The following is a 57,671-nucleotide window of genomic DNA, read 5'->3' as shown; positions in this document are numbered from 1 at the left end:
TGGGTCCACTGTCCGGACAAGTGATTTCCATTGGATAAAAACTGGCCAGATCGGTCAGCGGAATGATATTTTTAACCTCACGGTCAAAAGTGATCACGCTCAGATGAAGGCTGTCCATCGCCTGGGGATCTGCCCGAAGCATGCTTATCAGCCCGTTAAATCCGTTATTCAGTGCCTGGATGGGTTCTCCGTTCATGGAACCTGAAGTATCCAGTAAAAAGTATGCTAATAATCTCCTGCTCATGGTATGGTGTTAATTCTGAAGCCGGCAGCGAAAGTTGAAAACTTTCCTGCCGGCTTTTTAGTTTGATCAATATTCAGGTTTAATTGCTGTACGCGTACTGTTTCAGGATTTCAATAAAGTTATCCGTCTGGTGAGGTTCTCCTATCGCACGGAACTTCCAGTCGCCATTGTGACGGTAAGCTTCGGCAAAAACCATCGCACATTTTCCATTCATACTGGCATCGCCTGAAAGGCTGTATTTTGTAATCTCTTTACCTTTCGCATCCACCGCCCTGATAAAGGCATTCTCAATCATTCCGAAATGCTGGTTATTTTGTTTTCCCTGGTAAATAGTCACCAGGAATAATATTTTCTGATAGCTTTCATCCAGCTGGTCAAGTTTCACGATGATCTGCTCATCATCACCATCTCCGGCACCGGTTCTGTTGTCTCCGGTCAGCCATATATTTCCACTTGGATGCTGCATGGAATTAAAAAAAACCACATCACCCTGATACAGTGCGATCTGTCTTCCTTCATTGGTTTGTACGGTTTTTCCAAGATTGGCTACTTTACCGTTTCCATCTAAAAGAAATGCAACGGCATCAAGATCATATTCCGCTTCTTTACTAAACAGTTTTCCAAAGAAACCGCCCTGCTTTCTGACATCCCATCCTAAACCGATCGTTACTTTTGAAAGATCGTAAACATTTTCTCCACGGTCATTTTTTCTTAAATCAATCGTCTGACCTTTCTGTAAATTAATTGCCATAGTTATCGTTTTGTGTATTTGAAAATATAATTATTTAATGATCTGTCCTTTGTAGTATTTCTCAAGGAAGAAAGCAAGATCCGCTCTGTAACCGATTCCTGAAGCTTCAAATTTCCAGCTTCCATTTCTTTTGTACAGTCTTCCGAATTCTACTCCGGTTTCAATAGAGAAATCTTCATCCAGCTCATATTTTGCGATCTCCTGATTGGTGCTGTTATCCACAATTCTGATGTATGAATTTCTCACCTGTCCGAAGTTTTGTTTTCTTCTTTCAAAATCTTCAATGGTGACCACGAAAAGTATTTCTTCCGCTTTCGGATCTACTTTTTCAAGATCTACAATAATCGCCTCATCATCGTCACCGTCACTATTTTTACCACTGGGATCATCTCCTGTATGGGTCAGTGCGCCATCGGGAGACTGAAGGTTATTATAAAAAACAAAACATTCCTCATTTATTAATTTTCTGTCGGAATCAATCATGATGGCAGAAGCATCCAGATCGAAGTCGAGACCTGTCCCTTCATTCGGGTCCCAGCCCAGTCCTATCGTCATTTTTGTCAGCCCAATATCGATCTTTTGTCCTTTCTGTAAATTAATTGCCATAGTGTTTTAGATTATTAATTATTTTTTGTTTAAGATAAATTTGATTTGTGAATTGACCAAATTTATTGATAAAAAAATAAATGGCGTGTGCTCACCAAGATAAATGTTTAATTTTAATAGGGTTTTAACATTAGATATTAGCGTTAAAGAATTAGTCTCCCCGTTTTGTCTTATACGTGGGGGAAATTAAACCTTATAGGTTTTAAAAACCTATAAGGTTTGTGATGTCAAAATAAAAATTTTCATTAGATTAAAGTTTAGATTCTTTAATAGGTTTCGACATAAAAAAAGCCCGGTTAAAAAACCGGACTTATATAGATTAAAAAAAATCTGTAAAATTAATTTTTAAATTCCTGATCGGAAACTGCTTTTTCCCTTGCTTTCGCCAGCATTGGAATAGAGATCAGTCCCATGACCAGCATAATGGTAATTTGAAGCGGAAGTGAAATAAATGAGTAGGTCAATCCCATTTCGCCACCTAATTCAGCACTTTTACCCATTGAAATAAAAAGCGCCATAAAACCGAACTTCATCGCCAGATTGAAAGCTCCGATCCCGCCACTGGCAGGAATAATCATTCCCAAAGTACCGACAACAATAATAAAAAAGCCGTCAGCAATGGTAAAATTGGAGGTCTCAGGAAGGGCAAAACATACAAGATAAGCTGCAAAGTAGTAAGAAATCCATATTCCTAATGTATACAGAATGAATTTCCCTTTTTCTTTCAGTTTAAATATGGTCGCCAGTCCTTCGAAAATTCCGTCAATAAAATTCACGATCTTTCCTAAAAACGGAACGTTTGCAAGTTTCTTTCTAAATACAAAGAATCCCACTGTACCTGCAGCCAGTATCAAAAGAACCAGCAATACCTTGTTAGAATTAATATTAACACCTGAATTTTCATAAAAAGACAAAATCGCTTCATATTTAAAAAGCAGCGTCAGTCCCAGAAAACCCATCATACATATAAGGTCTACTACTCTTTCCAGAATAATGGTTCCGAAAGACTTGTCAACCGGAACTTTTTCCACACCATATAAAGCGGTAGCTCTTGCCAGTTCACCACTTCTTGGGATGGTAAGATTCATCAGATACCCGAATGATATAGACCAAAGTGAATTTGAGTTTGAAATCCTATGTCCCATGGGCTCCAGCATCAGATTCCAACGCACGGCTCTGAACCAATAAGCCAGAATACCAAATACAGATGCAAAAAGTACCCAAAGATAATTGGCCCTGGCCAAAGATGCCTGAATCACTTTAAAATCAAGCCCTTTTAAGGCAAGCCATAAAAAAAAGCCTGCAAAAGCAAGCGATATTACTATTGTTAGAATTGATTTTAAAGGATTCTTTGATTTTTTCTCCATGGATCAGGTTAGAAGATTTGTTTTTTCATCCGGGAAAACAATTTTCGGCTGGAAGACTTTCGCTTCTTCGGGTGTCATCTGCGCATAAGCAATAATAATGATGATATCATCACGCTGTACTTTTCTTGCAGCAGGCCCATTCAGACACACTTCTCCGGATTTTCTTTTCCCTTTGATAACGTAGGTATCAAAACGCTCTCCATTGTTCACATTGACGATATAGACCCTTTCTCCCACTACCAGTCCGGCAGCTTCTATAAGATCTTCGTCGATCGTTATACTCCCAATATAATTAAGGTCTGAGGCCGTAACCCGTACCCTATGGATCTTAGACTTGAAAACTTCTATTAACATACTGCAAATTTATTAATAAAAATTAATAAATCGGTCTTTTGAAATCATTTTAAAACTCCCACAAACCCAGCTATTTAATTTTATATTACACAAGTTTTCAAGGCATTATTTATAAATTCTACAAACATATCCTTAAAAATATTAATAGTTTGTACGAAATTCAGGATTTAATAAATGGAGTAAATAATATTAATTTTTTGCTAAAGTCAATACTCATAAGCATTTGGCATGATTTTAGTGAGCCGTAACGTAGATTTTACGTGAAAAGTCAAATTATCATATTTTAACTGTTTTCACCGAAAAGCAAAAAAATTTTATAAGTTTTAATAAAATAATTGCACAATTAGAAAATAGTATTATATTTGCTATAATTACGAACTAACTTTAATATTAAAAATTATGAACAAGTCTGAATTAATCGACGCAATCGCAAAAGATGCAGGAATCACTAAAGTTGCAGCTAAAGCCGCTTTAGAATCATTCATTGGTAATGTAACTACTACTTTAAAGAAAAAAGACGGAAAAGTTTCTTTAGTAGGTTTCGGTACTTTCTCAGTAGCTGAGAGAGCTGCTAGACAAGGTATCAACCCTGCAACTAAAAAACCGATCAAAATTGCTGCTAAAAAAGTTGCTAAATTCAAAGCAGGAGCTGATTTATCTAATGCAGTTTCTGGTGTCAAGAAAAAATAATCATTCAGATTAAAAAAATTCAAGGCCGTTTTTTAGGAAGCGGCTTTTTTTGTGGGTGGCTTCGGGAACCTCAGCCACCCACAAATTGTGTCATTAGCAGAATCTGGAAGATATTATTTTCCAATTCTTATTGTTTTAATTTTTAGGTTTTGGCTGAAGCCGTTGGAATGCCTGGAAATTGAAAGCCCGCTCCTATTGAATGTAAATGATATTTTTTTGTACTTACAAAGTAGATTTAATCAGATATGAATCAATTCGAATAAGAAGCGCTACAAGTCCAAATGCTCCCATCAGACTCTCATCTTCCGGCATTCACCTTCTAATTTCTAATCTCTAATTTCTAGCTTCTAATCCCTATGGAGCCAATCGTGAAATCTTCCAGTCCAAATCTTCCAACTGATAAATAATCCTGTCGTGGAGACGGTTGGGTCTGCCCTGCCAGAATTCAATTTCGTAAGGTTTTGCAATATATCCGCCCCAGTTGGCCGGTCTTGGTACTTCGCTGTTTTCGTATTGTTTTTCGAGTTCTTTTAATTTTTCTTCCAGATATTCTTTATTCGGAATTACGTGGCTTTGTGGAGAAACAGCTGCTCCCAGCTGGCTTCCCTTCGGCCTTGAATGAAAATATCCATCACTGAGGTTTTCAGCTATTTTTTCAAGATCGGCTTTGATTATAATCTGTCTTTCGAGGTTTGGCCAGAAAAAATGAAGGCAGGCTTTGTGGTTGTTTTCTATGGCTTTTCCCTTTCTGCTGTCGTAGTTGGTATAGAAAATAAACCCTTCGAAGGTATATTCCTTAAGCAACACCATTCTCGTCCTTGGACATCCGTCTTCTTCTAAGGTAGAAACCGCCATGGCATTGGCTTCAGAGACCGTCGGGCTGTTGCTGGCGTCCAAAAACCAGTCTCTAAACTGTTCAATGGGATTTTGTTTTATCTCACTTTCAATAAGTTGGGATTTCTCATACACTTTTCTTTTGTCGTGCAGGTTTTCCATAAATATTTTTTATTAAATTTGAGTATGAATTACTCATACAAAGGTAAAATATTAATTTCCACCCCTGACATTTCCGGCGATATTTTTTCGAGATCCGTCGTGCTGATTGTTGAGCATAACGAAAGCGGTGCCTTTGGATTGATATTGAACAAGAAAAACAGTCAGATGAGTAGTAAGTTCAAAAACTTTTTTGACTTCAAAATAGAGGTCTATGACGGCGGACCTGTAGAAAACGATAAGGTCTTTTTTATCGTTAAGGAAAAGAAGGTAACCGAGATCTATTCTGAGATCAGCAAGGATTTCTATATCACAGAAGATATTGAAAGCATCATCAGTGCAGTCCTGAATAAGGAACTGAGCATTCATGATGTAAAAATCTTCTCCGGATATTCGGGATGGGCCGGCGGACAGCTGGATGAGGAAGTTCAGAAAAAGCTCTGGACGGTAGTAGATGTCTATAATCTGGATTATACGCTTCCCAATGACCATACCCTTTGGAAATCAATTATGCAGAACCTGGGCGGGGAATATCTGCTTTGGGCCAACTCACCTGAAGATATTTCACTTAACTAACTGAATTCGTTTTTGATACACTGTGAAAACATTAACAAACTTTAAGATTATGTTAACCAATTTTAAAGAAAGAATTCACGTTATTTGAACAACCAAAAATCACTACCATGAGAGGATTCAAACTACTTGCCTTTTCTGCCTTTTCTGCTTCATTTCTATCTTTTACCCCAATCAACAAAAAATACATCGTTATAGATGCCGGACATGGCGGAAATGACATGGGATCTGTGTATGGGAAAGTCTCCGAAAAAGAGATCACTGTAAATATTGCTAAAGAGATCAAGAAGCTGAATGAAAATCAGGACCAGTATGAAGTGATTCTCACCAGAGATTCCGATGCTTATCCTACTCTTCAGGAGCGAACAGCTATGATCAATAAGCTGAATCCGGAGATCGTTATTTCTCTTCATATGAATAGCAATCCTGAGAAGGAAACTCCAAAACAGGGAACTGAGGTATATATTCAGAATACTGAAAATTCAAAAAAGCTTGCTGAAAAAATTTCAAAGAAATTTGATGTTGCCAAAGTCGAGGAACGCAATCTCCACATGCTGAGAGAGACGAAAGCACCTGCGGTTCTGGTAGAGCTTGGATTTATGAATAATACCAAGGATAGAGAGTATGTTACCAGCGAAAAGGGACAGAAAGAAATCGCACAAAAATTCACAGATATTATCCGTGAATACTAAATAAAGAAACAATTTCTGATTATTCAGAATAAAACCCGGTAAAGGACTTGGGTACTTTGTTGTTTACCGGGTTTGTCAATTTATTGAAAACTATTTTTCCAGCCTTCCACCATTTCTATAAAACGGGAGCTTTCAAAAGTCTTATTTCTTATTTTACCTACAGAAAATACACCTTTCTCGTCGGAGATCATTAAAATCTCTTCGGCTTTTTGTGATTCAAAAGCAATAATTTCATGTTCCTGAATATCTGCAAGATTATTTTTATGCAGGAAAGTCACAAAATTTTCCATTAAAGGAGAAATATATGCTCCTTCGGACTGCTTGGGAACTTTGATCACATTTCCTTCCAGAAACAATAGATTTCCTGAAGTGGTACGTGCAATTCTTTTATTGGGATTAAGCAAAATCACATCATCCAGATCATTTTCTTCCGCGTAGATACCTCCGTAAATATTTTCAGGACAGTGAACTCTGATATTGCTCAATAAATTATTATTGACATTGATTTCCTTGGTAAGGTCCATTTCCAGAGGTCTCTGATGAACGGTAAGTACATCATCGGATTCCGTTACTTCATAAAAATAGGACACTGAAGATTTTGAAACCGTGACAGCATCATTATTTCTGAAAACCTGAAAATTGATAATTCCGTTTTTAATTCCTTTACCATCGATAACATCTTTATGAAAAAGGGTCTGAAAAAATTCCAGCGTATAGGTAAGCGGAATGTTCATTCTCATCTTTCTCATGGAAGCCATCAGGAAGAAATAGCATTCTTCATCCATGATCAGTCCTCCGTTTCTTACAAAGAAAGAAACCTTCACTGCGTCGCCCAAAAGGAACGCTCTATTCTTTACATTTAATCCGTCTGATGTAAAATATTGATTTTCCAATTTTTGATGTGATTTATTTATAAAAAAATAATGAACGATAAATCGTTCATCAGTTTTACCATTTAATAGCGTCCGGCTTATGCCGCACCTAATTTTATTCTAAGGTTTTCTATCAGGTTTTCCCAGTACAATGCATTCTCTTCTTCAGAACCTTCTTCGCAGAAATCTGTAATATTCAGAGCCAGATCTTCTGTAATATCGTCTATTGTGATAGTCATTTCAAAGAAATTTTTAGTCCCCTCATCTTCTTCCCATCTGAAACGTACGAAACCTTCCGGCTTATATCTAATCAAAGTGGCCTTTTCGGCAGGTCCTCCGCCCCAGCTAAAAAAGAAATCATCGCCTTTCTCTGTAACCTCATCCGCAAACCATTCAGATAGCCCCTCAGCCGTTGCCAGATATTCGTATAAAATCTCTGATAAACAATGCATTGGAAATTCGTAATGGACTTTATGTTTCGCCATATAATCTTTGTTTTTATCGTCCCGCAATATATAAATTAATTTTTTTATTACACAAAAAAGCAATTACTTTTTTAAAGAATCTTCATGATATTTATCACTGGTTTTAAAACTCTGCCGAATATGATTTTCAGCAGAAAAAATACCATGTAGTGCATAAAAAAATCTCTCCGGAGTAGAGAGACTGTATCATTTAATCTTCGTTTAGAACATCCAGAATGATCTGACATCCCTGTCTGATTTCTTCTGAAGAAATCGTAAGCGGTGGAGAGATTCTCATATACTCATTTCTATAGAGCTGCCAGAAGACAATAAGGCCCTTTTCCATGCATTTTTTGGCTACGTCAAGGGTGTACTCAGGTGTTCCTAAATTAACGGCAAGCATAAGCCCCATTCCGTTGATGTTTTTAATCTTCGGATGAACCAGAAGTTCTCTGAACAGTTTTTCTTTTTCCTTTGTCTCTTCCATCAGTCCGCTTTCCAGAACTTCTTTCAATGTAGCATGACTAGCTGCTGCAATCAAAGGGTTTCCTCCAAACGTTGTGATATGTCCTAATTTAGGGGAATGTGACAATGTTTCCATAATTTCTCTGGAACTCATAAAAGCACCTACCGGCACTCCGCCTCCCATTCCTTTGCCCATGACAAGAATATCCGGAACAATTCCGAAATGTTCGAAAGAGAATAATTTCCCGGTTCTTCCGAATCCAGGCTGGATCTCATCCAGGATAAGAAGTGCTCCTACTTTTTCACATCTTTTTTTCAGTTTAATCAGATAATCCCCTTCCGGAACTAAAAATCCAGCTGCTCCCTGAATGGTTTCCAGAATCACGCACGCTGTTTTTTCAGTAATCTGATGAAGATCATTTTCATTATTGAATTCAATAAAGCTGACCATTGGCAATAATGGGCGGAATTCTCTTTTATGGGTTTCATTTCCTGATACGCTCAAAGCCCCGTGCGTATTGCCGTGGTATGAGTTTTTAAAGGAAACAATCTCTTCTCTTCCTGTGTATCGTTTGGCCAGTTTCAGACTTCCGTCAATCGCTTCCGCTCCACTGTTCACCAGATAAGTGATTTCCAAAGGATCAGGAGTAGCTTCCGCAAGAAGTTTACATAAAGCGATGGGTTTTTCCTGTGCATATTCTCCGTACACCATGACGTGCAGGTATTTGTCTGCCTGTTCTTTGATGGCATTCACCACCTTAGGATGTGAGTGTCCCAAAGTATTGGCAGAAACCCCGGCTACAAAATCCAGATATCTTTTTCCATCTGTTCCGTAGATATAGCTTCCTTCTGCTTTTTCAACTTCAAAACCTGCTGCAAATTTTGTGGTCTGTGCCTGATATATAAAAAAGTCCTTGTGCATCTCCATTATTGCGAAAATTTTCAGCAAAGCTAAAAAAGATTCAGCACATGCAGAAATTATCTGCCGGGAATAAAAAAAATCACCCCTGATGATCTCAAGGGCAATTTAATATAAATAATAAAAAGTTGAAGGTTGATTTAAAGTACTTTTTCCACCGTAACAAAGCTGTTACTAATCACGTTATAGGCAGTTGTACCTCCAAGTTCCGAAATCGCTTCCAGGGTGATGTACTGTCCCTGAACGATATACACTGAGAAATCTAAGCTGATTTTCCGAATTGTACCATCGAAATTCACTGTATTTTCCAAAAGCTGAAATCTCTTGGCATCGTTGACATATAAGCTTGCTCCTAATCTGCTGCTAAATGCCCCGGCTGCTCCTGTAAAATTAAGGTTCACATTCACTCTGTATAATCCGCTCTGACGGATATAAAGTCTGTTCAGATCTGCACCGGTTGTTGCTGTATTGGTTTTAAGCTTTAACGGGTCCGCTAAAAAATTAGGCTTATCAATCAAAGAATTTATGGGAAGCATCACAGAACCTGAACTGGTGTTGACCGGATTTATTGCAAATCTGGAAATGTTATCAGATTCTATTTCAAAAGCTTTGCTCCAAACAAGCCCGTCAAAAACCATTACCTCGCCTGTACTTTTTACAAACAGGAGCATTCCGCGTAATGCTTCTATTCTGGTTGCGGGTGCATTTACGCCCGTGTTAGGCAAATCTGTAGGGGTTTCGACAGCAGGTAAGCCAAAACCTTTGACTCCTGTCGCTTCACTTGTATTGGTGATATACATCATCACCTGATCATTACCATTCGCATTGGAATCAGGATTGGGTATATTGGTAAAATTGACTTGTGCGCTGTACATAGCTAATGAAAACATGAACAGGCAGAATATATATTTTTTCATTGTTAGTAGGCTTTAATTAAACGTGCTCCGATATATGAATTTATAGAATTGCTATCTGTCCCATAAGCAGACAGAGATCCTCCTGAACCTCCAACCGTTGTTATCGTAGGAACAACTCTCAGCTCAGCACCTGCAGGCAAGGATACGGTTTGTGCAAAACTGGATGTTTTACTTCCCTGGGTATCGATGATAAATATCAGAGAGTAGTTCGTCTTGGTAATGATGGTTTCCCAGTCTGAAGCCGGCGTGTATTTCACCTGTAATGTTAATTTAAATTCGGTAACTCCCAATTGAGCGCCCACACTGCCTCCTGTAAAACCAAGAGCGGCTGCTATATCGTACATTCCGTTTTGTTTCACGGTCACTGAGCTTGCATTTTTCAGAAGTAAATTATCCACAAGCACCTGGCTTTTATTGTCCGGTGCAAGATAAACCGGAGCGCCCAGAGAAAGACATATTCCAAGGCCAAAAGCTAAACAAGGGATGGTAATTCCTGAAGAAATGCCCAGTCTTGAACCTTTAGGCTGAAAAATTCCCTGTATCTGTCTTGCTGGATTCCAGGCAAAACCGTCATATTTATAATATTGGTCATCCGCTTTATTGTAGATAAGACCTCCTACAAGATTGGGATAATCACTAAAGAGATCTGATGATGCAGCGTCATACTTGGGAAAAGCAGTAAAGGTCGTAGAATATGGAAGGATTACTCCTTTTGTTCCATCTTTTACTTTGAGTATATTCTGATTGCTGGCAATGTTGTCACCAATCACTACCTGTGCGTTTAAGCCATATTGAAATAAAAGCACTACAATTAATATGATCTTTTTCATCTTATTGCATATTTATTTTTTCGACAATAATTTCTGACACTGCATTTCCTGTGGTATTCATTGAAAAAGACAATACATTCCCTCCAATAATACCGGTACAAACCCCTGTTCCAATGTTCTGGTTTCCATAAAACCTAAGGCGTAAATTATCACCTGCATCAAAACTGCCTATATACGTAAGAACCAATGACTGTCCTACATCAATAGATCCCGGTGATAAGCTTCCTAAGGATAGTGCTCCGCTGGTAGAGCTTGTCGAATTGTTGGTAATAGGTCTCCAGGTAGTGGGAGCTGCTGCTGTACTGGTTTCCAGATCAACCTTTGAGTATAGATTAATGGTTACGCCTACACAGAGAGCCGGTGTCTTCACATCAATCGCGCCACTTTTAAAGGAGATTTTATACAGTCCTTTTGTTTTGATATTAATGATATTACTGGTAGCAGCGGCGAGCGAGACATCTGCTGTCATATCATTATAACTTGGGCTGGTACTTGTAAAAGGAACATCTATTGCTCCTCCGGCCTGTGGACAAAGCCGGTTGACACCTCCACATCCCAATCCGCAGGTTCCGCAATCTGCAGTGATGGCAGCGCTTCTTATAAAACGTGCCATCTTGTTGTTCTTCAAAGTTGTCACGATGGGATCTGATATTTTCCAGGTTGTTCCGTCGTTCTGTACCATACTTCCGGTTTCTCTGTTGAAGATAATGGAACTTTGAGTCCCGTTTCCAGTGGTACCCGTAGCAGAAGTTGGCAGAACTGCTGCTGTGTTGGACCTGGGCATCCGCGCCGCGTTGTTGTCTTGTTTTACATGAAGAAGTGTTCTTTCGTCAGGTTGAAAGCCGGGTGCTTTTGCAATCCCAACCTGTGCGTTAATCCCTATAAAGCAAAGTATAGGGACCAAGAGGAAATAGTTGATTTTCATTTTTAAATTTTTTTATCATTCTAGGTGTATTAAATGTATAAAATATTATTATTTAAAGACCAATCTTCGTGGAAAATTAATGTTAAATAAAAATGAAAGAATAAAAAACGTAGATTTTAAGGGTCATTCTGCGACTGAGCAAAAAGCTTATCATCAAAATAAAAGTCTATTATTTTAGTAGATTTCAAAATTGAGAGGAGTTTAAGCCCAAAATAAATCACCACTTTTTAATAAAAAGTGGTGATTCATTCTTTTCGTTGAAAATTATATTTTTATTTTCGAACCCGTTTAGGTTTTTTAGCTTCTTCTTTGGCTCTTTCTTTATCTACGGCCTCCTGAGCTTTGTCAAACAGCTCATTATCAGAAGTGTATTTAATTTCTTCGTAATTAGGACTGTCTACCAGGATATCCTGCCATTTTCTGATCCGGTCTTTGGTATTCCAGTTGAAATCGGAAAACTTTCTTCTGTCCGGTTCTATCATACTCATAGGATAGGTATCTGAATTGGCCCCAATGCTGCATGATATAATCTGTAGTCCGGTCTCTTCAAATAACGCTCCGATGATTCCACAGGTAGAAAGTGTAATCCCTATTCTCATTGGTTTTTTGGTCTCCTGATCTACATCATCTACGTAAGTGATGGATTGGGCATTCCCAACCACTCTGGCTTCTTTGATTTCATTATTCTGATAGTAAACCGTCATGAATTTTCCTTTCACCTGGTTGAATTCATCTTTAAGGTTCAATGAATCCACTTTGCTTATCGCAAAAGCATTTCCTATTACTTTAAGTGAATCTATGTTCTCGGTTTTCGTATTGAAATAAGCTTCTACTTTATCTCCAGTTACCTGTTTTTCACCGCTCCAAAGAATTGGGTTGGTATACATATGCATGATCCCGTCTGTTTCATTGAAGGCGATGGAATCTGCTCTTCCCTGCGCATTGGATTTAAAGATACGTCCTTTTTTGTAGGCTCTCAAAAAGCTTTTCTTAATGGTAATATCTGCTGAATCCGGTCGCTGGTAAGAAAGTATTTTTTCTGCGGCAAAATAAATAGAGTCTTTTTCCATGATCTTCACAGCATAAGGACCTTTGGTCATCATGGCTGAATCTTTCTTTTGGAAAATTTCTCCATAGCCTCCTTTCATATATCTTTTTTCCTTGGGGTCGTCCAGGGTAACGTTTCCGGTAGCTTTACCGAAACCTGTGATATTATTAAAATACATATCATCACCGGTCAGGATTTTGTCGTTATAGAAGATCTTGGAGTTTTTGTTAAGGAAAGCTTCCTTGGTCTCCATTCTGTAGGTTCCTCTTTCGGTATAGATTCTGTTTTTAGGATTGGCTCGGTTCGTGATTGTTGTGGGTCCAAAGAACTCAGCCACCTTTGTATTCTGGTTCTGTTTGATATTGGGACCTTCAATGATATAATCCGGACTGTCTATTTTTACGTTCCCGACAAAATCAATCATTTTGGTATTGAGAAAATAGGTCGCCGATTTCGTGTACATCACGTTTTGCGCGTCACTGATCGTTCCTCCTGTATTGAAGTAGGCCTGATTGGCAAGCCTGTCGTAATAAAGAATATCTGTTTTAATGGTCTGTTTGGGATCGGTAAGAACAACGTCTTTCTTGGCTACCCCTTTCTGGGTAACGCCGTTGTACTCCATTTCATGGGCAGTAATTACGGAGCCGTCTGCGTTCTGCAGTTTTGCATTACCAATGGCTTTTACAAGACTTTGATCGTTATAAAGAATAACCTCATCGGCATAGAGAATAGATCCCTGATGCTCTATCTGAACATGACCTACCATGTATTGGTTTCCCTCGTATTTAGTGTCTTTTTTAAATTCATCGGCATGGATGATTTTCACCTTATCTTCAGGCCGTACAGCCGGTAAAGGTTTCCCTTTATTTTGAATATAAGGATCCATCTGCGTGGTTTTATTGTCCTGTGCGGAGCTGAACGCAGAAATAAAAATTAACAGAAAAAGGATTATTCTCATTGATTAATCATTCTTGGTACCATAGAAATACAGCGAATGCGAATCAATATTTACGCCAAATGCTTCTTCAATTGCTTCTTTAATTCCCTGGATTCTTGGATCGCAGAATTCGATGATTTCTTCAATTTCTTTATCAGAGCCTTTTTTGTAGATCACCAAATGGTCATGCTGTTTGTCAAAATAAGACTTCTCATAAGATGAAGAGGTCAGTGTTTTTTCTCCAAACTGATGCTTACGGATCAATCCTGCATCAAGGAAAATTTCAATAGTGTTGTAAATGGTTGCTTTTGAAACATGATATTTCTTCTGCATCATCAGGAGATAGAGATCATCCACATTGAAGTGATGATCCATATTATAAATCTCTTCTAATATCGTATATCGTTCAGGCGTGTTTCTGAAACCCTTTTCTAGCAGGTAATTTCTTAAAACATCCTTGATCAAGGCAATATTTTTTTCTTTTTGTATTGTATCCATCAAAAAAATTATCTACAAATTTATTGATTTTTATTTAAATAGACCTTATACTTTGGTGCGCGGACTTTTAGGAATTGTGACGGATGAAGCCAGACTGCTCAATCTTGTTGTCATAAATCGTAAGTTCTGTGATAGGCGCAGACTCCACTTCCACGTTGTGTGAGGATACTCCCCAGGCCTTGAAATCATCGCTTCCGATGTACTTCACAAAGTTGTAGATATTGAGTACAATCTTCTGTTTAACAGTTAAAAGTATATCGTTAATATACGTATTATCTATAATCACATACTTCAGATCCGGCGGAATATTATGGGCTCTCAGAGACGGATGGCTGCTCCTTGAAGGAATGGTTCCATCGGCCATAAGATCTTTTAGTACCATATTAAAATAATCATTGATTCTTCTGTCTACTTTAAATCCTAAAAGGAAATTAACTTTGTATACAGTTCCCGGCAGAATTTCGTCTACGGTATATTTAAAGGTATACGGATCTTCCTGATTGACAATGCTTAATATAAAATAATGATCTGCTCTTTTCGGCTGTTTTTTGATGATGGAATAGATAATTTTAGATTCTACTTCATCATTTCTCTTAGCTCTGCTCAGGTAAGCAAGGTTGGTTGCATATTTTGGAATGCTTTCATCCAACTTCATATCTTTTATGATCGATACGTATTTCTCTATTTTTACAAACTGGATAAATGTTGTTTTTATCAGTCGTCCATTGTACCATGCGTACATAGAGATACCAATAGAACCGGCTAACACTACTGTAATCCAGCCACCTTCCATGAACTTGATGATATTGGCACTGAAAAATCCTAGTTCAATCGCCATATAGACTAAGGCGAAAAATACGATTAATACTTTGCTCACTCTATGTTTTAATAGCCAGAAAACCAACAGGACTGTTGTCATCAACATCGTTACTGTAATGGACAATCCATAGGCGGCTTCCATTTTTCCAGACTCTCTAAAATGAAGTACGACAATAATACATAAGATCAAAAGTCCCCAATTGATTCTTGGGATATACATTTGCCCTTTGACTCCAGAAGGGTAATCAATTTTTTGATTCGGCCATAAATTAAGTGACATCGCCTCAGAAAAAATGGTAAAAGAACCGGTAATTAAGGCCTGACTTGCAATAATTGCTGCTGCAGTCGCCATAATTACACCTGGTACAATCATCCACTCTTCCATGATTCCAAAGAATGGATTCACCACAGAAAATCCGGGTTTAGCATGATTGGTCAAAAGCCAAGCTCCCTGTCCAAGATAATTTAAGATAAGCATCACTTTAACAAATCCCCAGCTTACTCTAATATTTTTAGCACCGCAGTGACCTAAATCTGAATAAAGAGCCTCAGCTCCGGTGGTACAAAGGAAAACAGCACCAAGAATAACAATCGCGCTTGGAGAATTGACAATAAGCTTGTACGCATAATAAGGATTGAAAGATCTCAGAATTTCGAAATTTTCACTTAAATGCATTACTCCCAAACCACCTAAAACCAGGAACCAAACCACCATTACAGGTCCAAAAAATTTCCCTATAAAGCTGGTTCCAAATTGCTGTACCACAAATATTACAATCAGAATTCCGATAGTAATAGGAACAACCGGGGTATGAGGATTATATATTTCAAGACCTTCGATAGCTGACATTACTGTAAGCGAGGGTGTGATGACTCCATCTGCAACCAGTGCTGCTGCTCCTACGATGGCAATAAGATACAGCCATCCTTTTTTAAGGTTTTTAACTAATGAGAATAAAGCCAAAATACCTCCTTCTCCTTTGTTGTCTGCCCTTAGAGCAATGATTACGTACTTTATCGTAGTCTGAAGAGTAAGTGTCCAAATAATACAGGAAAGAGCTCCTTCTATGTATTCGTTGAAAGGCATATTACTACCGCCATCTCTTGCATTTACAATCGCTTTCATTACGTAAAGCGGTGATGTCCCGATATCTCCGAAAACAATTCCGAGAGAGACTAAAACTCCCATAAAAGAAAGTTTTTTTATGTCAAAATGATAACCATCTTCTGTAACGTCTGCCATGTCAGCTTATTTATTTTAAACGCGCAAATTTATACTAATTTTATGACGCCAAGAACTATTCTTCATGAATAGAATAAATGAAAAAACTTCCTTTCGGAAGTTTTTCTCTATAATAGTTATTTTACGTACATCGCTTTTTTGATCTCCTCTTTCACTTTTTCAAGCTTAGGGAACCATTCTGCAAATAATGCAGCTGAATACGGTGCAGGGGCATCAGGAGTTGTAATTCTCTTGATAGGAGCATCTAAGTAATCAAATGCTTTTTGCTGTACCATATAAGTAATTTCAGAAGATACTGAACCGAATGGCCACGCTTCTTCAAGGATCACCAATCTGTTTGTCTTTTTAACAGAAGCTAAAACGGTATCAAAATCAAGAGGACGAACTGTTCTAAGGTCGATCACTTCTACAGAGATCCCTTCTTTAGCCATATCTTCAGCAGCCTGAATAGCCAGCTTCATGATCTTACCGAAAGAAACCAAAGTAACGTCTGTACCTTCTCTTTTAATAACTGCTTTACCTATTGGCAGGTAATATTCTTCTTCAGGAATTTCCATTTTATCACCATACATCTGCTCAGATTCCATGAAGATCACCGGATCATTATCCTGGATAGCTGTTTTCAACAATCCTTTCGCATCGTAAGGGTTTGAAGGAACTACTACTTTAAGTCCCGGAACGTTGGCAAACCAGTTTTCAAAAGCCTGAGAGTGTGTAGCTCCCAATTGTCCTGCCGAAGCCGTAGGACCTCTGAAAACGATTGGACAGTTCCACTGGCCACCGCTCATCTGACGGATCTTAGCCGCGTTATTAATAATCTGATCAATACCTACCAAAGAGAAATTGAACGTCATATACTCTACAATTGGTCTGTTACCATTCATCGCAGCACCTACAGCAATCCCAGTAAAACCAAGCTCAGCAATGGGTGTATCGATTACTCTTTTAGGACCAAATTCATCCAACATTCCTTTTGAAGCTTTATACGCACCATTGTATTCTGCAACTTCCTCCCCCATTAAAAAGATGGATTCGTCTTTACGCATTTCCTCGCTCATTGCTTGTGCAATTACCTCACGAAAAGTATATTCTGCCATATTTATTTGAAAAATTTAGACTACAAAAATAGTGTTTTTTTATTACTAACATAACAAAAAAGGCATCTCATTGAATGAGAAGGCTTAATATCTATTGAATTAAAAAGCTTTTTCTTCCGCCCTACTCAGTTCTCTGTAGTTTTTTCTGAGATCGGACAGAATTTTACCGTAAGTTCTTTTATAAATCACATACAAAATATACAATCCGAGGAGCATACACAATGTAAATACTACATAATTTCCCATTCCGGGTACCATCATTTCGGGATTGGTGTGAGTTGTAGTATCATGAACGCTATTAAAACCGTCTATTGAGCCTGCCATCACTTCTTTTGTATAGAGATCAAAATGAATCAGATTATCCAGAATAACCAGAAAAAAGGAAATTCCGGCGTATCCGAAGATCAGCTTTCTCATGTTCAGAATGTTTTTCATTAATGATAAAGAATCCTGCCCGGTTTTCAGTCTGCGAAACAATAACATAATAAGAATGACAAATCCGGAGAACAAGATCATTCTCAAATAAGGAAACTCTCCGTTCATATAGCCATAGACTGACCAAAGTACAATTTCTATCAAGCCAACCACGAATAAAGTTTTTGCTACAGAAACAGATTTCTGCTTGATCATGGAATAAATTTCGTTTTCCGAATAGTCTTTAAATTCTGCTTCTTCTTTATTCCAGTCTTTTTTCAAAAGTTCCAAATCTTCCATATTATTTTGTGTTTATTTTTGTTTTTAAATTATTCTTTGCTCTGTTCATCTTCACTCTTGCATTTCCTTCTGTTATTCCCAGAATCTCTCCTATTTCCCTGTAAGGCCTGTCTTCGAGATACATCATGATCAAAGCCTTTTCTACATCGGACAGCTCATGAATAGCTTTGTACATTCTTTTCAGTTTGTGCTCATCATCTTCGTATGCCTCATATTCCATTTTTAAAGTGGAAACATCGATATCAGCATGCTGAATTTGTTTTTTCTGAGGCTTTCGGAAAAGAGTCATTGCCGTATTCAGGGCAACTTTATACATCCAGGTAGAAAACTTGGCTTCTCCTTTAAACCCCGGAAAAGATTTCCAAAGCTGAACTGTAATTTCCTGAAAGAGGTCTTCATGGTCTTCAGCATTATCGGTGTATATCCTGCATAATTTGTGAATAAGCCTCTGATTAGGCTTAAAAAAATCGACAAAAGTTTTTTCCAGTTCTGTGCTCATGCTTTATGAGTGGGAGGTTTTTATTTTCGTTACATATTTTTTTCAAAAAAAATGAAAAAAACGGCATCTCATTGCTGAAATGCCGTCTTACAATTTATTTAAACCTGATTAGTTTACTTTATCCCAGGTCTGAGTTCTTCCGAATACAGAAACTCCCATATATCCTCTTACATTCAGTTTGTCACCACTTTTTGTAATGGTACACTTATACGTTTTACCTGATTTAGGATCTGTAATAGTTCCTCCTGTAAATTCATCACCATCTTTTTTAAGACCTCTGATGATTTCCATTCCTAAGATTGGTTTTCCTTTTCTGTCATCTTTACATCCCGTGCAATTTGGATCTGCAGGCTTTATAAGCAACTGGGAAACTTTTCCGTAATACTTTCCGTCTGACTTTTTAAAGATTTCCACCACAGATTTAGCCTGCTTCGTTTCATCATCTATAGTCTTCCATTTCCCTTCGATCTGTGCAAACGATAATACGCCAAACAGAGAGAGCACGAATGTTAATAATAATTTTTTCATATTTCTTATAGTTTTAATTCCGATATACGTTTTTTGTTAGGTATCTATTGCTAAAAGTATAAATTAAATTTTAAACAGGCAAAAACTTTTATTATACAGAGCATATGATAGGCCAAAGTTTCGGGATGCGGGATGTGGGATACGGGTTTCGGGTTTCGGGTTTCGTGATGTGAACCAGCAACTACCAACCAGTAACAAAAACTCTACAACCCTAAAACGCTCTCACTCTACAACTCTCCTACTCTCAAACCCGTACCTCGTAACCCGCAACTCAAGCTATTTCAGTTTTCTATTAATCACCCTGTCCATATAATCCTGGAACCAGGCTTTGGCCGTCTGCATTTCTTTTTCTGTTTCCGGGGTTTTCAACTGCCCCATCAGGTTCTTTTCAAAACCGAGGTCATTTTTATCGTATATCCCTGTGATCTGCTTTCCATCGAAGCGGTACATATGATTTCCGATGATGAACTGCTCTGAACTTCCATCAGAATTGACCACGATAGAAGTGTATTTTTTATCACTCACGAGACTTCGTCCCCAGCTTCTAATCTGTTTGTTGTACCCGATAAGGTCTGCCAGTGTAGGATAAATATCTATTTGCTGAGCGGTTTCGAGGTTCACGCCTTTCAGATTGTATTCCGGATTTGGAGAATAGAGGATTAACGGAACGGCAAATCGGTTCATTGCTTTTTCATATTCACCGTAAGCGATCTGGTTGGTATGGTCTCCTGTGAACACGAAAATTGTGTTATTGAACCAAGGTTCTTTTTTAGCCGTTTCAAAATATTTTTTGATTGAATAATCCGTGTATTGCATGGGCTCATGCATCTCTATGGTTCCTTTTTTGAATTTCCCTTTATATTTTTCAGGAATTTTAAACGGGTGGTGTGACGACGCTGTAAATACCGTGGTCATAAAAGGTTGCTTCTTTCCTACATTCTTTGCAAAATACTGAAGAAACGGTTCATCCCAAATAGCCCACATTCCGTCGAAATCTTCATCATGGTTGTATTCATTCTTCCCGAAATAATGTTTAAATCCTAAGATATTTCCAAATCCAAGGAAGCCCATCGATCCGTTCGGAGCTCCGTGATAGAAAGAAGTATCATAGCCGAGATCGTTACATACCGAAACAATAGACTGAATTTTCTGGTTGGAATACGGCGAACTTGTAAACGCATCAGTAAGACTTGGAATTCCCGCCAATACGCTGCTCATTCCATGGATAGACTGTCTTCCATTCGCAAAAGTATTGGGGAAAATCAAACTCTGTCCGGCAAGGCTGTCTATAAAAGGGGTATAAGAAACGTAACCTTTGATATTTTTATCTTTATTAAAAGCCCCTGAATATTCTCTGCCAAAAGATTCAACAATGAAAATGACAATATTGGGACGGTTCTCTACTTTTCTGTCGTATATTTTATACGGCTGAACATTGTCTGTAATAAATTTTTCGTCTACAAAATGAACTTCTTTAAAATTATTAGTCCCTAATGTTCTGAAAAATGAAAATGTACTGTTCAACACGATATTTCCCTGAAGTGGATTCACGACAAAACGGTTGGCATCCACTAAGTTGATTGGTCTTGTACTGTGTTTGAAATCACCACGGATTCCTCCGATCACCAAAACAATGGTCCCGCAAAGAAAAAGCACCGACCAGATAAAGTAAGGAATCAGCTTTAAAGGTTTCTGTTCTGTTACCTTCACCTTTTTGTAAAGGAAAACCCAAAGTGCCATTAAAACGACAAACCAAATCAGAACAAAAGGATGCTGCCCTACGGAAACCATGAATACTTTAAAGACATTAGATTCGTGTTTTGCCACTTCCATGGCGGTAGAGGTCAGTCTTGCCTGTGAAAATTTGTAGTAGATAAAATCCCCGAAATTCATCGCATAAGCAATGCCGTTGGTGATAAAATACAGCCAGAACAAAACAGTCTGATAGCCTTTCTTTGTATTGATCACAATGGGAACAAGGCTTAACAGAATAAACAAGGCATTCACGTATAAGATCGCCGTGGTATCAAAGGCTGTCCCATGAAACGCCAGGTTGAAATAATCTGAAACAGAGTCTACTTTGATGAGTTCTTTATTGAAATACCAAAACAAAAGCCGGGCAATCTGATAAAAAACGTATGCTAAGAAAATCCTGTATAAAAGCGCCAGAACTTCCTGTTTTCTAAATTCTTTAAAAAATTTCATTCGGCAAATTTACATCAAAAACCGATTAATGTATTTTTTCCTGCATAATATTTCGGTATAAAATTTGGAAAAACTGTATTTTTGTTGTTATGAATTTCATAAAAAATAATCTTGCCAATTTATTGACCCTTGCCAATTTATTTGCAGGCTGTGTAGGTGCGATACATCTTATTCTGGGCGATTACCAGACTACGGCCATCTGTATGATTCTTTCTTGCATTTTTGATTTCTTTGACGGGTTTGTAGCCCGCGCTGTAAAATCAAACTCCAATCTGGGACTTCAGCTGGATTCTCTGGCGGATATGGTGAGTTTCGGACTGATTCCCGGCCTTACCATGTATAAAGCTCTGGAACCGTTCGGAAACGAAATTTTAGGACTGCATCTTCCTTTTGACATCAGTTATATCGGTCTTCTCGCGACCATTTTCTCATGCTTAAGATTGGCCATTTTTAATCTTGATGAGGAGCAGCGTTATTATTTTAAAGGTTTGAATACGCCTACCAATACGGTATTGCTGTTTGGACTGTATTACGCCTTCAAAGAAACCGGATATTTTGGATTCTTATTTGACAATTCATTGTTTTTGATTGTATTGACGGTTGTCACGTCATGGCTTCTGATCAGCCCGATCAAAATGATGGCAATGAAATTCAAATCGAAAACGCTGCAGGATAATTACCCGAAAGTTATTTTATTAGTCGGAGGAATTGCTATTCTGATTATATTTCAGGTGGTAGGGATTCCTATGCTTGTTATTTATTATATATTAGTATCGCTGGTTTTTCAGAGACAGTTGAAGTAGAAATTAGAGGCTAGAAGTTAGAAATTAGTATATCAAATCAGCACATTATTTTAACCCATTTTCAAATTAAAGAAATGAATTTAAAACTCTATAAACCCCTTTGTGTTTTTGACCTTGAAACGACAGGAACAAATATCGGAAAAGACAAAATCGTAGAAATCTGTATTTTAAAAGTAAACCCGGATGCCTCCAGAGAAAGCAAAACCTGGCGCGTGAACCCGGAAATGCCTATTCCCAACGAATCCAGTCTGATCCATGGAATTTATGATGAAGATATAAAGGATGCTCCAACGTTCAGAGATATCGCTCCAAAGGTGATGGAAATGCTTGCAGGAAGTGATTTGGGAGGATTTAATTCCAACCGTTTTGATGTTCCGCTTTTGGCAGAAGAACTTTTGAGGGTAGAAATAGATTTTGACTTAAGTAAATTCAGACTGGTAGATGCACAGACTATTTTCCACAAAAAAGAACCAAGAAATCTGGGAGCTGCTTATCAGTTCTACTGTGGAAAGGTTCTGGAAAACGCTCACTCTGCAGAAGCTGATGTGATGGCAACTTTCGAGGTACTGGATGCACAGGTCGGAAAGTATGACGATATCCCGAATGAAATTGCGCCTTTAAGTGAGTTCACCTTCCATAATAAGAATGCTGACCTTGCGGGATTCATCGGATACAATGATAAAACGGAAGCTGTTTTCAACTTCGGAAAATATAAGGGACAGGTGGTAAAAGCTGTATTCCAAAAAGATTTAGGCTATTACGGATGGCTTCAGAATGCTGATTTTCCGTTGTATACGAAGAAAGTCTTCACCAAAATTCAACTATCAAGCAAGTTTTAATACATGTCAAATCTGGTCCGTTTTAAATTTTACGAAACAGCCCTTGAAGCCAACAGGGACAAACAGATCCTTGCCGAAAACGGAGTGAATGGTTTCATTGCGAACGAACAGCTGATCCAGTCTGACTGGCTGCTTTCACAGGCTGTGGGCGGCATTCAGCTTCAGGTTTTTGAAGATGATCTCGAAAAGGCGAAAAAGATTCTTCAGGATTATAATGATAACGAAGCGTATTCTCTGGAAGTAGAACATACGATCAACGATCCTGTATTTGATTTTGTATGCCCAAAATGTGGTTCAAATCATATTTACAGGGACGACAGAGCGACGAGCTTCTTTGGAATCTCCATTTTGTCCAGTCAGAAGTTTGTATGTTACTATTGTGGGAATGAGTTTACGCATTAAGATTTTTTTTAGCTAAACTTACACATGAAAAAAATTAAGAAGGTCTTTTTATTCATTTTAATTGGTATTGTTGCAATTCCGATTTTTATGGCAACCTATTATTTTATATCATGGAAACGCACTGAAATAGACGCTAACTTATCTAAAAATCCGATCTATAAAACTTTTGACCAACAAAAACAAAGAACAATTTTTGAGAGTGACTCGGAAAATGTGAAGTCTAATACTTTTAAAATAAAAGTAAAAAACCAGACCGGCGAAGAGTATTATGCATGTGCCATATATGATCAAAAATATAATCTGGAAATTGTTTTTAAAGCAGGAGACGGGTTCAGTGGCGGCGGTTATAAAATACAAAACCTTGGAAACAGATATAAGATCAATCATTATTCTTACACAGACAATCACTCTTCTCATACACCGGAAGAATACACTAAATTGCTTGAAAGTAAATTGATTTTAGATAAAAGTTCTTATAAAAAAGGAGACCCTATTTTCGGATATGTACGGTTTAAATTTCAGAACGGCTACGGTTTAGAAAAATATTTTGAAGAAGGAGAAGGTTTTTTTAAAGGAATTGTACAATAATAGATCACAGCTTCATTTCTTTCAATGATGAATGAAGCAAAACAAAATAACAAAAGAATTATGAAAATCATTTGTATTGGAAGAAACTACAGCGAGCATGCAAAAGAATTAGGAAACGAAATTCCTGAACAACCGGTTATTTTCATGAAACCTGACACAGCGGTTTTAAAGGGAAACGACTTCTACATTCCAGAATTTTCAGATGACGTACATTATGAGCTGGAAGTTGTTGTCAAGATTTCAAAAGGAGGAAAATACATTCAGAAAGATGTGGCGCACAAGCATTATGAGGAAATCAGCTTAGGAATAGATTTTACAGCAAGAGATCTTCAGAGCGAACTTAAATCCAAGGGGCTTCCATGGGAGCTTGCCAAAGGTTTTGACGGTTCAGCAGTAGTAGGGAATTTTTTCAACAAAGAAAGCTATGATCTGGAAGGACTTCAGTTTTCACTTCTGCAAAACAAAGAAAAAGTTCAGGATGGCAATACAAAAGATATGATCTTCAGTATTGATGATATCATTGCTTTTGCTTCCCAGTATTTTACGTTGAGAGTGGGAGACCTTATTTTTACTGGAACTCCAAAAGGCGTAGGAAAGGTGAATGAAAATGATATTCTGGAAGCTTATCTGAAAGATGATAAAATCCTTGATATCCGAATATTATAAAAAAAATAAACAGTGAAACGGCAACCCTAATTTTTTAAATTAAGACTGCCGTTTTTTATTTTTTAGGGATTACTTTTCAAATAATCACACAAACTGCTTTTTACAGAATCAATGAGTTCATATCTTTTTCTGTAGGATGCCCTTTTTTCTGATTTTACTTCATTGATATTTTTTCTGGAAGTTTCCGATGGTAATGCGTACCAATGATTTCCCAGATCCTGACCTCCCATTTCTTCCCAAAATTCGTTATACGAAAACTGTATGGTATGCAAAAGAGAAATGTGAATAAAATGTTTTTTGTTTTGGGCCTGACATTTTCCACCTATTGCATTAATGGATTTTATATCAAGTGTTTTGCAAAACTCCTGCAAAATTTCAATTAAAAAAGCTTTGGGTCTTATTCCATTCATCAGTTTCTGAGCTTCCTTTGTAACGTAGACTCCGTTTACAACAGGCCTCCCCTGAAGACAGCCAATCCTGCACAGCCATTCATTCTTCTCATTTTTTTCCACGGAGAAAGATAGGGAGGCTACATTGCCATCAAGATGATCAATGACCAGAGACAAAACCAATTCTCCTTCTTTTCTGTATCGGTCATTATAGCCAATCACCAGCTTTGCCGGCAGCCCGTTTTTTAAGGCAAATTTACATACTACATGATCTTCTCCAAAAATTATTTTTTCAATGTGCTCACCATATATAAAATCATAGGTATCACAAATGATTTTTATTCTTTGCTCGATGGAATAGCGAGTTGAAAGATAAACTTTGAATGGTTTCAAAAAAAGACGGGGCCTTTGAGAGAGGACTTCTTTGTAACGCTCTCTTTCTAAAATTTCAAACCAATATTTGGAAGATTTATAATTAATTAAAGTTAAAACAAAACTTTTATATTGCTGCTTACGTCTATACTTACGTCTCTCATTACTGAAGGCAGTTTCTGCAAACCTCCATGCTTTTCTACTAATCTTAAACATTAATTATAAATTCAATTATGAAACAAATTAAATCAAAATTAATACGTTAGTTAATGAATTTTTATTAAAAAAAAATTAAATTCACCCAACAGGGACTATTGCATCAGACAATACACAAAACACCTATCAATTCAATAATAAAAATGACAATTTAATAAACTATCAATGGTTAATAAGTGATTAAAATTCAATAAAACGAATATGAACAATAGCATCATTATCTTTTACCAAGATTGAGTTCCAAACCCATGTTGTAGAATTACAGCTTTGTTTATTCTAAAGATAGCTAACAAGGCAGTTTGCAATTAATATTATAAGTATTTAACATAACATTTCGGCAATTTTTCCTTACCTTTAAGATAACAAAATTAGAGGTCATGATAAATATTGTACTACCCGTAGATTTTGGGGACAAAACAGAACAGCTTGTAGACGGAGCCGTAAAATTTGCAAAACAGTTAAACGGCAGAGTCTTTCTGATTCACGTAGCGCCAACAGATATTGGTTTTGCTATCGGTGATATGGGATATCAATATTTTCCTGAAGTAGAAGCGAATGAGATCAGAGAGGAACTGGTACAGCTGAATAAGATTGAGCAGCGAATTATTGCACAGGATGTGGAGTGCGAGCACCTTTTAAAACAGGGAATCGCCAAGGATACCATTCTGGACTATGCCAAGGCTAAAAATGCAGATTATATCGTCATGGGATCCCACGGAAGAAGTGGAATTTATGATGTTTTTGTAGGAAGCTTAACGAAAGGACTTACAAAAGACTCCCCCGTTCCGGTACTGGTACTTCCCATCCACGACTAAAAAAAATTAAATTTAACTGTTAATAAAAAAACCGATCAGACCTAAGTCCGATCGGTTTTTTACTATATAACCAATTAATTAACCTTCTTTTTTATAGATCTTCGGATCGTAGTAAGGGTTCTTACCCTCAGTCGGAGAATAATAGTCTTTATCTTTATCACCACCAAGAGTTACCACCAATACATAGCACCAGTAAGTAAACAGTACGCAGCAAACGATAAATAAAATCCAGTTTAGAACATTTCCAAATGCATCAAAAAAACCGAAGGCCCATTTGAAAACTTTACTTAAGAATAACCAGAAAGACGTCATTATTTTCCTTTTTTAAATTAACTTTGTACAAATTTATAAAAAATGTTTAAATTACTTTCAAAAGAAAGCAATATTTTTTCAATTCCTGTTTATATTGGTTTTCTTCTATTAGTAGTTATAATATTTAACATACTGAATTTCAACACTTATGAAGCGATTATTGCCGGGGTAACTTTTCTGGGAATTGCTTTGGGATATTTTTGTTTTCACAACATTGCGCTGAATTATCAGACCCATCTGCCCTTATTCTTATACACATTTTTTATTTTCGGACTTTATCCCGGACATCTGGACATCGGAATTGCAGTTTCGCTGCTCACCAATTCTTTTCTTGTTCTGCTTCTTACGAGTGCGGATGAAGACATCAGAAAGAAGTCGTATGTTCTGGTAGGAGCCATCGTTGCTTTGAATTTCATTTTCCTTCCTACCACGTGGCCCATGGCCCTTTTCGTGATTGTTCACGTGATTGCCACTTCTCAAAAAATAAGTTTAAATCTCTTCAGATTTCTCTTAGGAACCATATTAATTGCATTCAGTTATTTCTCCATCATGTTTTTTTTCAGTTTTACCACATGGAATATAGATTATTTCCCGTTTGGAAAAATGAAACCTATGACGGATTATATAGATCTTTTTCCATTGATTCCTATTCTGCTGATGCTTATTTATGCCGTATACGACCACTTCACAAACTATAATAAGAAAAGCCCGATAAGCAGATATAAGTATACGTTTCTGCTTGTCTTTTCACTGGCTCAGCTGGTGACCATTATTCTGTACATGAATAAAAATTATGAGTATTTACTGCTTCTGGCATTTCCGTCAAGCATTATCCTAAGCAGGATGATGAGATTTTTGCCTAAATACTGGATGCGGGAGGTAAGCTTATGCCTTATCATTATAAGTTTGATTGCTTTTAAAGCAGGTACGTATTTTAATTTATTTTAAAGATTATGATTCAGATAGACGATAAATTGATTTCAGAGGATATATTTTCCGAAGAATTTGTTTGCAACCTTACGAAATGCAAAGGTGCATGCTGTGTGGAAGGAGATGTAGGAGCTCCGCTAGATAAGGATGAGCTTGATATTTTAGACAGTATTCTTGATAAAATAAAGCCCTATCTTACACAGGAAGGCATCAAAGCCCTTGAAGAACAGGGAACATGGACTACAGATCCGGAGGACGGAATGTATGTGACACCCATGGTAGAAGACCGCGAATGTGCTTATGTAACTTTCGACGAAAGAGGAATCACGAAATGTGGGATTGAAAAAGCGTATGAAGACGGTGCTATAGACTGGCAAAAACCGATTTCCTGCCACCTCTACCCGATTCGTGTTACAGAATATTCTACGTTCACAGCTCTGAACTACCACGAATGGAGTGTATGCAGCGATGCATGCGCTTTAGGAAAAGAACTACAGGTTCCTATTTATAAATTCCTGAAAACTCCACTGACCAGAAAGTACGGTGAAGCGTTCTACGGCGTTCTCAGTGAAGCTGCCGATGAATGGAAAAAAGCATATGGCTCTTAAACAATAAAAAACCGCAGATTATTCTGCGGTTTTTCTTTTATCAATTATTCTGAAAATATTATTTAACGACTGTTGCTCCTACTACTGCAGGTTTTGCATCAGCTTTTTTAGTATTTTCCCATCCGTCTTCCGGCATCAGGGTTGCGGTGATTTTTCCTTTGGCAAGGTATTTCTTAGCCACATCCTGAAGATCTTTTACGGTAAGCGCTTTTACTTTTTCCTGATAGTTCAGGATGTCATATTTGTCGCTGCCGTCTAACTGGTTTTTAGCAAGAGCATTCAGCCAGAACATATTATCCTTAAGTTCTGTTTTATTATCGTTGTATTCCCCTTCCTTGTACTTATCAAGGTCTTTTTGCTCAGGACCTTTGTCGATTAGTTTCTGAAGTTCAGTAATGGCACTTTTCGTCAATTTATCTGCATTTTCAGGTCCGCAAGGGAAACTGATGCTGAAATTATAAGTGCTGTAAGGAATCTTATTCATACTTCCTCTTGCTCCACCACCGTAGATTCCGCTTTCATCTTCTCTCAGTTTTTCGATCACTTTGATGGTCGCTACTTCTCCAAGTGCTGCAAGAGCCAGAGCTTCTTTTTCGTTGTAAGGTGTTTCTCCGCTGTAAGAGATCGTCACCATACTCTTAGGATCTTTTCCTTTTTTGTACACTTTCGAATGATCTCCGGTCAGCTGTCTGTAGCCTGTATCTTTGAACGTGGAAGTTTTTCCAGCTGTCGGAAGGCTTCCGATATACTGAAGCACCTGCTCTTTGAAAGTAGTCTCATCTATATTTCCAACGAAATAAAACTGGAAGTTTGCTGCATTGGCAAATTTCTCTTTATAGATATCGTACGCTTTTTTATAATCCGTATTGGCCCAGTCTTTCTCCATTGGGAATAGTCCTATGAATCTCGGGTTCTTCTGGTTCATGAATTTCGCATGCTCATTAGAGAAATAAGCCTGAGGATTAGATAACAGGTTATCCAGCATCGCAGACTGCTTTTCTTTATATGCATTGAATGCAGCAGGATTGTAATTTAATCCCGTAAAATAAGCATAGGTAAGCTCCATAGCCGTTCCTAGATCTTTCTGGGAAGTTCTTCCTGAAATTCCTTCAAAGTAAGGTCCTATCATTGGATTTACACTCACCTGCTTTCCTGCAAGATAATTGGTAAGATCCGCTTTTGACAATCCGCCTACTCCTGCTTCTGATAATGCTCCGAAAGCGAACTGAGTTTTGATAAAGTCAGCATCAGAGATCAGAGAGTTCCCTCCTAAGCTTCTTGCTGAAAACACGATTTCGTCATCTTTGAAATCCGTCTTTTTGAAAGTCACTTTAGCTCCATTGCTCAATGTCCAGGTTGTTGTTCCTAATTTCGCATCCGTTTCCGTTTTAGCAATTTTTCCTTCAGATTTGAAAGGTTTTATCAGGTTTTTGATCGCTGCTTTCTCTTCGTAAGGCTTAAGATCTGCCATTTTTACAGATTCAAAGGTGTTTAGAACCATTGCTTCTGTTGGCATTGTAACGTTATCCTTTTTAGGTCCCGTGATCACAATTACTCTGCTGTCATCCTTCACCATTTTCTTAATCACCTCATTGGTTTGAGCCAAGGTAACCTTAGGAAGGAATGTTTTCGTATCATCATATTCCCATGCAATTCCCGGCATTGGTTCCTGCTCCAGGAAGTTTCTCACATACTCGTCTACCAGCATATCACTTTCCGTCTTGTCACGGTTGTTGTAAGATCTTTCAAGGTTAGACAGCATCTGTGCTTTTGCTCTGTCAAGTTCAGTTTGTGTAAATCCGAATCTCTTCGCTCTTTCCACTTCTTCCAACAAAACTTTCAGAGCGTTCAGCTGATTTCCTTCTTTTACCATGGCAAATCCCTGGAAAGCCTCTTTGCTTCTTGCATACGTTCCTCCATGATACACAGATCCGAATGTAAAAGGTGGATTGTTTGAATTGATCAGTTCTTTCAGTCTGTTGTTCAACATCGTCGTAGAAAGACCTTCGACAATAGTCTGGTTGTACTGCTCAACAGTCACATCCGGCTTATAAGCATCAGCATCTTTCATAATGAACTGAACCATAGAATTGGTAGCATCCGGATCAGTTTCTATTGCTACTAATGTTTCTTTATGGTTAGGCAGATCAAATACTTTTCGCTCTCTCGGCTTGGATGGATTTTTATATTTGCTGAAATTGTCTTTAATTTTCTTTTCAACTTCATCTACGTTGATGTCTCCTACCACTACGATCGCCATAAGGTCCGGTCTGTACCAGTCCTGGTGGAATTTTCTGATCACATCCGGCTTGAAGTTTTCCAGAACGTCTTTTTTACCGATTGGAAGTCTGTCTGCGTATTGTGATTTGTATAATAATTTAGGAAGATATTTATCGGCCATTCTTTTATCTGCCCCAAGACCCAATCTCAGCTCTTCCAGAACAACACCTCTTTCTTTGTTGATCTGTGCATCAGAAAGTGTAGCGTTGAATGCCCAGTCTTCCATTACTTTCAGTCCTGCATCCAGATTTCCGGGTTTATCCAATGGAACGGGAAGCATATAAACGGTTTCGTCAAAGCTGGTGTAAGCATTAAGGTGCTGCCCGAATTTCACCCCGATAGACTGTAGAAAATCTACGAGTTTGTTGTCCGGGAAATTCTTGGTTCCGTTGAAGTTCATGTGCTCCATAAAGTGAGCTAAACCTCTCTGGTTTTCATCTTCAAGAATAGATCCGGCATTGATTGCCAGACGGAAATCTACTTTCTTTTCAGGTAATGTGTTTTTTTTGATGTAGTACTTCATTCCATTGGAAAGGGTACCGATTCTCACAGAAGCATCCACAGGGATATTCTGACCGAATACATTTGAGGACATCAGGAAGATGACCGCAAATGATGATAAAACTTTCTTCATATAATTTGAATTTATTTTCGTGCTAAAAGTATCAATTATTCACCACGTGAAGAAATGTTAAAATTCGCATTATAGTTAAATTTGAGTTAAAATTATTCAGGCAATAAAAAAGCCGGAAAATATCCGGCTTCTATCTTATAAAATGATTGTTTCTATTTAAAGTCTGCATCAGAAACCGGAGCATTTAAAACAACTTTTGTAGTTTTAATCGTCACTTTCTGGCCATTTCCATCAATATCTACTTCAGAAGGGAATTTTAATCCTTCTACTGTAGTGTAATTTTTCACGATAACATTTCCTTGTCCTACCGTAGATTTATATAAAAGTCCCGTAGCAGCATCAAAGTAAAATTTTCCTTTTTCTGAAGATAATACGTTATAATCTTTAGCGTCAACTTTCTCTACCGTAGCGGTCTGAAAGCTGGAAGCATTAAAGCCTAAAGCTTCAACTGTGGTTCCTTTTTTCAGCTCGGCAATATTCTCAGCAGGGAAATCTGTTTTCTGTCCTGCTCTATCTATATATCCTTTTTCACCGTCAAAAACCTGACTTATTGTCTGCCCCATTGCGGTTTGTACAGACTTAAATTTATTACCCATTTTCGTAGTGCTCATGGTGATATCCATCCCCTGAACGCTAAGGCTGTTATCAATAACTGTAGATTTTACGGCTTCCAGTTTAGCCTTACCTCCTAACGCTTTGAAATAATTGTCTATAACTTCTTTTGGGGTCAGCTTAGATTTCACGACTTCCGTCTTTGCGGGAGCTGCGCTGGTCTGCTGAGCTGCTGCCGGCACTGAAAACAATACGGCACAGAAAAACGGAATGATGATCTTTTTCATATCTATAATAAGTTTTAAAGTGTAAATATAGGAATAATGACCGCAACAAATAAAACAAAGGATATTTATCCCAATACATTATAATATCTGTAAGAATACATTAAGGTTTTTTAAGAGAATAGGCCTGTGAAAAGATGATGCGGAAGAGAGTGACAGGGGCCGAAAATTGGGATTTACTGAAAGGTAGAATTTCCTTTTGTGCCTTTGAGTAATCATGTCAAGGTTTGAACCTTGACATGATTAACAGAAACACTCAGATCCGGAGCTTCCAACTTTCTTACCCTCATTAAAACAAAAAGCTCTTATCCTTAATTTAGGTTAAATAAATAGAAACTCCTTTAAATCGGGCATAAAAAAACCTCCGGTTTCCCAGAGGTTTTCAAATATTTATATTGAAATAAATTATTTCTTAAGTTCTTCTAAAAACTCGTCGTGAGAGATTTTAGTTTCTTTTTTTCCTCCTTTTTCAAGGATTACATCTTTAAGTTTAGCCATAGCTACTTCAGAAGAAATTTGTCTTACCTGCTCCTGGTCTTTCAACATCTCAACAGCATATTTCTGGATTTCTTCATCACCTAAGTGGTGGATTCCGTAGATCGCCAATTGGTTTCTTACCAACTGCTCAGCCTGTGCCAATACATCAGCATAGTCTAATTTGATCTCGTTATCCGTCATTAATTTACCTTCAATGATCTGGTATCTTAATTGGCTTTTCTCAGCTTCAAGAATTTCTTTAGCCTGGTCTTCAGACTGGATATTCTGATTAGAGAATATTAACCATTTTACTAAGAAATTTTCAGGAAGTTTCACTTCTTCTTTTTCAGTAACCTGCTCCAATACTTTATTCACATAGTGAACGTCAGCATTTTGCTGGAAGTACTCATCCAATTCAGATTTTACTTTGTCTTTAAGCTCATCTTCAGATGTAATAGTTCCTTCTCCGTATACTTTGTCGAATAACTCCTGATTAAGTTCAGCTAAGTTCAATGCATAGAAATCTTTTACTTTAACTTCTACTTCAGCATGGTGTAAGTGCTCAACTTCTTCTTTAGTGAATCCTAATTCTTTAGCTAATTCTTCGTCAGAGGCAAGAGTTTCTTTAGATACTTTTACAGAACCGTCCATTTTCAAAGCTTTTACCAATTTGAAAGCTTCTTTGTTTTCAGCTGTAATGGTAGCATTCTTTGGGTGGTGGTGGTGCTCTCCTTCAGCATCTTCTTCTACAACCTGAGAAATCTCTAAAGCGATATAAGAATCTTTACCGATTTTATCCTGAGGAACCTGCTCCGCAAAACGTCTCTGCATGTTCTCAATGCTCTTCGTAATTTCTTTGTCAGAAGCCTCTACTTTATAATGAGGAGCTTCATATTTAGCTAAATCTATAGTGAATTCAGGCTCATATCCTACCTCGAAACCAACTTCAATTTGTTCAGCGTTGTAGTCCAATTGGTTTACTGGCTGAGGAACAGGCTGTCCAACTAATCTTAACTTGTTTTCGTTAACGTAGTTGTTCAATGCGTCAGAAACCTGTTTGTTGATTTCTTCGAATGCAATACCTGCTTCATATTGTTTTTTAACCATACTTAAAGGCACTTTCCCTTTTCTGAAACCAGGAACTTGCGCATTTTTAGCATAATTAATCAACTGCTTTTCTACTTTTTCTTTGTAGTCAGATTTTTCCAATGTCACTGTAAGTAATGCACTTACGTCATCATGGTTTTGTGCGGTAACCTTCATTATTGATTAAAATTTTAGGTTGCAAAAATATGAAAATTTTATGAGAATAACCTACTTCTAATCAATTCTTAGTCGTCAAATGTCTATAAATAAAAAACCACTGAAAATATCAGTGGTTTTTTGTTTATGTGAAGTATTCTAATTAACGTGAGTTCAGGATAAGACATTTCAGTTTTATCATGATGTAAGGAAGTCAGAAGCCCGAAGAGGGAAGTTATTGAAGTCCAAAGATTGAATTACAGGTATTTTTATTAATCTTTTTAAAACGACTTCAATACATTCAAATGAAATTGTTAAGTACTTATTGTCCAAAGTAACGTCCATCTTCCATCTTCCAAACTTCCCAAACTTAGATTAATTACTTAGATTATAAGTCGCTTCTGCATCTGTTTCTCCTCCAACTACACTTCCCCAGGCAGTTCCGGCCTTGGCATCATTTACACTTTGAGGCTCATGAATCAGGGTAAGTTTCAGGAATGGAGCCGTTCCTCCAACTGTTTGTGTCACATCCCATTTTGTTTTTAATCCTACTCTTTTTCCATCTTTTCTCAAGTCACCTCCATCCAATCTGGTCACGGTGATATTAGATTTTGGAAAGTCGAAAATAAGGAAATGTTCATCCTTAGCATCAATAATTTCCTGAGTAGCATCCTCGTTTCCGTTTCTGAATTTTGCTTCTACCGTATAAGACTTTCCGTCTTTCAATGGAATAGTAGGAATTCCTCCTGCTCCGATGCTGTAATTATATTCGATAGCCGTAGCTCCCGGAGTATCTTCTTTCACCAATAAAATGATATTGGTAAGCTCTTCCTGAGGAAGATCATCCTCTGCTACAGAACCGTCTCTCTGACAAGAAATAGCAGTAAAAGTGATTAATAAAACGGCTAGTAATCTGATGATATTTTTAGTATTGAATAATGTCTTCATTGTTAGAATTTTAAGTTTGTAAAATTTTAATGTAATATTTTTTCTGAATCCTTAGAATTTGTATCTAAAGTTTAATATAAAGTTTCTTCCTGCCTCATCCGCAAAGAACCTCAAACGGTTCAGATAATCTCTGTACGAAGTGTTGAAAAGATTATTCACGATAAGTCCTGCAGAAAGATTTTTGCTGATATTGATTCCCGTCTGGATATTCCAGAGTGAGTAACTGTTTGGCGGTGTGCTCAAATCAATGGTTTTATCCACCAATTCGCCATCCACATACACTTCAAGGTCAACATTTCGGATCGGGAATCTGGTTTGTTTTAAAAACGTTTGGTTTTCTATCGTAAAATAGAAGTTGTTCCATTTTTCCTTTTTAAACTGCAATGCGTTAGAAAAATTCGGTGGCATCATCAGGATTAAAGGCTCATTATCTGTATCATTCTGCCCGTGTACATAACTTCCTTTTCCTACATAGGTAAGGTCATCTGTAAGTTTCCAGTTGATGTCCAGGTCTACCCCATACATTTTGGCATCAATCTGCTGGTATTCCCATTCAGGAAAAACGCCTCTGATTGTTCCCTTAATTCCTACAGGAACCTGGTTGATAAAGTTTTTGGTAATGAAAAAGTATGGATTTACGGAAACATTCAGTCCTTTTAAAACATTAAATTTTGAATCTACCGTTAAATTAAACTGATGTCCCTCTTCATTTTTCAATCCCATATTTCCGGTCTCAATCACCCCTGCTGAATGGTGCAGTCCGTCTGAAAACAATTCTGCCACATTCGGAGATCTGCCCACTTTTGCATAATTAAATTTCAAATCAAAGCTGGAATTCGGACGGTACTCCAAACCTGCATTGAAAGAAACATTATTATAGTTAAGCTGAGGACGTGTCAAAATTCTGTTCTTGTCTTTCTTCACATAGAACTGTGGAAAAGTGTTGGCATATAATTTATCCCAATCAGCCTGATCATACCATTTGGTCACATCATAACGTGTGAAATCATATCTCGCCCCTGCTTCAAAATTAAATTCATGAGAGATTTTGTATTTAAACACAGAATAAACTCCAGCGGCATATTTATCATAATTAGGGATCAAACGTCTTGCTTCTGTGGCAGGATCTGAATAATTGTTTTGAAAACTGGCATCAATTCCTGTCTCCAGAGACCATTTTTCCCTTTCCAGTAAATCATTAAGGTTAAACTGGTGCGTCATCAGCTCCAGATCTAAAGAAGGTGTATTTTTCAATTCCCCTCTTCTGATATCATATTCCTGCCTGTGGTTGTACTGATAACTGTACGTCGCGGAAAGTTTTCCGATATTCTCAAATCTTTTAAACGCTGAAACTTTGGCAATATGATGCTCAATCACCTGTCTCGGGTTATCAATATCATAGCTGAATTTCCCTGAATAAACCGGAGGATTTGCCGTCATTGCTCTGTCATAATCCCCTGAACTGGAAACATGTGAGTCTCTCAAGATTCCAATATTCTGATTAGTCAGATAATAATCAAATGAAATTCCTCTTTCGTAGGTATTATTCTGAACCGTGAAATTAAAGGAGGAGAAATCCATTCCCGTATTCTTCAGGTTATAGTCCGGAGCGCTCTGATCTCCTAGTTTCTTGATACTTCCTCGGGTCTTTACTGCCCATCCATTTTTCCAGACCTTCGCCACATCTACATCCAATCCAAGTCCTCTGCCATTGGAAATTCCGGTAAGCCCAACTGAGCCTTTTATCGTATCTTTTTTAGGGAAAACCTCAGGTTCCAGCACCACGACTCCGCCTATGGCATCACTACCGTATTTCAGTGCGGAAGCTCCTTTTATCACATCGATATGCTGAAAATTGTTAATATCAACATTGGGAGCATGTTCCACCCCCCATTCCTGTTCTGCAAGCTTCACTCCATTATTGAAAATAGCAATTCTGCTTCCGTACAATCCGTGGATAATAGGTTTTGAGATATTATTTCCTGTCTTTAAAGTCGCAACCCCTGAAATTTTTGATAACAAATTACCAAGATTATCCGTAGAATTTCTCTCAATTTCAGATTTATCAAGGGTTTTGATGATTAAAGAACCGTTGGATTTATGGCTTCCATGGATGGTCACCGTCTCAATATCCTGGCTATGGTGCTCCAGTGTAATTACCAAGTGTAAATCCTGAGTAACTGCTATATTTTCAGTATAATCATTACAATCAGGATGTTTGGCAATGAGTATATATTTTCCCGCAGGAATTTTGTTAAATGTAAACTTACCCTTACTGTCTGTTTTCGCAGTGAATCCGCCGATGTTCACCACAGCATTTTCCAGCATGGTTTTATCGTGAAAATCGTGAACGGTTCCTTCCACCGAGTAAGTTTTTTGTGCACTTATCAATGCCAGTCCGCAAAAGACCAACATCAGACTATATATCAATTTCATTGTCTATAGATTGATTGTGTACCGTTTCAGGTACATTTTTTCGTAAAAAATTTATTAAAAGGGGTTATTTTAAATTGTAAAAATTACAATGTAAAATGTAGGAATGACTGATATGGTAAGTGATGAGATGTCAGATGTCAGATGTGAGATATCAGATTTCAGACGTGAGACTTTTGTTGTAATAAAGTTTCGGGATGCGAGATCCGGGATTCGAACTGGTAACTGTTAACCAGTAACCCAACTCTACACTCACATACTCTCAAACCCTCAAACTTAAAAACCCAAACCTCGTATCCCGAAAAACCCGAAATCTCGAACCTCGTATCCCGAATCCGCTCAACAAGAATGATATTCCATTTAAGACCTGCAGAGACTTCTGTCTTCCCTCTTTCATCTCCCAGCCTTAAACAACGAACTCAAAACTCGTATCCCGAACCTCGATAAACCAAAATCCGGAAACCCGAAATCCTCATCTATCAGCCATTAGCTTTAAACCCAAAGTACTGAACTTTAAAATGAATTAAAGCCCATAAAAATCTATGATTTATGAAACTGCGGGAGGCCCCCGAAGTTGAAAAGTGAATTTGGTCTGAGACCATATTTTTTCCTGGACGGCAATAACCTGTTCTACTTCGTACGAAAAATGATCGAAGGTAAAATGGTACTCGTCCGGAACTAATGTATTTCCTGTCGCTAAGAAATGACAAGCCAGACAGTCGCCCGGCTTTTCTTTAGCTGAAGATTTAGCTATTGTATTTTCTGTCTTTTTAAAATTGTAGTTCTTAAAATAATCGACAGCATCGTGATGGTGAAAACTTTGGGAAAACAGCGCAATGAAGTAAATCCCAAACAAAAGTTTGGAAATAAAATTCTTCAGATTTCTGCTTTCCTTAAAAATCATGCTTCAAAAGTATGAAAATAATTTAAGTTTTATTAAACACTGTGTAAAAACTATTCGATAGGTCGGTGAAAGTGATAGTTTGTTACAGGGGGAGAGTCAAAATGCTAGATTTCAGACATCAGACATCAGATTTCAGATAATAAAGTTTCGGGATACGTGTTTCGGGATTCGAGTAGTAACTTTCAACCAGCAACCAAAACCTCTATACTCTCAAACCCTAAAACTCTCAAACACTCCAACTCCAAAAACTCTTAGCTCAATTGAGACCCCAAATGCTCCCATTCCTGTAAAGCAACCTCTAACTCTTCCTTCGTTTTATTGTATTTTTCTAAAGTTTCTTCGGAAGGATTTTCTTTGGTGAATGAAGCTTCGTACTTTTCGATTTCTGCTTCAAGCTCGGAAATTCTTTCTTCTACTTTCTTTAGTTTATTCTGAATATTTTTTTGCTCCTTGCTTACGATAGTTGATGATTTTTCTTCAACTATCACTTCTTTCGGAGCCGGTTTTGGTTCAACTTTTACTTCGCTATGAAGTTTTGCTTTTTCAGCAGAGATCTCTCTAAGGGTTTCCTTTTGTCTGTATTCAAGGTATTCTCCAACACTTCCAAGGAATTCTTTCATTCTTCCGTCACGGAATTCGTAGATTTTATCACAAAGTCCGTCCAGGAATTCTCTGTCGTGAGAAATCACGATCAATGTTCCTTCGAAATTCTGTAAAGCCAGTTTGATAATTTCCTTAGACTGAATATCAAGGTGGTTGGTAGGCTCATCCATGATCAGCGTGTTGAATGGACGAAGCAACAGTTTACAAAGTGCCAGACGGTTTCTTTCTCCTCCGGAAAGTACTTTTGTTTTCTTGGAAACAGCTTCACCCTGGAAAAGGAAAGATCCTAATAAGTCTCTTACTCTTGGTCTCGTTTCTTCCGTTGCTGCATCTTCAGCTTCTTCTAAAACGGTTTTATTCGGAGTCAGTACTTCTTCCTGGTTTTGGGCGAAATATCCGATATTTACATTATGTCCTAAATTCCAGGTTCCTGTATGGTCTTTAATATCTCCGGCAAGGATTTTCGCTAAAGTGGTTTTACCCTGTCCGTTCTGTCCTAAAAGAGCAATTCTGTCTCCTCTCTGAACAATAAAGTCTACTTTATCGAAGATTTGCTTCTTCCCGTAGGCTTTTCCTAAATTTTCCGCTTCAAAAATAACTTTTCCGGGAACCATAGACTGTACGAAACGGATGTTGAATTTTGAAACGTCTTCATTATCCACTTCAATACGTTCGATTTTGTCTAATTTTTTGATCAATGACTGTGCGAAAGATGCTTTGGTAGCACTGGCACGGAACTTATTGATGTTGTCCTCCATCTGCTTGATCTCTGCATCCTGGTTCTTTTTCGCCCCGATCAGTTTCTCACGGCGCTCTTCACGCATCACCAGATATTTGGAATAGTTGGCTTTATAGTCGTCAACTTTTTTATTGTTAATGTCAAAAGTCCTGTTGCAGACAGCCGTCATAAACTGCTTATCGTGACTTACCAGAACAATGGCACCGGGATAATCTTTAAGGAAGTTTTCCAGCCAGATAATGGATTCCATATCCAGGTGGTTGGTAGGCTCATCGAGAAGCATGATGTCATTTTTCTGAAGCAGCAGTTTTGCCAGTTCAATTCTCATTCTCCAGCCTCCTGAAAATTCATCGGTGATTTTTTGGAAATCATCCGCTCTAAAACCTAAACCGAACAATACTTTCTCCATATCGCCTTCAAGATTGTAAGCGTCATGGTTCATCAGAAGGTCGTTAAGTTCTGTCATTTTATTGATCAGATCCGTGTAAGCATCACTTTCGTAGTCTGTTCTTACAGTCATTTGGTGATTCACGTCTTCCAGCTCGTTTTTCCAGGCGTTGATCTGCTCAAAAGCCTGCATGGTTTCTGCCCAGACTGTTCTTCCTTTTACGAAATCCAGATCCTGCTTCAGAAAACCGATGGTAGCACCTCCTTCGCGGACTACACTTCCTTCATAGAAATTAATTTCCCCGGAAAGCATTTTCAATAAAGTAGATTTCCCTGCTCCATTTTTTCCTACGAGACCTACTTTATCATCCTTTTTAATGGTGAAATTTGTATTTTGAAACAGATAGTTTCCTGAATGATGTAATCCTAAACCTTGAACCGAAAGCATTGTGTTAAATAAAAATTAGTGATGAGTAATGAATTTTCGGGTGCAAAAGTACGGAAAAAGAAATGAATAGCCCAGAAATAAAAACGGGCGCCTCCAGAGCACCGTTATTGGGTACAATAAAAGGGATGCCCTGCCAGACATCCCTTCGTAACCTAAATTTAAAACTGAAAAGTACTAACGTATTTATCTAATTCTGTTCTGCCGCTATGGATCTCATTTCGATCGTACGGCTCCAGATATCATTATTCGGGATATTGGTTCCATACAAAAAATCTGCTACAAAACTGTCTTCGGGAAGATGCAGTTCGGTAAGAAGTCTGGTATGAATTCCCCGGTCTATGGATGTACTGCTGGGTACATTCAGACCGTTATTGATAAGCTCTGCTTCCATTTTCTCCACGGTTTTATGATCCGTCGGATCCCTGTACGTTCCGTAATTGGCTGAAATATGGGTATAGTCTGCCAAAGCTGAATAATCATACTTCGGTTTCATATCCGGTGTAAAGCTTACGACATAGGCTGAAAGGGCTTTATAAAAATCCGAAAGGAATGGATCATCCGTAATCTCAAGACCTGACTGCGCAAGATCCGTATTAAATATTCCAGGCACGGCATTATTGGTTTCCTCCAGCATGATGCGTCCGTATACGAACGGAAGCGTGTTCAGCACGAGTTCTTTTGAAATATAAGCCTGCGAAAGAACAACTCCTTTCTCAATTTTAAAATCTGAAAGCAATGCATCCCAGATCTTATTTCCTTCAGCATCGGTTTTCGCGTTTCTTACATCTGAAACATAGTCATTAAGATCATTCACATTAATAAAATCTGTAGAAATATATACGGAATGTGCGGCCGGCAAATACCCTCCTCCTACATCGGCATGGGCTCCGGGAACAAAAACTTCTTTCCATACAGAACCGGCCGTTTCGGTTTTGGTATCCTGCATATTTTTTGAATTCTCAAAAAATCCGGTAAGCGGAAAAAAGAACCGACATTCATTGACTGCGCACATATGCAGTGCATTTTCAACTTCCTGCGGCAACCCCATATCATAGGTATTAAAAGGTTTGGATTCAACGGTATCAAAAACGCCCAGGAACTTTATAGTCACATTTACGGAAGGATATTTCGTCACAAGCTGGTTGCAAAATTCTCTTGCCAGCATGCTTCCCCTGCTGAATCCATAGACATAAAACTGGTACTCTATATTTTGATCTACAACAAGATTTTGCACATAAAGATCTGCTTTCTGCAACTTGTCATCAGAAGAATATCCCTGTGCATCCGGTGGATTGGAACATGTAGCCATCGCGAAATTACTGTCTTCGTCTCCTGTAACTGTTCCTATTCCTTCTACATATATTCTACTGTCTCCTTTAAGTAAGTTGAATAATTTAAAAATATTAGTGGGTGCTCCTTTGTAGCTTTCATTGTTGGATGAAGGTCTGACAGATGCTGTTGCATTGATCCCGTTATTTCCTGTTCCGTCAAAAAAAATTCCGACAGATCGTATTCTATCTTTTTCCATCGCTGTGTTTTGCTTTAATTATTAAAAGTTTTCCTCAACATCTTCATGATCTGATTCTGTTTTGATTTCCGTAAAAACTTATTTTTCAAATTAACGGAAGAAGGAAAAGCAATACTAGCGTGAAAAATACCAAATAAAAAATTCCGTATTTCTACGGAATCACATTTTATCTAGAGAATATATATTGTTCACAACGGCGTAGATAACAATACCTACTGTGTTCTTGGCTCCTATTTTTTCCAGGATCCGCTGGCGGTGGCTTTCTACCGTCCTGGGGCTGATGAAGAGCTTCTCCCCGATCTCATTATTGGTGTATTCCTGACAGATCAGTTTTACGACATCTTTTTCCCGCTCAGACAGTTCGTCTTCCATTTCAAAAAGAGATTTCTTCTTGGCAGAACTGTTCATATAGGTAAACAGCATCTGATGGTCTTCAGCGGTAAAGAAAACGCCATTTTTATACACCATCGTAATGGCATCGATAAATGTTTTCTTGTCCGAGTTTTTAGGGAGAAAAGCAGAAACGCCCAGCTTGACCATATATCCCAGAATGGAAGTTTTATAATGGGAAGAAAGGATGATAATTCTGAGCTCAGGATGTTTTTCTTTAAGAATTTCTACCAGTTCAAAGCCGTTCATAGGCTGCATCTGTACGTCTACCAGAGCGATATGCGGAAAATCGTCTTCCGAAAGACTTCCCAGTTTCTCAATAAAATCAGGGCCATTATTGGACGTAAGGCAAACGGAAATATTCTTTTCATTCGAAAGCAGCATTTTGACCCCTTCCAGGATCAGCTGTTCGTCATCAATTACGGCTATTTTGATTTGGGAGTTCATTGTTTTTTGGAATTATAATGATTAAACGGCTGCCTTTATTTAAAGTACTTTTCCATTTATGGACGGCATTCATGGATTTTATCCTGGATTCGATATTCTTGATTCCCATTCCTTTTTTCACGAGATCATAATCAAATCCCTGGCCGTTGTCTGAAATGATTACCGCCATATTCTTGGGATAATCTTTGATATAAATCCACAGATCCGTCGCTGTGGAATGTTTGATCACATTGGTTGTAAATTCCTGGATAATCCTGTACAACTGTACCTCCACAAAGATATCTTTTTTCTCATATCCGGGCATTACCTGCATAGAGATATTGATTTTGTGTGAAAGGTTAGCGATCAGTTCTTCTACATACAGAACAAATCCCACCGATTCAAGGTTGACTGGGTATAATGAATGGGAAATACTGCGGGCTGCATCAATAAGAGACGACATCTGTCCGTAAATATTTTTCTTGATCACCTCGTCGCCTTTGGTATCCAGGTTATTCATCCACAATGAAAGGATATTGAGACGGTTTCCTATATCATCATGAATCATCACCGCGATTCTTTTTCTCTCTTCTTCCTGTGCTTTGATGTTTTCAAGTACCAATTTTTTCTGGTGAAGGACTTCTGCCTGATGCTGAACATTTTTCTCTTTTATGATCCGGCTGATAAAAGACCGGTAGGCAATGAGAATAAAGGATACGATAACTGCTATGGTAACAATTATAAGGATCAGCAGGCTAATATTTAAGGTTACTTCTTTAATTTGATGAAGGTATATAAAAATGAACAGTATAAAATGCTTGACAGAATATTATTCGCACTTAGAATAATATAATAGTCATTTTCTGACAGGTTCGCGATCTGGTGCTGAATAATAAAAATAAAGACCGAAACGGAATAATAGAAAAAAATACATGCATCTACGAGAAGGAAACGGTTCTGTGTAGAAGCATCTTTGATCTCCCGGATCAGGGCAATCCCCGAAAGGCAGATGATTATAATATTGGAAATTACTTTGACAATATCACTGTTGAAAGGATAATTAAATATATACTTTGATACCATAAATCCTGCAGCAAGCAGTGCTGTGATACCCAGAAAACACTTCGGAATCTCCAGTTTCCTGATAAACAAGGCGGTAACCAGGAAAAATTCCCCGGCTATGTACAGAGGATACAGAAAAGAGGTATCATTAAGATTGAACACATAAGGCAGAACCAGGTTCAGCAGTTCTATAAAAAAAAGAAAAGCAATACAGTGAAAATATTGCTTCTCTTTATTATTCAGTATACGGTATTTTGCTGCTCCCAAAAGTATGATGGACAGAAGCAGACCATAGTTTAGGAATAAAATTACTTTAAAAAAATCTGTCATTCCTATCTATACTACGTATTTAAAATCCAAGTTCAGGAATACGGCAGACAGGCGGACATGGTTTCGCCCAATCGTAAGTATTTGAAATAGTTTCTGTGCTTTCTCCCTCCTGAAGAAGTTGATGGAACGAGATGAAGATCACCGTTACCAGCATTCTCTGGTAAATATCGTTGTATCTGAGACCAAACGAACATTTGATCCCGGTAACTTCCGGATACGGGTGAGAAAGATCCGCCATAGGAATATAAAATCTTTTAAAAATTCTTTCTCCTCCGAATTCTGTACACTCGCGGAAGAACCATTCCATTCCTTCATTTTTCCAACGCTCAATCGATTCTACAGCGATATCCTGGTCAAGAATTGGCTGGTTGGTTACCGGAAGATTTGTATTGGTATTGTCATCTATTTTTGTAAGTTCACTAGAAAGAACAGCATTTTTGACAACGGTAAATTCTTTTGTTTCCTGCAGTCTTATATTTTGTTTAAATACCTGGAGCTTGGTGTACTGATATTCAACAACACTTTTATCAATATGTCCCGTCTCATCCAAAGGAAGGAAAATCAGAACCATGCAGTTTTCAAATACACCTACTTCTGCACAGATGTCCGGGTAATTATTTTTCTCTTTGATTTTATCAATCTGCTCTTTAGACAGTTCAAAGATTTGATTGGTTTGTTTGATCAGTTGGGTGATCAAGTAATAATCTGGCCTACATTTGCGCCACTCAGCGACCGCCAGTTTGTAATCGTTCTCGTTCATAATTTCATGGTTTGTTTAGTGCCATAAAATTATATAAACTAAACCTCCTGCACAAATAATCGTATCATAAATTTATTATCCGTAAAACAAATTTAATTTTAGGCTTCAAAAATCCACAAAACAGTATCAGGCAGTTTGTGATATATGACTGAAAAGTCTGTATAGACAGAAAGATACAGCTATAACAGATTTAAAAACGATAATGAAATTGTTTCCTGAATTCTGGAATATGGCAGGAATTAAAATTGAAAGGAAATGAAGAAAAGAAAATCAATAATTCCTTACCGTGATATGATAACAGCTCTGCTGTCTTTCTTTGATGTAATAAATTCTACCAGCCGTTGCATAATACTTTAAAACTTTCTCCAGTGCCACTTCCATTTTCGGATTGTACTTCAGGACATCATTAAAACGGATATAAGAAATATCAAAAGAGTTTCCGTAATTGTGGGAACTGATCCCCATTGAAGCATTCGAATTTACCCTTCTCAGCCTGCACTGGTCCTCAAGTGTCCTGGTGATGGATGAAACAGTGAAGGTACGTCCTTTTGTTTCTTTGCTGAATCTGGATGCCATCTTTTCAAGAGTGGCTTTCGCTTTGGAAACCATATAAGCCCGGCTGTAATCAAGCTTCTGAACGCGATAGCCTTTTCCACTTTTTTTTATTTTATGAAATTTTCCGCTGTTGATGTATTTCTGTACTGTTTTGGAATCTGTCAGCAGTTTTACCCCAAAACTTTTTGAAGCATCCAAATGCGACTTGTACAGCGCCGTTGGTTCTACTTTCAGTACCGACGAAAGATCATAACAAGGGACAGTTTTTTTTGTTCCCTGCGAATAATAAAAGCTATACATAAAAGGCACAAAGGCCACACACAAAAACTTTCTCATTAACCTGCTTTTAAATTACTAAACGAAAGATAAACATTTATGCTATGTCATTCAAGCCTCACATAATGCCATCCTGAAAAAATTCCCAACAAACATCAAACCAAATTATTAAATCTTTAAATTTCAGTTAAAAAAAAGTTAAAATATTTTCCACTTTAACTTTTTATTTTAAAATTTAAATTTTACATTTGAGATACATTTAAATAATAAACAACATGATAAAAAAACTTTTTGCTGAATTTTTCGGCACATTTTGGCTTGTTTTCGGTGGCTGCGGAAGCGCGGTTTTTGCTGCCGGAGTTCCTGATATCGGAATTGGCCTGCTGGGCGTAGCTTTAGCGTTTGGTCTTACCGTTCTTACGATGGCTTATGCTGTCGGGCATATTTCTGGTGGACATTTCAATCCGGCAGTATCTTTCGGACTTTTAGCTGGAGGCAGATTTTCGGCAAAAGACCTTATTCCTTATGTGGTAGCGCAGTGTCTTGGAGCATTGGTAGCTGCAGGATGTCTTTATGTAATCCTTAGTGGTTCCGGAGCTGTAGATTTTTCTAAACCGGGAGCTTTTGCCACCAATTTTTATGGAGAAGCAGTCTACAACGGAAAAGCTTTCAGTATGGGTGCTGCATTCCTGGCAGAATTCTTACTGACAGCGTTCTTCCTGATTGTAATCATGGGAGCTACAGACAAATGGGCTAATGGAAAATTTGCAGGTATCGCTATCGGTCTTGCTTTGACATTGATCCACCTGATCTCTATTCCGATTACCAATACTTCGGTAAACCCGGCAAGATCCCTTTCACAGGCAGTATTCACCGGCGGGCTTGCGATGTCACAGCTTTGGCTGTTTTGGGTAGCGCCTATTGCGGGAGGAATTGTAGGAGGATTGATCTACAAGTTCCTGCTTCAGAGAGATTCAACGGAAGTTGTAGCAGATTAATACCAATCACTATATAAAAAACATAGGCTGTCATTTTTGGCGGCCTATTTTTATGCGTCCGAGTTTGAGTGTCGGAGAGTTTTAGGGTTTGAGAGTGTATGAATGGAGCGTTAGTTGACAGTTGCTAGTTCACAGTTGTTGGTTCGAATCCCGAAACCCGCATCCCGAAACTAAAAATTCACCACAAAAGATCTCATATCTCCAGTCTCAAGTCTGACATCTGACATCTGACATCTACTTCATCTTCTTAATATCAAAAGGATTTTTAAAGATCAACTCTTCCTGTTTTCCTTTGATTTCCATTTTACGCTGTAGTAAATTCAGGGCCATTTTCCGGATAAAGAGATCTTTGTCATTCAGTTTCCAGTAAGGATCTTCATGGACTCTTTTCGGGCTGCGAATAAGATAAAATTCAGTTTCCCAGGTATCAGCATTGTGGTAAAATTCAATAATTCCACAGTGTTCAGGGATCAAACTATGGTCTATCATTCCCATCGGGAGCAGAAAACTAAAAGCATTGCAGATATAATCGCCACAAGAAATTTTATCATGTTTCAGAAATTTCTCTCCTGTTTCTTTATTGAGATATGATTTTTTGAAATCGTTTTTAAAGTCGCTTTTAGAAAGCTTGATCTCTATTTCATGGCTGAAACCATCCGCATCTATGAACAGCATATCCGCTTCCCAGTCGGCCTGGAAATAATTCGTCAATACAATTTCTTTTTCGAAATCGCAGTGGGAATGGATATAGGCATGGACAAGTTCTTCTATTTTCAGCACTATATATTACTTTTTTTGCAGTTCAACGACACCATAATGCAACCAGACTCCAAAAAAACCTGTTTTAGTAAAATAGGTTTCTTCTTTTCCGAATGCAACGGTTGTATCAGGCGCCGTCTGGCAGATAAAAAAATGTCCGCCGTCAATACAATTTATTTTTCCTTCTTTATGCATATCTGTTAAGCCAAATTCTTTGTATTCATCCTCATCATTTGCAAGGTCAAATAAAAACCGCTTAACGGTGATTTTATCTTTACCACCATCTCTTTTCGAGATCATAGACCAGCGAACCAGATCTGATTTCTCTTTATCCCGAACTTCCTCAGCATCAGCATCCTTCATTCTTACAACCACCAAAGTATCAGTCGTTGTTACAACTCCGTTACTCATCTCATTGACCATATAAGTTCCGGACCAGATATCCTTTTCTGCTTTTTTTTGAGCAGACATTAAACCGGATAATCCGATCAGTAGTAAAACTGTAAATACATTTTTCATGAGATCCATAAAAGTTATTATTTGAATTAAGAAACCAATAAACTGCATCCCCGGATATCGGAGTGGTCTATTCTTCCAAGCACCTGAAATTTATCTTCCGGGAGTGTTTTACCTAAATCCTGCGTTGCAATAAAGCAGCACGAGTGGATATTGGCCAGATCTATAATATTAACCGCTCCGGTTCTCCCTTCCTGTTCGTAAGAAAACGGATCTTCTGCATTTCGTACCAATATTTTCATCCAGTTGGGACATTTATACTTGTTATTTCCAAGCGAATAGGCCTGTGAAAGCAATTCCGTCATGGAATATTCCGAGTAGATTCTGTCTGTTTTAAAACCATTCTGCAGAATTTTCAGAAGCTCATCTTTTGTCATTTCCTCTTTTCTGCCTTTCATTCCTCCGGTTTCAATAACCGTCAGATTCTGAGATTCTTCAATTGAAAAATTAAGAGACTCAACGGAATCCAGAAAATCTAAAAGCGCAAAAGAAACCCCGAAAAGAATGACTTTTTTATCTTTCAAACGGTTTAAAAGGTCAAACAGTTCCGAATGATTGTAAAGAAAATACCCGTTTTCAGGTTTTGCAGATTTCTTCATCAAATAATCAACCATATAAATCAAAGAAGAATTCTGTTTTTCCAGATAACTTGGAAGCAGGCCCAGAAAAATAAAATCTTCCGGCTTTCCTATAAACTGTTCAAAACTTTTATAAATGCTTTCTTCATAGAGATCAGGATCTGCAATAAAATGTTTTGAAAGGTTCATCTGCGTAGTCCCTGAACTCTGAAAAAACAGATCTGTAGACGCATTCCTGTCTAAAATCTGATGGTTTTTAAACATTTCTATTGGCAAAAAAGGAATCTTCGCCAGACTGTTGATCTCATCCGGGTTTATTTTCAGATAATCCACGAACTTTCTATATATCTCGACATTTTCATACTGGTAATGAAAAGCTGCCAATGAGGCATTCAGAAAATCCTTTTCTGTCTGTATACTGAATATATTTTCCAATTTTCAAGACTATTTTTTAACTTATTACCAACTCACAATGAATGAATTACATAAAAAGTATATTTTTTTTAATATTTTTTAATCGAAGATTTACACTTTGGTAAACTTCTTGCAACTACCTATTCGGAATATGGATTAAAAACAAGAGTGAGCTTCGGTTCATTCGAAAATTACCTCTCTCAGGGGTAATTTTTTTTTGTGCCATCTTTAAAAGTTTTCAACTCAAAATCGCTTTCAAAAACTCCATAAGTAAAATAAGAAATCCAGTCGCCCAGATTGACGTACTTTGCTTTCTGTTCAAGATCCAGCACCATTGGAAGGTGACGGTGACCATAGATAAAGTAGTCAATATTCTGGCTCTTCAGTTTTTCTTTTGAATAGATGATCAGGAATTCTTTGTCTTCTCCTAAAAACGCCTTATCCTCGTCTCCGGAGATCATTTTATTTTTCTGCGAAAGATACAAAGCCATTTTCATGGCAATATCCGGATGCAGCCATTTGAAAAACCATTGTGCCACAGGATTTGTGAACAGTTTTTTCATTCTTTTGTAACCTTTATCACCAGGTCCGAGACCGTCTCCATGAGCCAACAGAAATTGCTTTCCGCCCATCTCAAAATACTGTTTCTGATAAAAAACGGTACATCCGATCTCTTCTTCAAGATAGTCCTTCATCCACAGATCATGGTTTCCCACAAAGAAATAAATATGAATTCCTCTGTCTTTCAGTTCGGCTATTTTTCCGAGAACACGTACATATCCTTTTGGAATCACATGCTTCCATTCATGCCAGAAGTCAAAAAGATCACCCATTAAAAACAAAACCTGAGCATCTTCTTTGATCTCGTCCATCCAGCGGATAAATTTCTCTTCACGCACTTTGCTCTCCTTAGGCGTAGGAGCCCCAAAATGCTGATCTGAAGCAAAATACACTTTTTTTCCAGGTTCTAAATTAATAATTGTTTTTAACACCGGTCTGAATTTTTATGGATAAATTACTGTTACTTATTATCTTCTGCGAACCATTCTCCATAAGAGTTTTCCGTTTCGTGAAGTTTAAGGTAGGCCAGAGAAACCTCAGCCGGAAGTTTTGATTTTATTTTGGCAGCTATAGCATACAGCATGTTCTCGCAGGTAGGCTGAAAGCTGCAATAGATTACTTTATGTCCTTTATTCTCAAGATCTTCGCCCAGTTCTTTGTGGGGCGACAATGCGTTAACAAGAACCGCATGATCCCAAAGATCCACAATCTCAGATTTCACGATACTTTTAATATCTCCAAAATCCACTACCATTCCGTTTTTGGAATTCTCCAAATCATTAATCACTTTTCCTTTTACCGTTACAAACAGTTTGTAGGAATGCCCGTGCATATTTTTACATTTCCCATCGTAGTTGTACAGCACATGGGCCGTCTCGAATGTGAAAATTTTTGTAATACGTATCATACTCAATGTATTATTTTTAAATAACTGATTTCCATAAAATTAGATTTGAACCCATTAAACGAGTTCAAAATAGCAGTCTACTTTTATAAAAACCATAAAATAATGTTCAAATTTAAAATAAAAAAGAGCAGGAAAAAAACCTACTCCTAATTTTGTTTTGCAAGTTGCTGATATTATTCATTTTATTCTTTGAATTAATCCTATTCTTCGAAGGATAGATCTATAGAATTTTCATTTTCAGCATGACCTGTTTTAATAAATCAAAATAATTTCTGATCAAATCTAAAAAATTCAGATTTACCGATATCTGTAAAAAATTGGTGTTTATAGTATAATTTGTGCAGATTTTTATTCTAGACACTTTTTACAACATTTCAAAAAAAATAAATCAAAATATTGTGATATATTATTTAAAATTATATATTTGTTTTTTATTACCCCATGAGTATTAAAATTGTAATGATCCGGATTGTACCGCTTATTTTGAAGAATAAATGGAGACTATAGATTATTAAGTCTGATTGCGTTTTACTTTAATTTGCAGATGTTCGGAAGGTGAAAAAGTAGAATAAAAATACGAACTATAGTACTGGTCACCCACACGACATACTCATCTTAAAAATAAAGTAAAACATGAAAAAAGCAATTTTCATCATTTTGGCATTAAGCACTGTAGCTTGTAATTCTGAAAATTACGAGGATTCAAAGCCGGTATCATCTTACACATCCAAAAATTCAGATCTGGTTACTGCTTCTAAAACAAGACCTCAAAAATGGGCTAAAAAAGTCTCAGGAACCCCTTTCGATAATCTTTACAAAGTCAATGATGATGTCTATAGAAGTGAACAGCCCGATACCGATGGTTATAATTATTTTCATCAAAATAATATAGCTTCCATTCTCAATCTAAGATCAGGTCACACCGATAATGTCGGAGGAACCAGCTACACGGGTAATCTGTACTCTGTTCCAATGACGGCCTCGTCAGTTTCCGATGTGGAAATTATCCAGGCTTTGCGAATTATAAAAACAGCTCCAAAACCAATAGATATACATTGTCAACATGGAAGTGACAGGACTGGGGTAACAATGGCTATGTACCGTATTGTTTTTCAAAACTGGAGCAAGCATGACGCTACTGAAGAAATGACAGACGGAGGTTATAATTTCCATCCACAGTATACCAATCTGATTAATTATATCAAGAATGTGGATGTGAACTATATTAAGACACAGGTATTTAACTAACCTTTTATTTAAATTTTACAACTTTTTTTGTTTGCATAAAAGAGGTATTTACAATAAAAACACCGGTATTCAGGTGTTTTTTTTATGCTAAAATTAAATGTAATACCATTTTCAAAAGATATAAACTCAGTTATTCAGTAAATTTACTCAGCCAGTCGCTTTCCAGTCTTTTCATCTTTTGAGTTTTCAGATCGACCAAAACCCAAAGTGTACTTGAGTCTACCACAAGCTTATCATTACAATAAAATTCAACTTTTCTAGGTTGTTTTACGCCTTCCGGAGCCTTCGGATAAGTTTTCACCGTTATTATATCATGCAGATAAACCTGTTTTTTATACTGAATATGATGATCAACGAGTATCCATGCCAATTCTGCATATTCTGTCTTATGTTTTAAAGAATTCCAGTGTTCACCGGCAATTTCTTCCACCCAATGCACGTACTGTACATTATTGACATGATTATTCTGATCTATGTGTTCTTCAGTTACCTGAATCTGTTTCTGATAAATTAAATCCATTGTTTTTTCGGCTTCATGAATAATCAAATATATGAACTTTTGATCCCGATTACAGTCCTCAATGAATTAAAAGTGAATTAAATTTTGAGTGTTTTTCCAGAAATCATCCTATAAAAAAGATGAAGCAGGCCGGCCCATCGGCGCATACTTCATCATCATCATTTGTGTTTTTAGAATCTACTTTTTCCCTATTATGACAATCACTTTTTTATGATATTGTAATTTTCAATAGATTACAACGGAAAATCCTTTTTTTCATCTTTACTTTTATTTTCGAGATATTCCATACTGCTGCTTTATTCAGTGATGATCTAAAAATCATGGGCATTGGCAGGGGCACCAATTTTTTTTACAACTGATCTGTATGATCCGGATGTATATTTTTTTCTACTTAATTTTCATTTCTAAAGAAATCCCGTACAATAGGAAATCAATAATATAATTAATGCACTAAGGATAAAACCAAAAATGAAACTTGGGGCAGAAAAGAGAATATTTTTTGTTTTCATAAAAGTGTTTTTTAAACAGTGAAACAATACATTAAAATTCAGTGTCATTTCGTTCTGTTCAAAACTAGGATAAATGATAAAAAGAATAAAGCGATTATAGGAGCTGTTAACAACGAAAATATACAAAACACTGAATTTCAACAAGTAACAGATATGATGTTAACACATTTTTTTCCAAAAGATAACACTTTATTAACAGAAAAAAGACCACAACAGCCTCGAAAAACATGTAAAAAATTAAGCAAAACGCTACTATATTGTAAAAAAAATGAAAAGGAAGACCAATTATGAATCTTAATAATTAAAATACATTGCTCATTATTTTGATATTTTTTACATAATTTCAATTGATTAGTGACTTCTTTTTCGTTCAAAAAAAACCTTCCCAATCATGAGAAGGTTTGCTGTTTATAAAAATTAATGGAAAATAATTAATGGAACTGTGCTGTTTCTGTAGAATCTTTCATCGCTACCGTTGCAGAAGAACCGTTCGTCACTACATTCTGGATTTCATCAAAATATCCTGTTCCTACAAACGACTGGTGTTTCACCGCTCTGAATCCTTTCTGCTGAAGGGCAAATTCGCGCTCCTGAAGTTCAGAATATCCCGCCATTCCTCTTTCTTTATAAGCTAAAGCAAGTTCAAACATAGCAGTATTCAACGCATGGAAACCTGCCAATGTGATAAACTGGAATTTATAGCCCATTTTTGCAAGCTCTTCACGGAAGTTAGCCATTTCTTCCACACTTAATCTCGCCGCCCAATTGAACGATGGCGAACAGTTGTAAGCCAACATTTTTCCCGGAAACTGAGCATGAATGCCTTCTGCAAATTTTCTGGCCTGCTCCAGATCGGGATTAGAGGTCTCCATCCAGATCAGGTCTGCATAAGGCGCATATGAAAGCCCACGGTCTATTCCCTGTTCTACTCCATTGTTTACCACATAAAAGCCTTCGGAAGTTCTTGCTCCGGTTACAAATTTCCGATCTCTTTCATCGATGTCTGAAGTCAGAAGGTCTGCCGCATCAGCATCTGTTCTTGCAATAATGATACTTGGAACCCCCAAAACATCTGAAGCCAAACGGGCCGCAACCAGTTTATTAATCGCTTCCTGAGTAGGGACTAAAACTTTTCCGCCCAGATGTCCGCATTTTTTTGCCGAAGAAAGCTGGTCTTCAAAATGAACTGCCGCAGCTCCAGCCTCAATCATCTGCTTCATCAGCTCAAAAGCATTCAGATTTCCGCCGAATCCTGCTTCCGCATCTGCAATGATCGGAACTAAATATTCCTTATCTCCGTTCCCACTTACCGACTGGATCTGATCTGCTCTCAATAAAGCATTATTAATCTTTTTCACCACAGAAGGCACTGAATTCGCAGGATATAATGACTGGTCAGGATACATTTCCCCCGATAGGTTGGCATCCGCAGCCACCTGCCACCCTGAAAGATAGATCGCTTCCAGTCCGGCATCAACTTCCTGAACCGCCTGGTTTCCCGTTAATGCACCAAGTCCAGCCACATAATCTTGGTTATTCAGTTTATCCCAGAATTTTTTGGACATTTCCGTCGCAATGGTGTAATCAATTTTGTAAGAACCGCGAAGCTTTAATACTTCTTCAGCAGTATACGTTCTTTTTATTCCAGCCCAGCGGGGATTGTTCAGCCAATCCTGTTCTATAGCATGGATCTGTTCTTGTCTTGTTTTCATAATATTTTGGATTTGTTGTTTTGTATTAAGGGGAGAGTGTTTGGGTGTTTGAGAGTTGGAGTGTCTGAGTGTCGGAGAGTTTTAGAGTTTTGGAGTTGCTGGTTGCTAGTTGCTAGTTGCTAGTTGCTAGTTAGAACCACGAAACCCGTACCCCAAAACTTTTTTGGGTTGATGATTTACAAATGCTAGTTCTCAGTCCTCATACCACCAAACCCGCATCCCGAAACTCCAAAACTCTCCCACGCTCTTACTCAATAAACGGGTACGCTTTAAAGGTCAGGAATTCTTCGAATTTTTCTGAGAATATCAGTTCATTGAAAAGCTCTTTGGCTAAATTGAATTTCCCGTTTTTGAAACGTTCCTCGCCGACGTATTTTTCAATATATTCTATTTCTTCAGCCTCCCATTGGAGAATCATTTCTCTGGTTAGGACAAGACCATTATCGAGCTTAGCATCATTTTTGAGCCATTGCCAGAGCTGTGTTCTGGAGATTTCTGCGGTTGCGGCATCTTCCATCAGATTGTAAATGGCTGCTGCACCGACTCCCATCAGCCAGCTTTCCAGATATAAAATACCTACGTTGATGTTTTTTCTGACTCCTTTTTCAGTGATTTCGCCTTGTGGAACTTCCAGCAGATCTGTTTCTTTGATATGGTATTCAAACTTTTTATCAATCTGGTTCTGTGCAGGCATATGGTGATCGAAAATTTCTTTCGCTATTGACACTAAAGCCGGATGTGCCACCCAGGTTCCATCGTGACCGTTTTTCACTTCACGTTCTTTGTCTTTTCTTACTTTTTCAAAAGCAGCGGCATTGGCTTCATCATCATTTTTGACAGGAATTTGTGCAGCCATTCCACCGATAGCATGAACGTTTCTTTTGTGGCAGATCTCAATCACTCTTTTTGAATAAGCACTCATAAAAGGAGAAGCCATAGTCACCTGATCTCTATCGGGAACCATAAATTCAGGAAGATTTCTGAATTTTTTGATGAATGAAAAAATATAGTCCCATCTTCCACAATTCAGGCCGGCGCTGTGTTCTTTCAGCTCAAATAAAATTTCATCAATCTGAAAAGATGCTGTAATGGTTTCTATTAAAACTGTAGATTTAATGGTTCCTGTTGGAATTCCGAGATATTTTTGTGCAAAAACGAAAACCTCATTCCACCAGCGGGCTTCTTTATAATGTTCTAATTTAGGAAGATAAAAGTAGGGACCGCTTCCACTTTTAAGCAACTGTTGTACATTATTAAAAAAGTAAATTCCAAAATCCGTCAGTGAGCCGGATGCCTTTTCACCATTGATTTCTATATGTTTTTCTGGAAGATGCAATCCTCTCGGACGAACCTGTAAAACAGCCGTTTTTTCGTTCAGCTGATAGCATTTTCCATTTTCAGCGGTGAAATCTATATTCCGTCTTATAGCATCTGCCAGATTCACCTGCCCCTGAATACAGTTCTCCCAGGTTGGCGAGCTGCTGTCTTCAAAATCGGCCATAAATGTTGATGCACCGGAATTAAGTGCGTTGATGATCATTTTCCGGTCTACAGGACCTGTGATCTCTACCCTTCTATCCAACAGATCAACAGGAAGTGGGGCGCATACCCAATTTCCGTTTCTCACCTCTTGAGTTTCGGGCAAAAATCCCGGAAGATTTCCCAAATCAAAAAGCTGCTGCGTTTTTTTTCTTTCTTCTAAAAGCGCTAATCTATTTTGATTGAAATTCTGATGAAGCGCTACCAGAAAATCGGTCAGTTCAGGAGTAAAAACCTCTTTAAACTGCTTTGGAGCTTTTATTTCTAATTGAGTTTTGGTTTCCATAACCTATTGATTTTGTGATTTGATGTTACAAACATAAATAAAAATTTTCACAACCAGCGAACGTTCGCTAATTATTTTTAAAATTTATTATGCGGATAATCGCATCCAATTATTTATATTTGACTATGAATTCAGAAAGCGATTTTATCAAAACAGTTTTCGGACTAAAGCTCAAACAGCTTAGACAAAAGAAAAACTGGTCTCTGCAGGATCTTGCGGTAAAGACCGGTCTGTCTAAATCTTACCTTAATGAAATTGAAAACGGAAAAAAATATCCAAAGCACGATAAGATCATCCAACTTTCGGAATCTCTGAGCTGCACTTTTGATGAACTGGTTTCTACCAAACTTGACAAAAGTTTAGCTCCATTCAACGAAATTCTGCAGTCCGATTTTTTCAAGGAAGTACCGCTGGATCTCTTTGGCATCAGCAAAAACAATCTGATCAGTATCATTAGTGATGCGCCCAAAAAAGTAACTGCTTTTATTAATGCTCTGATCGAAATCTCGCAGAATTATAATTTAGGGAAGGAACGTTTTTACTTTGCTGTACTCAGGTCTTTCCAGGAACTTTATGATAATCACTTTCCTGAAATTGAGGAAAAAACGGTAGAATTTATCAAAGAAAATGGACTGGATATTAGTAAGGATCTGAGAGCATCTGTTTTAGAAAACATTCTTACTGAAAAATTTCACTACAGCATAAGATCTGAGGATTTTGAACAGTTCGGAACTTTGGATAATCTGCGTTCCCTTTATATTCCTGAGCAGAAACTGCTGCTTTTGAATAAGAAACTTGAAAAAGATCAGCGAACTTTTATCATGGCTAAAGAAATCGGATTCAATGTTTTGGACCTTAAAATTCGTCCAAACACGTATTCATGGCTGGATTTTGGGAGTTTTGAAGAAATTTTGAATAATTTTTATGCTTCTTATTTCGCCGGTGCTTTATTAATTTCAAAGGAAAAAACGCTTGAAAAAACTTCAGAATTTTTACTCCAAAATACATGGGAACCGAAGAGTTTTGAAGCGCTGATTGAAAGTTTTACAGATTCTCCTGAAACGTTTTATTACCGACTGACCAATCTGCTTTCATCTGAATTGGGCATCAAAGATTTATTCTACCTGTGTCTGGTCAAGAAAAAAGATTCGGATAAGATCCAGATTTTAAAGGAACTTCATCTGAATCACCAGCAGGCACCGCATGCGAACGCTATGAATGAACATTACTGCCGAAGATGGATTGCTGTCAAAAATTTACACCATTTAAAGGAGAATGAAACGCTTACGGATGCTCAGATTTCGCATTACAAGGATCAGGGAGTAAGCTATCTTGTGATTTCAACTTCACAGAAAAACCCGTTTTCAGACGGCAGCAACAGAAGCTACTGTCTTGGTATTTTACTGAACTCGCAGACTATTAAAAAAATCGGTTTTGTAAAATCCCAGACTTTAAAAACGGTCAATGTAGGAGTTACCTGCGAATCCTGCAGTATTCCGGATTGTGAAGTACGACAGGCCCCGCCGGTCCGACTGGAAAAAGAACACTTTAACCTCAGTATGAAAAATGCAATTGAGAAGATCAGAAAACAATTGATAATTGATAGTTGATAGTTGATAGTTGATAGTTGATAGTTGATAGTTGATAGTTGATAGTTGATAGTTGATAGTTGATAG

The 57,671-nt window shown here is 37.6% G+C and carries 57 protein-coding genes (1 of these 57 cut by a window edge); 14 read left to right on the top strand and 43 right to left on the bottom strand.

The features are described 5' to 3' along the window. The 5 genes from N0B48_RS12955 to panD form a co-directional block, all read right to left on the bottom strand. On the bottom strand, positions 1-244 hold the start of the coding sequence (locus tag N0B48_RS12955; protein WP_034731558.1) for a vWA domain-containing protein. It extends 395 nt beyond the left edge of the window; only the first 244 of its 639 coding nucleotides appear in the window; it begins with the start codon at positions 242-244; its stop codon lies off the left edge, out of view. 79 nt (positions 245-323) lie between these two features. Continuing rightward, complete coding sequence (locus N0B48_RS12950; protein ID WP_259839206.1) at positions 324-995, bottom strand: TerD family protein; 672 nt, start codon at positions 993-995, stop codon at positions 324-326. A gap of 30 nt (positions 996-1,025) precedes the next feature. Beyond that, on the bottom strand, positions 1,026-1,601 hold the full coding sequence (locus N0B48_RS12945; protein WP_090023695.1) for a TerD family protein: 576 nt from the start codon (positions 1,599-1,601) through the stop codon (positions 1,026-1,028). Between the two features lie 338 nt (positions 1,602-1,939). Continuing rightward, positions 1,940-2,968, bottom strand: a complete 1,029-nt coding sequence (locus tag N0B48_RS12940; RefSeq protein ID WP_259839205.1) for a lysylphosphatidylglycerol synthase transmembrane domain-containing protein — start codon at positions 2,966-2,968, stop codon at positions 1,940-1,942. 3 nt (positions 2,969-2,971) lie between these two features. Further along, positions 2,972-3,322, bottom strand: coding sequence for an aspartate 1-decarboxylase (gene panD, locus N0B48_RS12935; protein ID WP_034706528.1), 351 nt, complete (start codon positions 3,320-3,322; stop codon positions 2,972-2,974). 399 nt (positions 3,323-3,721) lie between these two features. Here panD and N0B48_RS12930 point away from each other — a divergent pair, with 399 nt between their 5' ends. Further along, positions 3,722-4,012: an HU family DNA-binding protein gene (locus N0B48_RS12930; RefSeq protein WP_034748416.1), complete on the top strand. Its 291-nt coding sequence runs from the start codon at positions 3,722-3,724 to the stop codon at positions 4,010-4,012. A gap of 354 nt (positions 4,013-4,366) precedes the next feature. Here N0B48_RS12930 and pdxH read toward each other — a convergent pair whose 3' ends face one another. Beyond that, complete coding sequence (gene pdxH / locus N0B48_RS12925; protein ID WP_259839204.1) at positions 4,367-5,008, bottom strand: pyridoxamine 5'-phosphate oxidase; 642 nt, start codon at positions 5,006-5,008, stop codon at positions 4,367-4,369. A gap of 24 nt (positions 5,009-5,032) precedes the next feature. Between pdxH and N0B48_RS12920 the strand changes: the two genes are divergently transcribed. Both N0B48_RS12920 and N0B48_RS12915 read left to right on the top strand, forming a co-directional pair. Continuing rightward, a complete protein-coding gene (locus N0B48_RS12920) occupies positions 5,033-5,581 on the top strand; it encodes a YqgE/AlgH family protein (RefSeq protein WP_259839203.1) in 549 nt (182 codons plus the stop codon). Positions 5,582-5,688: 107 nt separating this feature from the next. Further along, positions 5,689-6,270, top strand: a complete 582-nt coding sequence (locus N0B48_RS12915) for an N-acetylmuramoyl-L-alanine amidase family protein (RefSeq protein WP_259839202.1) — start codon at positions 5,689-5,691, stop codon at positions 6,268-6,270. Between the two features lie 80 nt (positions 6,271-6,350). Here the strand turns inward: N0B48_RS12915 and N0B48_RS12910 are convergent, their stop codons facing one another. The 14 genes from N0B48_RS12910 to N0B48_RS12845 all read right to left on the bottom strand — a co-directional run bounded on the left by N0B48_RS12910 (position 6,351) and on the right by N0B48_RS12845 (position 21,250). Then, positions 6,351-7,163 carry an aminotransferase class IV gene (locus N0B48_RS12910; protein WP_259839201.1) on the bottom strand — a complete coding sequence of 271 codons (813 nt, stop codon included), beginning with the start codon at positions 7,161-7,163 and terminating at the stop codon, positions 6,351-6,353. Positions 7,164-7,240: 77 nt separating this feature from the next. Continuing rightward, positions 7,241-7,627, bottom strand: a complete 387-nt coding sequence (locus N0B48_RS12905; protein ID WP_034731603.1) for an START-like domain-containing protein — start codon at positions 7,625-7,627, stop codon at positions 7,241-7,243. 190 nt (positions 7,628-7,817) lie between these two features. Further along, on the bottom strand, positions 7,818-8,993 hold the full coding sequence (locus N0B48_RS12900; protein WP_259839241.1) for an aspartate aminotransferase family protein: 1,176 nt from the start codon (positions 8,991-8,993) through the stop codon (positions 7,818-7,820). A 137-nt stretch (positions 8,994-9,130) separates the two neighbouring features. Then, positions 9,131-9,907, bottom strand: coding sequence for a hypothetical protein (locus N0B48_RS12895; protein WP_259839200.1), 777 nt, complete (start codon positions 9,905-9,907; stop codon positions 9,131-9,133). A gap of 2 nt (positions 9,908-9,909) precedes the next feature. Further along, a complete protein-coding gene (locus N0B48_RS12890) occupies positions 9,910-10,737 on the bottom strand; it encodes a hypothetical protein (RefSeq protein WP_259839199.1) in 828 nt (275 codons plus the stop codon). 1 nt (position 10,738) lies between these two features. After that, positions 10,739-11,662 (bottom strand): hypothetical protein, encoded by a 924-nt coding sequence (locus tag N0B48_RS12885; RefSeq protein WP_259839198.1) that lies wholly within the window; start codon positions 11,660-11,662, stop codon positions 10,739-10,741. A gap of 272 nt (positions 11,663-11,934) precedes the next feature. Continuing rightward, positions 11,935-13,668 carry an OstA-like protein gene (locus tag N0B48_RS12880; RefSeq protein ID WP_259839197.1) on the bottom strand — a complete coding sequence of 578 codons (1,734 nt, stop codon included), beginning with the start codon at positions 13,666-13,668 and terminating at the stop codon, positions 11,935-11,937. Between the two features lie 3 nt (positions 13,669-13,671). Beyond that, positions 13,672-14,145 carry a Fur family transcriptional regulator gene (locus tag N0B48_RS12875; protein ID WP_034731532.1) on the bottom strand — a complete coding sequence of 158 codons (474 nt, stop codon included), beginning with the start codon at positions 14,143-14,145 and terminating at the stop codon, positions 13,672-13,674. A 67-nt stretch (positions 14,146-14,212) separates the two neighbouring features. Continuing rightward, a complete protein-coding gene (locus tag N0B48_RS12870) occupies positions 14,213-16,207 on the bottom strand; it encodes a KUP/HAK/KT family potassium transporter (protein WP_259839196.1) in 1,995 nt (664 codons plus the stop codon). Positions 16,208-16,323: 116 nt separating this feature from the next. Then, complete coding sequence (locus N0B48_RS12865) at positions 16,324-17,304, bottom strand: pyruvate dehydrogenase complex E1 component subunit beta (RefSeq protein WP_259839194.1); 981 nt, start codon at positions 17,302-17,304, stop codon at positions 16,324-16,326. A gap of 99 nt (positions 17,305-17,403) precedes the next feature. Further along, a complete protein-coding gene (locus tag N0B48_RS12860; protein ID WP_259839193.1) occupies positions 17,404-18,018 on the bottom strand; it encodes a DUF8845 family protein in 615 nt (204 codons plus the stop codon). Position 18,019: 1 nt separating this feature from the next. Further along, on the bottom strand, positions 18,020-18,517 hold the full coding sequence (locus tag N0B48_RS12855; RefSeq protein ID WP_259839192.1) for an RNA polymerase sigma factor: 498 nt from the start codon (positions 18,515-18,517) through the stop codon (positions 18,020-18,022). A 108-nt stretch (positions 18,518-18,625) separates the two neighbouring features. Further along, on the bottom strand, positions 18,626-19,045 hold the full coding sequence (locus tag N0B48_RS12850) for a DUF2147 domain-containing protein (protein WP_034731525.1): 420 nt from the start codon (positions 19,043-19,045) through the stop codon (positions 18,626-18,628). Positions 19,046-19,321: 276 nt separating this feature from the next. After that, a complete protein-coding gene (locus tag N0B48_RS12845) occupies positions 19,322-21,250 on the bottom strand; it encodes an LTA synthase family protein (protein WP_259839191.1) in 1,929 nt (642 codons plus the stop codon). 89 nt (positions 21,251-21,339) lie between these two features. On the opposite strand from N0B48_RS12845, the gene N0B48_RS12840 reads away from it, so the two are divergent. The 5 genes from N0B48_RS12840 (at position 21,340) to N0B48_RS12820 (ending at position 24,548) form a co-directional block, all read left to right on the top strand. Beyond that, a complete protein-coding gene (locus N0B48_RS12840; RefSeq protein ID WP_259839190.1) occupies positions 21,340-22,053 on the top strand; it encodes a CDP-alcohol phosphatidyltransferase family protein in 714 nt (237 codons plus the stop codon). A gap of 74 nt (positions 22,054-22,127) precedes the next feature. Next, positions 22,128-22,892: a 3'-5' exonuclease gene (locus N0B48_RS12835; RefSeq protein WP_259839189.1), complete on the top strand. Its 765-nt coding sequence runs from the start codon at positions 22,128-22,130 to the stop codon at positions 22,890-22,892. A gap of 3 nt (positions 22,893-22,895) precedes the next feature. Next, positions 22,896-23,294, top strand: coding sequence for a putative signal transducing protein (locus tag N0B48_RS12830; protein WP_259839188.1), 399 nt, complete (start codon positions 22,896-22,898; stop codon positions 23,292-23,294). A gap of 24 nt (positions 23,295-23,318) precedes the next feature. Next, a complete protein-coding gene (locus N0B48_RS12825) occupies positions 23,319-23,882 on the top strand; it encodes a hypothetical protein (RefSeq protein ID WP_259839187.1) in 564 nt (187 codons plus the stop codon). Between the two features lie 60 nt (positions 23,883-23,942). Further along, positions 23,943-24,548: a fumarylacetoacetate hydrolase family protein gene (locus tag N0B48_RS12820; RefSeq protein ID WP_259839186.1), complete on the top strand. Its 606-nt coding sequence runs from the start codon at positions 23,943-23,945 to the stop codon at positions 24,546-24,548. A gap of 62 nt (positions 24,549-24,610) precedes the next feature. Here N0B48_RS12820 and N0B48_RS12815 read toward each other — a convergent pair whose 3' ends face one another. Beyond that, positions 24,611-25,525 (bottom strand): DUF535 family protein, encoded by a 915-nt coding sequence (locus N0B48_RS12815; protein ID WP_259839185.1) that lies wholly within the window; start codon positions 25,523-25,525, stop codon positions 24,611-24,613. 377 nt (positions 25,526-25,902) lie between these two features. Here N0B48_RS12815 and N0B48_RS12810 point away from each other — a divergent pair, with 377 nt between their 5' ends. Continuing rightward, the gene (locus N0B48_RS12810) at positions 25,903-26,340 is read left to right on the top strand and encodes a universal stress protein (protein WP_259839184.1); all 438 of its coding nucleotides are present in this window, start codon (positions 25,903-25,905) and stop codon (positions 26,338-26,340) included. A 78-nt stretch (positions 26,341-26,418) separates the two neighbouring features. Here N0B48_RS12810 and N0B48_RS12805 read toward each other — a convergent pair whose 3' ends face one another. Next, positions 26,419-26,652 carry a DUF6341 family protein gene (locus tag N0B48_RS12805; protein WP_034731512.1) on the bottom strand — a complete coding sequence of 78 codons (234 nt, stop codon included), beginning with the start codon at positions 26,650-26,652 and terminating at the stop codon, positions 26,419-26,421. Between the two features lie 42 nt (positions 26,653-26,694). On the opposite strand from N0B48_RS12805, the gene N0B48_RS12800 reads away from it, so the two are divergent. Both N0B48_RS12800 and N0B48_RS12795 read left to right on the top strand, forming a co-directional pair. After that, positions 26,695-27,600: a DUF6427 family protein gene (locus tag N0B48_RS12800; protein ID WP_259839183.1), complete on the top strand. Its 906-nt coding sequence runs from the start codon at positions 26,695-26,697 to the stop codon at positions 27,598-27,600. Positions 27,601-27,605: 5 nt separating this feature from the next. Next, on the top strand, positions 27,606-28,190 hold the full coding sequence (locus N0B48_RS12795) for a DUF3109 family protein (protein ID WP_259839182.1): 585 nt from the start codon (positions 27,606-27,608) through the stop codon (positions 28,188-28,190). A gap of 58 nt (positions 28,191-28,248) precedes the next feature. Here the strand turns inward: N0B48_RS12795 and N0B48_RS12790 are convergent, their stop codons facing one another. The 13 genes from N0B48_RS12790 to N0B48_RS12730 all read right to left on the bottom strand — a co-directional run bounded on the left by N0B48_RS12790 (position 28,249) and on the right by N0B48_RS12730 (position 45,508). Next, positions 28,249-31,104, bottom strand: a complete 2,856-nt coding sequence (locus N0B48_RS12790; RefSeq protein ID WP_259839181.1) for a M16 family metallopeptidase — start codon at positions 31,102-31,104, stop codon at positions 28,249-28,251. Between the two features lie 152 nt (positions 31,105-31,256). Then, positions 31,257-31,943, bottom strand: coding sequence for a hypothetical protein (locus N0B48_RS12785; RefSeq protein WP_259839180.1), 687 nt, complete (start codon positions 31,941-31,943; stop codon positions 31,257-31,259). Positions 31,944-32,345: 402 nt separating this feature from the next. After that, the gene (locus N0B48_RS12780; RefSeq protein ID WP_259839179.1) at positions 32,346-33,680 is read right to left on the bottom strand and encodes a trigger factor; all 1,335 of its coding nucleotides are present in this window, start codon (positions 33,678-33,680) and stop codon (positions 32,346-32,348) included. A gap of 354 nt (positions 33,681-34,034) precedes the next feature. Further along, entirely contained in the window at positions 34,035-34,607 is a 573-nt protein-coding gene (locus N0B48_RS12775; RefSeq protein WP_259839178.1) for a hypothetical protein, read from the bottom strand. Positions 34,608-34,658: 51 nt separating this feature from the next. After that, positions 34,659-37,043 carry a TonB-dependent receptor gene (locus tag N0B48_RS12770; RefSeq protein ID WP_259839177.1) on the bottom strand — a complete coding sequence of 795 codons (2,385 nt, stop codon included), beginning with the start codon at positions 37,041-37,043 and terminating at the stop codon, positions 34,659-34,661. Positions 37,044-37,587: 544 nt separating this feature from the next. Then, complete coding sequence (locus N0B48_RS12765) at positions 37,588-37,944, bottom strand: hypothetical protein (RefSeq protein ID WP_259839176.1); 357 nt, start codon at positions 37,942-37,944, stop codon at positions 37,588-37,590. 251 nt (positions 37,945-38,195) lie between these two features. Further along, entirely contained in the window at positions 38,196-40,121 is a 1,926-nt protein-coding gene (locus tag N0B48_RS12760) for an ABC-F family ATP-binding cassette domain-containing protein (RefSeq protein WP_259839175.1), read from the bottom strand. A gap of 187 nt (positions 40,122-40,308) precedes the next feature. Then, positions 40,309-41,649: a T6SS phospholipase effector Tle1-like catalytic domain-containing protein gene (locus N0B48_RS12755; protein ID WP_259839174.1), complete on the bottom strand. Its 1,341-nt coding sequence runs from the start codon at positions 41,647-41,649 to the stop codon at positions 40,309-40,311. A 159-nt stretch (positions 41,650-41,808) separates the two neighbouring features. Next, the gene (locus N0B48_RS12750) at positions 41,809-42,486 is read right to left on the bottom strand and encodes a response regulator transcription factor (RefSeq protein WP_259839173.1); all 678 of its coding nucleotides are present in this window, start codon (positions 42,484-42,486) and stop codon (positions 41,809-41,811) included. Then, positions 42,455-43,087: a sensor histidine kinase gene (locus N0B48_RS12745; RefSeq protein WP_259839172.1), complete on the bottom strand. Its 633-nt coding sequence runs from the start codon at positions 43,085-43,087 to the stop codon at positions 42,455-42,457. Before N0B48_RS12745 ends, N0B48_RS12750 begins: the two co-directional genes overlap by 32 nt. Positions 43,088-43,233: 146 nt before the next feature. Beyond that, positions 43,234-43,857, bottom strand: coding sequence for a hypothetical protein (locus N0B48_RS12740; RefSeq protein ID WP_259839171.1), 624 nt, complete (start codon positions 43,855-43,857; stop codon positions 43,234-43,236). A 19-nt stretch (positions 43,858-43,876) separates the two neighbouring features. Next, complete coding sequence (locus tag N0B48_RS12735; RefSeq protein ID WP_259839170.1) at positions 43,877-44,617, bottom strand: hypothetical protein; 741 nt, start codon at positions 44,615-44,617, stop codon at positions 43,877-43,879. Between the two features lie 270 nt (positions 44,618-44,887). Beyond that, complete coding sequence (locus N0B48_RS12730; RefSeq protein WP_259839169.1) at positions 44,888-45,508, bottom strand: DUF5715 family protein; 621 nt, start codon at positions 45,506-45,508, stop codon at positions 44,888-44,890. A gap of 218 nt (positions 45,509-45,726) precedes the next feature. Here N0B48_RS12730 and aqpZ point away from each other — a divergent pair, with 218 nt between their 5' ends. Further along, the gene (aqpZ, locus tag N0B48_RS12725) at positions 45,727-46,446 is read left to right on the top strand and encodes an aquaporin Z (protein WP_259839240.1); all 720 of its coding nucleotides are present in this window, start codon (positions 45,727-45,729) and stop codon (positions 46,444-46,446) included. Positions 46,447-46,680: 234 nt separating this feature from the next. Here aqpZ and N0B48_RS12720 read toward each other — a convergent pair whose 3' ends face one another. From N0B48_RS12720 to queD, 5 genes are all read right to left on the bottom strand, one after another. Beyond that, the gene (locus N0B48_RS12720; protein WP_259839167.1) at positions 46,681-47,226 is read right to left on the bottom strand and encodes a hypothetical protein; all 546 of its coding nucleotides are present in this window, start codon (positions 47,224-47,226) and stop codon (positions 46,681-46,683) included. Between the two features lie 6 nt (positions 47,227-47,232). Then, complete coding sequence (locus N0B48_RS12715; RefSeq protein WP_259839166.1) at positions 47,233-47,724, bottom strand: phosphate ABC transporter permease; 492 nt, start codon at positions 47,722-47,724, stop codon at positions 47,233-47,235. Between the two features lie 26 nt (positions 47,725-47,750). Continuing rightward, positions 47,751-48,734 carry a LuxE/PaaK family acyltransferase gene (locus N0B48_RS12710; protein ID WP_259839165.1) on the bottom strand — a complete coding sequence of 328 codons (984 nt, stop codon included), beginning with the start codon at positions 48,732-48,734 and terminating at the stop codon, positions 47,751-47,753. A gap of 179 nt (positions 48,735-48,913) precedes the next feature. Continuing rightward, positions 48,914-49,705, bottom strand: a complete 792-nt coding sequence (locus N0B48_RS12705; RefSeq protein WP_259839164.1) for a UDP-2,3-diacylglucosamine diphosphatase — start codon at positions 49,703-49,705, stop codon at positions 48,914-48,916. Positions 49,706-49,734: 29 nt separating this feature from the next. Next, on the bottom strand, positions 49,735-50,181 hold the full coding sequence (gene queD / locus N0B48_RS12700; RefSeq protein WP_034731429.1) for a 6-carboxytetrahydropterin synthase QueD: 447 nt from the start codon (positions 50,179-50,181) through the stop codon (positions 49,735-49,737). A gap of 633 nt (positions 50,182-50,814) precedes the next feature. Between queD and N0B48_RS12695 the strand changes: the two genes are divergently transcribed. Then, entirely contained in the window at positions 50,815-51,429 is a 615-nt protein-coding gene (locus N0B48_RS12695) for a phosphatase domain-containing putative toxin (protein ID WP_259839163.1), read from the top strand. Positions 51,430-51,559: 130 nt separating this feature from the next. Here the strand turns inward: N0B48_RS12695 and N0B48_RS12690 are convergent, their stop codons facing one another. From N0B48_RS12690 to aceB, 3 genes are all read right to left on the bottom strand, one after another. Then, on the bottom strand, positions 51,560-51,949 hold the full coding sequence (locus N0B48_RS12690) for an acyl-CoA thioesterase (protein ID WP_259839162.1): 390 nt from the start codon (positions 51,947-51,949) through the stop codon (positions 51,560-51,562). A gap of 940 nt (positions 51,950-52,889) precedes the next feature. Next, on the bottom strand, positions 52,890-54,170 hold the full coding sequence (aceA, locus tag N0B48_RS12685; protein ID WP_259839161.1) for an isocitrate lyase: 1,281 nt from the start codon (positions 54,168-54,170) through the stop codon (positions 52,890-52,892). 247 nt (positions 54,171-54,417) lie between these two features. After that, positions 54,418-55,995: a malate synthase A gene (aceB, locus tag N0B48_RS12680; RefSeq protein ID WP_259839160.1), complete on the bottom strand. Its 1,578-nt coding sequence runs from the start codon at positions 55,993-55,995 to the stop codon at positions 54,418-54,420. Positions 55,996-56,120: 125 nt separating this feature from the next. Here aceB and N0B48_RS12675 point away from each other — a divergent pair, with 125 nt between their 5' ends. Beyond that, positions 56,121-57,605, top strand: coding sequence for a helix-turn-helix domain-containing protein (locus N0B48_RS12675; RefSeq protein ID WP_259839159.1), 1,485 nt, complete (start codon positions 56,121-56,123; stop codon positions 57,603-57,605). The last annotated feature ends 66 nt before the right edge of the window (positions 57,606-57,671 follow it).

The organism is Chryseobacterium herbae, assembly GCF_025154075.1.
Taxonomy (GTDB): Bacteria; Bacteroidota; Bacteroidia; order Flavobacteriales; family Weeksellaceae; genus Chryseobacterium; species Chryseobacterium herbae.
Note: the sequence above shows the minus strand (reverse complement) of the source record. Positions and strands in the feature narration are given on the sequence as shown.

Coding starts and splice junctions, on each gene's coding strand:
- N0B48_RS12950 (WP_259839206.1), bottom strand. CDS start 995: ATGGCAATTAATTTACAGAAAGGTCAGACGATTGATTTAAGAAAAAAT.
- N0B48_RS12945 (WP_090023695.1), bottom strand. CDS start 1,601: ATGGCAATTAATTTACAGAAAGGACAAAAGATCGATATTGGGCTGACA.
- N0B48_RS12940 (WP_259839205.1), bottom strand. CDS start 2,968: ATGGAGAAAAAATCAAAGAATCCTTTAAAATCAATTCTAACAATAGTA.
- panD (WP_034706528.1), bottom strand. CDS start 3,322: ATGTTAATAGAAGTTTTCAAGTCTAAGATCCATAGGGTACGGGTTACG.
- N0B48_RS12930 (WP_034748416.1), top strand. CDS start 3,722: ATGAACAAGTCTGAATTAATCGACGCAATCGCAAAAGATGCAGGAATC.
- pdxH (WP_259839204.1), bottom strand. CDS start 5,008: ATGGAAAACCTGCACGACAAAAGAAAAGTGTATGAGAAATCCCAACTT.
- N0B48_RS12920 (WP_259839203.1), top strand. CDS start 5,033: ATGAATTACTCATACAAAGGTAAAATATTAATTTCCACCCCTGACATT.
- N0B48_RS12915 (WP_259839202.1), top strand. CDS start 5,689: ATGAGAGGATTCAAACTACTTGCCTTTTCTGCCTTTTCTGCTTCATTT.
- N0B48_RS12905 (WP_034731603.1), bottom strand. CDS start 7,627: ATGGCGAAACATAAAGTCCATTACGAATTTCCAATGCATTGTTTATCA.
- N0B48_RS12900 (WP_259839241.1), bottom strand. CDS start 8,993: ATGCACAAGGACTTTTTTATATATCAGGCACAGACCACAAAATTTGCA.
- N0B48_RS12895 (WP_259839200.1), bottom strand. CDS start 9,907: ATGAAAAAATATATATTCTGCCTGTTCATGTTTTCATTAGCTATGTAC.
- N0B48_RS12890 (WP_259839199.1), bottom strand. CDS start 10,737: ATGAAAAAGATCATATTAATTGTAGTGCTTTTATTTCAATATGGCTTA.
- N0B48_RS12885 (WP_259839198.1), bottom strand. CDS start 11,662: ATGAAAATCAACTATTTCCTCTTGGTCCCTATACTTTGCTTTATAGGG.
- N0B48_RS12880 (WP_259839197.1), bottom strand. CDS start 13,668: ATGAGAATAATCCTTTTTCTGTTAATTTTTATTTCTGCGTTCAGCTCC.
- N0B48_RS12875 (WP_034731532.1), bottom strand. CDS start 14,145: ATGGATACAATACAAAAAGAAAAAAATATTGCCTTGATCAAGGATGTT.
- N0B48_RS12870 (WP_259839196.1), bottom strand. CDS start 16,207: ATGGCAGACGTTACAGAAGATGGTTATCATTTTGACATAAAAAAACTT.
- N0B48_RS12865 (WP_259839194.1), bottom strand. CDS start 17,304: ATGGCAGAATATACTTTTCGTGAGGTAATTGCACAAGCAATGAGCGAG.
- N0B48_RS12860 (WP_259839193.1), bottom strand. CDS start 18,018: ATGGAAGATTTGGAACTTTTGAAAAAAGACTGGAATAAAGAAGAAGCA.
- N0B48_RS12855 (WP_259839192.1), bottom strand. CDS start 18,517: ATGAGCACAGAACTGGAAAAAACTTTTGTCGATTTTTTTAAGCCTAAT.
- N0B48_RS12850 (WP_034731525.1), bottom strand. CDS start 19,045: ATGAAAAAATTATTATTAACATTCGTGCTCTCTCTGTTTGGCGTATTA.
- N0B48_RS12845 (WP_259839191.1), bottom strand. CDS start 21,250: ATGAAATTTTTTAAAGAATTTAGAAAACAGGAAGTTCTGGCGCTTTTA.
- N0B48_RS12840 (WP_259839190.1), top strand. CDS start 21,340: ATGAATTTCATAAAAAATAATCTTGCCAATTTATTGACCCTTGCCAAT.
- N0B48_RS12835 (WP_259839189.1), top strand. CDS start 22,128: ATGAATTTAAAACTCTATAAACCCCTTTGTGTTTTTGACCTTGAAACG.
- N0B48_RS12830 (WP_259839188.1), top strand. CDS start 22,896: ATGTCAAATCTGGTCCGTTTTAAATTTTACGAAACAGCCCTTGAAGCC.
- N0B48_RS12825 (WP_259839187.1), top strand. CDS start 23,319: ATGAAAAAAATTAAGAAGGTCTTTTTATTCATTTTAATTGGTATTGTT.
- N0B48_RS12820 (WP_259839186.1), top strand. CDS start 23,943: ATGAAAATCATTTGTATTGGAAGAAACTACAGCGAGCATGCAAAAGAA.
- N0B48_RS12815 (WP_259839185.1), bottom strand. CDS start 25,525: ATGTTTAAGATTAGTAGAAAAGCATGGAGGTTTGCAGAAACTGCCTTC.
- N0B48_RS12810 (WP_259839184.1), top strand. CDS start 25,903: ATGATAAATATTGTACTACCCGTAGATTTTGGGGACAAAACAGAACAG.
- N0B48_RS12805 (WP_034731512.1), bottom strand. CDS start 26,652: ATGACGTCTTTCTGGTTATTCTTAAGTAAAGTTTTCAAATGGGCCTTC.
- N0B48_RS12800 (WP_259839183.1), top strand. CDS start 26,695: ATGTTTAAATTACTTTCAAAAGAAAGCAATATTTTTTCAATTCCTGTT.
- N0B48_RS12795 (WP_259839182.1), top strand. CDS start 27,606: ATGATTCAGATAGACGATAAATTGATTTCAGAGGATATATTTTCCGAA.
- N0B48_RS12790 (WP_259839181.1), bottom strand. CDS start 31,104: ATGAAGAAAGTTTTATCATCATTTGCGGTCATCTTCCTGATGTCCTCA.
- N0B48_RS12785 (WP_259839180.1), bottom strand. CDS start 31,943: ATGAAAAAGATCATCATTCCGTTTTTCTGTGCCGTATTGTTTTCAGTG.
- N0B48_RS12780 (WP_259839179.1), bottom strand. CDS start 33,680: ATGAAGGTTACCGCACAAAACCATGATGACGTAAGTGCATTACTTACA.
- N0B48_RS12775 (WP_259839178.1), bottom strand. CDS start 34,607: ATGAAGACATTATTCAATACTAAAAATATCATCAGATTACTAGCCGTT.
- N0B48_RS12770 (WP_259839177.1), bottom strand. CDS start 37,043: ATGAAATTGATATATAGTCTGATGTTGGTCTTTTGCGGACTGGCATTG.
- N0B48_RS12765 (WP_259839176.1), bottom strand. CDS start 37,944: ATGATTTTTAAGGAAAGCAGAAATCTGAAGAATTTTATTTCCAAACTT.
- N0B48_RS12760 (WP_259839175.1), bottom strand. CDS start 40,121: ATGCTTTCGGTTCAAGGTTTAGGATTACATCATTCAGGAAACTATCTG.
- N0B48_RS12755 (WP_259839174.1), bottom strand. CDS start 41,649: ATGGAAAAAGATAGAATACGATCTGTCGGAATTTTTTTTGACGGAACA.
- N0B48_RS12750 (WP_259839173.1), bottom strand. CDS start 42,486: ATGAACTCCCAAATCAAAATAGCCGTAATTGATGACGAACAGCTGATC.
- N0B48_RS12740 (WP_259839171.1), bottom strand. CDS start 43,857: ATGACAGATTTTTTTAAAGTAATTTTATTCCTAAACTATGGTCTGCTT.
- N0B48_RS12735 (WP_259839170.1), bottom strand. CDS start 44,617: ATGAACGAGAACGATTACAAACTGGCGGTCGCTGAGTGGCGCAAATGT.
- N0B48_RS12730 (WP_259839169.1), bottom strand. CDS start 45,508: ATGAGAAAGTTTTTGTGTGTGGCCTTTGTGCCTTTTATGTATAGCTTT.
- N0B48_RS12715 (WP_259839166.1), bottom strand. CDS start 47,724: ATGAAAAATGTATTTACAGTTTTACTACTGATCGGATTATCCGGTTTA.
- queD (WP_034731429.1), bottom strand. CDS start 50,181: ATGATACGTATTACAAAAATTTTCACATTCGAGACGGCCCATGTGCTG.
- N0B48_RS12695 (WP_259839163.1), top strand. CDS start 50,815: ATGAAAAAAGCAATTTTCATCATTTTGGCATTAAGCACTGTAGCTTGT.
- N0B48_RS12690 (WP_259839162.1), bottom strand. CDS start 51,949: ATGGATTTAATTTATCAGAAACAGATTCAGGTAACTGAAGAACACATA.
- aceA (WP_259839161.1), bottom strand. CDS start 54,170: ATGAAAACAAGACAAGAACAGATCCATGCTATAGAACAGGATTGGCTG.
- aceB (WP_259839160.1), bottom strand. CDS start 55,995: ATGGAAACCAAAACTCAATTAGAAATAAAAGCTCCAAAGCAGTTTAAA.
- N0B48_RS12675 (WP_259839159.1), top strand. CDS start 56,121: ATGAATTCAGAAAGCGATTTTATCAAAACAGTTTTCGGACTAAAGCTC.